Origin of the sequence: Stenomitos frigidus ULC18, from assembly GCF_003003795.1 — a bacterium.
In the GTDB taxonomy this organism is placed as follows: Bacteria; Cyanobacteriota; Cyanobacteriia; order Leptolyngbyales; family Leptolyngbyaceae; genus Stenomitos; species Stenomitos frigidus_A.
The window spans coordinates 1-55,617 of sequence record NZ_PVWK01000149.1 but is presented as its reverse complement, the minus strand read 5'-3'; the positions used below and the strand labels follow the sequence as shown (position 1 = coordinate 55,617).

General features: G+C 51.4%; 60 protein-coding genes, 1 tRNA gene and 2 pseudogenes (1 of these 63 only partly in view). 30 read left to right on the top strand and 33 right to left on the bottom strand.

Translation table 11 applies throughout. The features are described from left to right. Positions 1-477: pseudogene (gene mnmA, locus C7B82_RS27890) on the top strand (tRNA 2-thiouridine(34) synthase MnmA) (its annotated part extends 579 nt beyond the left edge of the window); the annotation flags it as partial. Positions 478-614: 137 nt separating this feature from the next. Here the strand turns inward: mnmA and C7B82_RS27885 are convergent. Further along, the gene (locus C7B82_RS27885; RefSeq protein ID WP_146141291.1) at positions 615-1,097 is read right to left on the bottom strand and encodes a response regulator transcription factor; all 483 of its coding nucleotides are present in this window, start codon (positions 1,095-1,097) and stop codon (positions 615-617) included. A gap of 215 nt (positions 1,098-1,312) precedes the next feature. Here C7B82_RS27885 and C7B82_RS27880 point away from each other — a divergent pair, with 215 nt between their 5' ends. Next, positions 1,313-1,699 carry a hypothetical protein gene (locus C7B82_RS27880; RefSeq protein WP_106260230.1) on the top strand — a complete coding sequence of 129 codons (387 nt, stop codon included), beginning with the start codon at positions 1,313-1,315 and terminating at the stop codon, positions 1,697-1,699. Between the two features lie 233 nt (positions 1,700-1,932). Here C7B82_RS27880 and C7B82_RS27875 read toward each other — a convergent pair whose 3' ends face one another. The 3 genes from C7B82_RS27875 to C7B82_RS27865 form a co-directional block, all read right to left on the bottom strand. Then, the gene (locus C7B82_RS27875) at positions 1,933-2,490 is read right to left on the bottom strand and encodes a pentapeptide repeat-containing protein (RefSeq protein WP_106260228.1); all 558 of its coding nucleotides are present in this window, start codon (positions 2,488-2,490) and stop codon (positions 1,933-1,935) included. Positions 2,491-2,538: 48 nt separating this feature from the next. Next, positions 2,539-3,342: an SPFH domain-containing protein gene (locus tag C7B82_RS27870; protein ID WP_106260226.1), complete on the bottom strand. Its 804-nt coding sequence runs from the start codon at positions 3,340-3,342 to the stop codon at positions 2,539-2,541. A gap of 152 nt (positions 3,343-3,494) precedes the next feature. Beyond that, positions 3,495-5,084 carry a cation:proton antiporter gene (locus C7B82_RS27865; RefSeq protein WP_219904734.1) on the bottom strand — a complete coding sequence of 530 codons (1,590 nt, stop codon included), beginning with the start codon at positions 5,082-5,084 and terminating at the stop codon, positions 3,495-3,497. A gap of 217 nt (positions 5,085-5,301) precedes the next feature. Here C7B82_RS27865 and C7B82_RS27860 point away from each other — a divergent pair, with 217 nt between their 5' ends. The 4 genes from C7B82_RS27860 to C7B82_RS27845 all read left to right on the top strand — a co-directional run bounded on the left by C7B82_RS27860 (position 5,302) and on the right by C7B82_RS27845 (position 8,765). Then, the gene (locus C7B82_RS27860; protein ID WP_339375105.1) at positions 5,302-6,579 is read left to right on the top strand and encodes an aspartate aminotransferase family protein; all 1,278 of its coding nucleotides are present in this window, start codon (positions 5,302-5,304) and stop codon (positions 6,577-6,579) included. Positions 6,580-7,434: 855 nt separating this feature from the next. Beyond that, positions 7,435-7,893, top strand: a complete 459-nt coding sequence (locus tag C7B82_RS32775) for a hypothetical protein (protein WP_181357733.1) — start codon at positions 7,435-7,437, stop codon at positions 7,891-7,893. 298 nt (positions 7,894-8,191) lie between these two features. After that, positions 8,192-8,482, top strand: a complete 291-nt coding sequence (locus C7B82_RS27850) for a BrnT family toxin (RefSeq protein ID WP_245940129.1) — start codon at positions 8,192-8,194, stop codon at positions 8,480-8,482. Continuing rightward, on the top strand, positions 8,472-8,765 hold the full coding sequence (locus C7B82_RS27845; RefSeq protein ID WP_106260218.1) for a hypothetical protein: 294 nt from the start codon (positions 8,472-8,474) through the stop codon (positions 8,763-8,765). Before C7B82_RS27850 ends, C7B82_RS27845 begins: the two co-directional genes overlap by 11 nt. Positions 8,766-8,895: 130 nt before the next feature. Here C7B82_RS27845 and C7B82_RS27840 read toward each other — a convergent pair whose 3' ends face one another. From C7B82_RS27840 to C7B82_RS27830, 3 genes are all read right to left on the bottom strand, one after another. After that, on the bottom strand, positions 8,896-10,101 hold the full coding sequence (locus C7B82_RS27840) for an MFS transporter (RefSeq protein WP_181357732.1): 1,206 nt from the start codon (positions 10,099-10,101) through the stop codon (positions 8,896-8,898). Positions 10,102-10,295: 194 nt separating this feature from the next. Continuing rightward, entirely contained in the window at positions 10,296-11,030 is a 735-nt protein-coding gene (locus C7B82_RS27835) for a Coq4 family protein (RefSeq protein WP_106260214.1), read from the bottom strand. Between the two features lie 63 nt (positions 11,031-11,093). Further along, a complete protein-coding gene (locus C7B82_RS27830) occupies positions 11,094-11,354 on the bottom strand; it encodes a hypothetical protein (RefSeq protein ID WP_219904733.1) in 261 nt (86 codons plus the stop codon). A gap of 134 nt (positions 11,355-11,488) precedes the next feature. On the opposite strand from C7B82_RS27830, the gene C7B82_RS27825 reads away from it, so the two are divergent. The 5 genes from C7B82_RS27825 to C7B82_RS27810 all read left to right on the top strand — a co-directional run bounded on the left by C7B82_RS27825 (position 11,489) and on the right by C7B82_RS27810 (position 14,415). Then, complete coding sequence (locus C7B82_RS27825; RefSeq protein WP_106260211.1) at positions 11,489-12,160, top strand: TetR/AcrR family transcriptional regulator; 672 nt, start codon at positions 11,489-11,491, stop codon at positions 12,158-12,160. Between the two features lie 137 nt (positions 12,161-12,297). After that, the gene (locus tag C7B82_RS27820; protein WP_106260244.1) at positions 12,298-12,711 is read left to right on the top strand and encodes a VOC family protein; all 414 of its coding nucleotides are present in this window, start codon (positions 12,298-12,300) and stop codon (positions 12,709-12,711) included. A gap of 18 nt (positions 12,712-12,729) precedes the next feature. After that, a complete protein-coding gene (locus C7B82_RS31705) occupies positions 12,730-12,921 on the top strand; it encodes a hypothetical protein (RefSeq protein WP_146141290.1) in 192 nt (63 codons plus the stop codon). 26 nt (positions 12,922-12,947) lie between these two features. Then, complete coding sequence (locus C7B82_RS27815; RefSeq protein WP_106260209.1) at positions 12,948-13,565, top strand: cytochrome b/b6 domain-containing protein; 618 nt, start codon at positions 12,948-12,950, stop codon at positions 13,563-13,565. 127 nt (positions 13,566-13,692) lie between these two features. Continuing rightward, the gene (locus C7B82_RS27810) at positions 13,693-14,415 is read left to right on the top strand and encodes a molybdopterin-dependent oxidoreductase (protein ID WP_106260207.1); all 723 of its coding nucleotides are present in this window, start codon (positions 13,693-13,695) and stop codon (positions 14,413-14,415) included. 34 nt (positions 14,416-14,449) lie between these two features. Here the strand turns inward: C7B82_RS27810 and C7B82_RS27805 are convergent, their stop codons facing one another. After that, positions 14,450-15,100: a hypothetical protein gene (locus C7B82_RS27805; RefSeq protein WP_106260205.1), complete on the bottom strand. Its 651-nt coding sequence runs from the start codon at positions 15,098-15,100 to the stop codon at positions 14,450-14,452. Positions 15,101-15,260: 160 nt separating this feature from the next. Between C7B82_RS27805 and C7B82_RS27800 the strand changes: the two genes are divergently transcribed. The 4 genes from C7B82_RS27800 (at position 15,261) to def (ending at position 20,197) form a co-directional block, all read left to right on the top strand. Then, the gene (locus C7B82_RS27800) at positions 15,261-15,593 is read left to right on the top strand and encodes a DUF565 domain-containing protein (protein ID WP_106260203.1); all 333 of its coding nucleotides are present in this window, start codon (positions 15,261-15,263) and stop codon (positions 15,591-15,593) included. Between the two features lie 179 nt (positions 15,594-15,772). Further along, the gene (locus C7B82_RS27795) at positions 15,773-17,701 is read left to right on the top strand and encodes an aminopeptidase P family protein (RefSeq protein WP_106260201.1); all 1,929 of its coding nucleotides are present in this window, start codon (positions 15,773-15,775) and stop codon (positions 17,699-17,701) included. A gap of 610 nt (positions 17,702-18,311) precedes the next feature. Then, entirely contained in the window at positions 18,312-19,571 is a 1,260-nt protein-coding gene (locus C7B82_RS27790) for an HhoA/HhoB/HtrA family serine endopeptidase (RefSeq protein ID WP_106260199.1), read from the top strand. Between the two features lie 98 nt (positions 19,572-19,669). Beyond that, on the top strand, positions 19,670-20,197 hold the full coding sequence (def, locus tag C7B82_RS27785; protein ID WP_106260197.1) for a peptide deformylase: 528 nt from the start codon (positions 19,670-19,672) through the stop codon (positions 20,195-20,197). A gap of 8 nt (positions 20,198-20,205) precedes the next feature. On the opposite strand, the gene C7B82_RS27780 is transcribed toward def, so the two are convergent. The 4 genes from C7B82_RS27780 to C7B82_RS27765 form a co-directional block, all read right to left on the bottom strand. After that, entirely contained in the window at positions 20,206-20,577 is a 372-nt protein-coding gene (locus C7B82_RS27780; protein WP_106260195.1) for a TSUP family transporter, read from the bottom strand. Between the two features lie 159 nt (positions 20,578-20,736). Beyond that, positions 20,737-21,231, bottom strand: coding sequence for an NUDIX hydrolase (locus C7B82_RS27775; RefSeq protein ID WP_245940128.1), 495 nt, complete (start codon positions 21,229-21,231; stop codon positions 20,737-20,739). Between the two features lie 12 nt (positions 21,232-21,243). After that, positions 21,244-21,705 (bottom strand): DUF3531 family protein, encoded by a 462-nt coding sequence (locus C7B82_RS27770; RefSeq protein WP_106260193.1) that lies wholly within the window; start codon positions 21,703-21,705, stop codon positions 21,244-21,246. 123 nt (positions 21,706-21,828) lie between these two features. Beyond that, positions 21,829-23,163: a glycosyltransferase gene (locus C7B82_RS27765; RefSeq protein WP_106260191.1), complete on the bottom strand. Its 1,335-nt coding sequence runs from the start codon at positions 23,161-23,163 to the stop codon at positions 21,829-21,831. 122 nt (positions 23,164-23,285) lie between these two features. On the opposite strand from C7B82_RS27765, the gene shc reads away from it, so the two are divergent. After that, complete coding sequence (gene shc, locus C7B82_RS27760; protein WP_106260189.1) at positions 23,286-25,265, top strand: squalene--hopene cyclase; 1,980 nt, start codon at positions 23,286-23,288, stop codon at positions 25,263-25,265. A gap of 58 nt (positions 25,266-25,323) precedes the next feature. On the opposite strand, the gene C7B82_RS27755 is transcribed toward shc, so the two are convergent. Further along, positions 25,324-26,121 (bottom strand): OB-fold protein, encoded by a 798-nt coding sequence (locus C7B82_RS27755; RefSeq protein WP_106260187.1) that lies wholly within the window; start codon positions 26,119-26,121, stop codon positions 25,324-25,326. Positions 26,122-26,247: 126 nt separating this feature from the next. Here C7B82_RS27755 and C7B82_RS32770 point away from each other — a divergent pair, with 126 nt between their 5' ends. Continuing rightward, positions 26,248-26,400 carry a hypothetical protein gene (locus C7B82_RS32770; RefSeq protein ID WP_181357730.1) on the top strand — a complete coding sequence of 51 codons (153 nt, stop codon included), beginning with the start codon at positions 26,248-26,250 and terminating at the stop codon, positions 26,398-26,400. A 10-nt stretch (positions 26,401-26,410) separates the two neighbouring features. Here C7B82_RS32770 and C7B82_RS27750 read toward each other — a convergent pair whose 3' ends face one another. The 5 genes from C7B82_RS27750 to C7B82_RS27730 all read right to left on the bottom strand — a co-directional run bounded on the left by C7B82_RS27750 (position 26,411) and on the right by C7B82_RS27730 (position 31,647). Then, on the bottom strand, positions 26,411-27,142 hold the full coding sequence (locus C7B82_RS27750; RefSeq protein WP_106260185.1) for a KilA-N domain-containing protein: 732 nt from the start codon (positions 27,140-27,142) through the stop codon (positions 26,411-26,413). 366 nt (positions 27,143-27,508) lie between these two features. Beyond that, a tRNA-Arg gene (locus C7B82_RS27745) sits at positions 27,509-27,592 on the bottom strand. A gap of 206 nt (positions 27,593-27,798) precedes the next feature. Continuing rightward, the gene (gene dnaN, locus C7B82_RS27740) at positions 27,799-28,977 is read right to left on the bottom strand and encodes a DNA polymerase III subunit beta (RefSeq protein ID WP_106260183.1); all 1,179 of its coding nucleotides are present in this window, start codon (positions 28,975-28,977) and stop codon (positions 27,799-27,801) included. Between the two features lie 865 nt (positions 28,978-29,842). Next, entirely contained in the window at positions 29,843-31,093 is a 1,251-nt protein-coding gene (locus C7B82_RS27735; RefSeq protein ID WP_219904732.1) for an AI-2E family transporter, read from the bottom strand. A gap of 62 nt (positions 31,094-31,155) precedes the next feature. Further along, entirely contained in the window at positions 31,156-31,647 is a 492-nt protein-coding gene (locus C7B82_RS27730; RefSeq protein WP_106260181.1) for a YajQ family cyclic di-GMP-binding protein, read from the bottom strand. A 278-nt stretch (positions 31,648-31,925) separates the two neighbouring features. Here C7B82_RS27730 and C7B82_RS27725 point away from each other — a divergent pair, with 278 nt between their 5' ends. Further along, positions 31,926-32,258, top strand: a complete 333-nt coding sequence (locus tag C7B82_RS27725; protein ID WP_106260179.1) for a hypothetical protein — start codon at positions 31,926-31,928, stop codon at positions 32,256-32,258. A gap of 129 nt (positions 32,259-32,387) precedes the next feature. On the opposite strand, the gene C7B82_RS27720 is transcribed toward C7B82_RS27725, so the two are convergent. Further along, positions 32,388-32,936: a response regulator gene (locus C7B82_RS27720; RefSeq protein ID WP_106260178.1), complete on the bottom strand. Its 549-nt coding sequence runs from the start codon at positions 32,934-32,936 to the stop codon at positions 32,388-32,390. A gap of 460 nt (positions 32,937-33,396) precedes the next feature. On the opposite strand from C7B82_RS27720, the gene lipA reads away from it, so the two are divergent. Both lipA and psaX read left to right on the top strand, forming a co-directional pair. Beyond that, positions 33,397-34,347 carry a lipoyl synthase gene (lipA, locus tag C7B82_RS27715; RefSeq protein ID WP_106260176.1) on the top strand — a complete coding sequence of 317 codons (951 nt, stop codon included), beginning with the start codon at positions 33,397-33,399 and terminating at the stop codon, positions 34,345-34,347. A 177-nt stretch (positions 34,348-34,524) separates the two neighbouring features. After that, on the top strand, positions 34,525-34,668 hold the full coding sequence (gene psaX, locus C7B82_RS27710; RefSeq protein WP_106260174.1) for a photosystem I protein PsaX: 144 nt from the start codon (positions 34,525-34,527) through the stop codon (positions 34,666-34,668). Between the two features lie 149 nt (positions 34,669-34,817). Here the strand turns inward: psaX and C7B82_RS27705 are convergent, their stop codons facing one another. From C7B82_RS27705 to C7B82_RS27695, 3 genes are all read right to left on the bottom strand, one after another. After that, positions 34,818-35,684 carry a branched-chain amino acid ABC transporter permease gene (locus tag C7B82_RS27705; protein WP_106260172.1) on the bottom strand — a complete coding sequence of 289 codons (867 nt, stop codon included), beginning with the start codon at positions 35,682-35,684 and terminating at the stop codon, positions 34,818-34,820. A 72-nt stretch (positions 35,685-35,756) separates the two neighbouring features. Continuing rightward, positions 35,757-36,572 (bottom strand): HEAT repeat domain-containing protein, encoded by an 816-nt coding sequence (locus tag C7B82_RS27700; RefSeq protein WP_106260170.1) that lies wholly within the window; start codon positions 36,570-36,572, stop codon positions 35,757-35,759. A 72-nt stretch (positions 36,573-36,644) separates the two neighbouring features. Continuing rightward, the gene (locus tag C7B82_RS27695; protein WP_106260168.1) at positions 36,645-37,511 is read right to left on the bottom strand and encodes an EamA family transporter; all 867 of its coding nucleotides are present in this window, start codon (positions 37,509-37,511) and stop codon (positions 36,645-36,647) included. On the opposite strand from C7B82_RS27695, the gene C7B82_RS27690 reads away from it, so the two are divergent. Next, the gene (locus C7B82_RS27690; protein WP_106260166.1) at positions 37,510-37,701 is read left to right on the top strand and encodes a hypothetical protein; all 192 of its coding nucleotides are present in this window, start codon (positions 37,510-37,512) and stop codon (positions 37,699-37,701) included. The genes C7B82_RS27695 and C7B82_RS27690 overlap by 2 nt on opposite strands. 399 nt (positions 37,702-38,100) lie before the next feature. Further along, positions 38,101-38,550, top strand: coding sequence for an ATP-binding protein (locus tag C7B82_RS27685; protein WP_106260164.1), 450 nt, complete (start codon positions 38,101-38,103; stop codon positions 38,548-38,550). An 89-nt stretch (positions 38,551-38,639) separates the two neighbouring features. Here C7B82_RS27685 and C7B82_RS27680 read toward each other — a convergent pair whose 3' ends face one another. Then, on the bottom strand, positions 38,640-39,323 hold the full coding sequence (locus tag C7B82_RS27680; protein WP_106260162.1) for a GvpL/GvpF family gas vesicle protein: 684 nt from the start codon (positions 39,321-39,323) through the stop codon (positions 38,640-38,642). Further along, the gene (locus tag C7B82_RS27675; protein WP_106260160.1) at positions 39,323-41,056 is read right to left on the bottom strand and encodes a hypothetical protein; all 1,734 of its coding nucleotides are present in this window, start codon (positions 41,054-41,056) and stop codon (positions 39,323-39,325) included. The genes C7B82_RS27680 and C7B82_RS27675 overlap by 1 nt, the downstream gene beginning before the upstream one ends. A 267-nt stretch (positions 41,057-41,323) precedes the next feature. Between C7B82_RS27675 and lgt the strand changes: the two genes are divergently transcribed. Further along, a complete protein-coding gene (gene lgt / locus C7B82_RS27670) occupies positions 41,324-42,238 on the top strand; it encodes a prolipoprotein diacylglyceryl transferase (protein WP_106260158.1) in 915 nt (304 codons plus the stop codon). Positions 42,239-42,553: 315 nt separating this feature from the next. Beyond that, entirely contained in the window at positions 42,554-43,399 is an 846-nt protein-coding gene (cobM, locus tag C7B82_RS27665; RefSeq protein WP_106260156.1) for a precorrin-4 C(11)-methyltransferase, read from the top strand. Positions 43,400-43,460: 61 nt separating this feature from the next. On the opposite strand, the gene C7B82_RS27660 is transcribed toward cobM, so the two are convergent. The 3 genes from C7B82_RS27660 to C7B82_RS27650 form a co-directional block, all read right to left on the bottom strand. Next, a complete protein-coding gene (locus tag C7B82_RS27660) occupies positions 43,461-44,351 on the bottom strand; it encodes a S66 peptidase family protein (RefSeq protein ID WP_106260154.1) in 891 nt (296 codons plus the stop codon). Between the two features lie 170 nt (positions 44,352-44,521). Continuing rightward, positions 44,522-45,919 (bottom strand): cytochrome c biogenesis protein, encoded by a 1,398-nt coding sequence (locus C7B82_RS27655; protein ID WP_106260152.1) that lies wholly within the window; start codon positions 45,917-45,919, stop codon positions 44,522-44,524. Positions 45,920-46,096: 177 nt separating this feature from the next. Then, entirely contained in the window at positions 46,097-46,849 is a 753-nt protein-coding gene (locus C7B82_RS27650) for a cytochrome c biogenesis protein CcdA (protein WP_339375103.1), read from the bottom strand. Positions 46,850-47,156: 307 nt separating this feature from the next. On the opposite strand from C7B82_RS27650, the gene C7B82_RS27645 reads away from it, so the two are divergent. After that, complete coding sequence (locus C7B82_RS27645; protein ID WP_106260150.1) at positions 47,157-48,359, top strand: FtsW/RodA/SpoVE family cell cycle protein; 1,203 nt, start codon at positions 47,157-47,159, stop codon at positions 48,357-48,359. Here the strand turns inward: C7B82_RS27645 and C7B82_RS27640 are convergent. Next, the gene (locus tag C7B82_RS27640) at positions 48,352-49,221 is read right to left on the bottom strand and encodes a 6-carboxytetrahydropterin synthase (RefSeq protein WP_106260148.1); all 870 of its coding nucleotides are present in this window, start codon (positions 49,219-49,221) and stop codon (positions 48,352-48,354) included. The genes C7B82_RS27645 and C7B82_RS27640 overlap by 8 nt on opposite strands. Before the next feature lie 311 nt (positions 49,222-49,532). On the opposite strand from C7B82_RS27640, the gene C7B82_RS27635 reads away from it, so the two are divergent. The 4 genes and pseudogenes from C7B82_RS27635 to C7B82_RS27620 all read left to right on the top strand — a co-directional run bounded on the left by C7B82_RS27635 (position 49,533) and on the right by C7B82_RS27620 (position 51,131). Further along, on the top strand, positions 49,533-49,727 hold the full coding sequence (locus C7B82_RS27635; protein ID WP_245940126.1) for a YqaE/Pmp3 family membrane protein: 195 nt from the start codon (positions 49,533-49,535) through the stop codon (positions 49,725-49,727). 78 nt (positions 49,728-49,805) lie between these two features. Beyond that, the gene (locus C7B82_RS27630; protein WP_106260146.1) at positions 49,806-50,210 is read left to right on the top strand and encodes a phage holin family protein; all 405 of its coding nucleotides are present in this window, start codon (positions 49,806-49,808) and stop codon (positions 50,208-50,210) included. A gap of 229 nt (positions 50,211-50,439) precedes the next feature. Continuing rightward, positions 50,440-50,805: a nucleotidyltransferase family protein gene (locus C7B82_RS27625; protein WP_106260144.1), complete on the top strand. Its 366-nt coding sequence runs from the start codon at positions 50,440-50,442 to the stop codon at positions 50,803-50,805. Beyond that, positions 50,792-51,131 (top strand): annotated as a pseudogene (locus C7B82_RS27620) (HepT-like ribonuclease domain-containing protein). The gene C7B82_RS27625 and the pseudogene C7B82_RS27620 overlap by 14 nt, the downstream one beginning before the upstream one ends. Before the next feature lie 152 nt (positions 51,132-51,283). On the opposite strand, the gene C7B82_RS27615 reads toward C7B82_RS27620, so the two are convergent. The 3 genes from C7B82_RS27615 to folK form a co-directional block, all read right to left on the bottom strand. Further along, the gene (locus C7B82_RS27615; RefSeq protein ID WP_106260142.1) at positions 51,284-52,717 is read right to left on the bottom strand and encodes an FAD-binding domain-containing protein; all 1,434 of its coding nucleotides are present in this window, start codon (positions 52,715-52,717) and stop codon (positions 51,284-51,286) included. 369 nt (positions 52,718-53,086) lie between these two features. Continuing rightward, positions 53,087-53,635 (bottom strand): NUDIX hydrolase, encoded by a 549-nt coding sequence (locus tag C7B82_RS27610; RefSeq protein WP_106260140.1) that lies wholly within the window; start codon positions 53,633-53,635, stop codon positions 53,087-53,089. Between the two features lie 153 nt (positions 53,636-53,788). Beyond that, positions 53,789-54,304: a 2-amino-4-hydroxy-6-hydroxymethyldihydropteridine diphosphokinase gene (gene folK, locus C7B82_RS27605; RefSeq protein WP_106260138.1), complete on the bottom strand. Its 516-nt coding sequence runs from the start codon at positions 54,302-54,304 to the stop codon at positions 53,789-53,791. Here folK and C7B82_RS32765 point away from each other — a divergent pair. Continuing rightward, a complete protein-coding gene (locus tag C7B82_RS32765; RefSeq protein ID WP_181357729.1) occupies positions 54,292-54,522 on the top strand; it encodes a hypothetical protein in 231 nt (76 codons plus the stop codon). The two genes, folK and C7B82_RS32765, sit on opposite strands and share 13 nt — an antisense overlap. On the opposite strand, the gene C7B82_RS27600 is transcribed toward C7B82_RS32765, so the two are convergent. Then, positions 54,519-54,719: a hypothetical protein gene (locus tag C7B82_RS27600; RefSeq protein WP_106260136.1), complete on the bottom strand. Its 201-nt coding sequence runs from the start codon at positions 54,717-54,719 to the stop codon at positions 54,519-54,521. The genes C7B82_RS32765 and C7B82_RS27600 overlap by 4 nt on opposite strands. Positions 54,720-54,930: 211 nt before the next feature. Beyond that, the gene (locus tag C7B82_RS27595; RefSeq protein ID WP_425443678.1) at positions 54,931-55,521 is read right to left on the bottom strand and encodes a pyridoxal-phosphate dependent enzyme; all 591 of its coding nucleotides are present in this window, start codon (positions 55,519-55,521) and stop codon (positions 54,931-54,933) included. Positions 55,522-55,617: the final 96 nt, after the last annotated feature.

Sequence of the window (55,617 nt, the reverse complement as noted above, 5' to 3'; positions counted from 1 at the left end):
CTCTGTTTGGTGGAAGCCAATGGCTCCATGCGGGCTTTTTTGGATAAGTACATCACGCCACAGTCGGGCGACATTGTTGATCAGGCTGGTAATGTGCTGGGTCAGCATGAAGGGGTGCATCACTACACGCTAGGCCAGCGGAAGGGGTTGGGTATTGCCCATAGCGAACCGCTGTATGTCGTGGCACTGGATGCTGCAAACAATCGGGTGATTGTGGGTGATCGCACCGCTACGTTAGCACCTGACTGTACCGTACAGCGTCTCAACTGGGTGTCGATTGATGCACCCACTACACCCATTCGAGCAGAGGTGCAAATCCGCTATCGATCATCTGCTGTCCCTGCAACAATTATTCCACTGGAGAGCGATCGTGTCCGTGTGGTTTTTGACGAGCCTCAATCAAGCGTCACACCCGGTCAGGCTGCTGTCTGGTATGACGGCGACGTATTGCTGGGTGGCGGTATTATCGATCGCTAGGGCTTGAGAAAGGATGATCGGAGCGCTCTTCTTTGCGAGATGCATGGGTTTTTCGGAGCGATCAGCAGTCAGCGGTCAGCCATGAGCGTTGGAATTGTTTTTTCATTTAACTTATCGTTCTGGTGTTTGATCTGACGCTAATTGCTTAGTAGTTCCCTGGAGTGCAGCAACGCTTGAGTAGTTTGTAAGATTTCATCTAATCCGCAGTCTTTCGGCATGACGGCATCTGCCTTGGAGCCCAACGTGCGATCGAACTCCAGATCGCCACGGCTAATGAAGGCGGAAGTCAGAATGGTCAGGGGTAGCTGTTTTAGGTCGGTTTTTAGCTGATGGATGATTTCGATGCCATTCGTAGAGGTCTCATGGCGATGGTTCGGCGCGATCGTAAAATCGACAATGATGAGATCATACGAATCAAGCGCAGAAAGTAGAAAACTTTGAGCATCTGTAAAAGTGATAACGTCAAAATGAGCTCTGAAAAAACGCTGAATGGCAAGGCACCATCGCTCGTCATGGTCGAGTACAGCGACCTTCGGCGCTAAATTGGTCATCGTTGCAATACATTCCTTATGTGGCGAACCGTCCTCAAAGCAACAACAGACCTGGAGCGACAGTGGCACAGGTCGATCCTGCTTGCTTCAGCATGTCTACAAGAGAACCAGAGCCAGCGATCGTCTATTCTGACTCAGGCTTTAAGGTCACATGCTCACACTAAGGTTGCCCATCTACTCATGCTACTTTGCTCACGGAGAGGGAAACTTCAGCTTTTATTAAGCAGCATCGTTGTAAACGTTTGTTAGCATCGTGGCGAAAAAGCAATCAGAGCACTTTTGATATGGCACCTGCAACCGTATTGCGATTCATGCAAAAGACTGCCGAAGACGAAGCGCTACGTCAAGAACTTGAGGCTTTGCTAGGGGTTGGTGATGGCAACATTAGTAGTGAAGCAGAGCTCGATGCTGCCGAAACCGAGGCATTGAAAGGCGAACGTGCTCCTGTTGTGGCGGCTTTTGCGGCTCAGAATGGTTACGCCTTTTCTGCTGAAGATCTGGTTGCTGTGGTCGATGCGTTCCAGAAGCATCAGTCAGGTGAGTTATCCGATGCTGAGTTCGCAACATTCGTCGATGTATCGGTGGACGATGATGCGGCCACACTTGTCTTGGCAAACCCACTGAAGCGCTTAACGCACTATCTGGGCAAAACGTACCTGGGGATTGGCTAGTCAGGGCGATCGCTAGAGGCCTTCTCATCGGCTCTGTCTTTCGAGTAGCACCTGTCGATGGTGTTGCCGACAAGCCTCTTTATGTCATCTGTTCAGGACTTGTTAAAAAATAACGTCACCTTTTGGATGAGCGATCAGCGTTCAACCGGCAGCACTCAGAGCAAAGTCGATCGTTGACGGCTGACAGCAAAACTATGAGGTGATTTCTTTACAGCGCCTGAGTGTCATCCACCTCAGTGTGCCTGAATCAGCTTGGCATCGCTGGTATCGGCACCAGTTAAGGTTGTTCCTGCTAGCAATACATCGGTGAGATCGGTATGGCTCAGAATGGCGTCGGTAAAGTCAGCATTCGTCAAATTGGCGCGCTGCAACTTTGCGTAGCGTAGATTGGCGCTTCGCAAGACCGCGTTGGTCAACGTTGCATCTCGCAGATCGACACCAATGAGATTGGCACCGATCAAGTTGGCACCGCTTAGATCGGCACCGCTCAAATTGGCACCAATCAGATTGGCACCACGAAGCGTCGCCTCAATCAGATCATCGCCTGTTAGCTGCGCTCCCGTGAGGTTGGCGCCACTGAGGTTAGCATGATGAAGGTTAGCACCACTAAAGTTATCGCCGCTTAAGTCGGCACCGCTTAAGTCGGTAGTCTGAAAGTCGGCTTGGCTCAGGTCTGTATGGCTGAGATCCGCCCCGACGAGACTGGGCATGACCTGGGCATTATCTCGCCTCCAATCATTCCAGACCCGAACCCCTTGTCTTAGCAGCGCCATGTGCTCTTCATCAGCCACAAAGTTTTCTCCCCTGCTTCCTCTAGTCGCTATTTAGCTGCAAAGCCATTACAAATTGGTACCATTCCCATTATTCCCAAGTTCGGTCTGATCGGCTGAGATGAGTTCGCCGATCGTTTCGGTCAGAGCTTTGGGATCCATAAAGATGATTTTGGAGTTATCGCTTTCGCTCAACTTCAGATTGGCATCCACATATTTTTGTGCGATCAGGTATTGCAGCACGGCTTGCGAGTTGGGTTGCCCGTGAAGGGCTCTGGAAATGCGTTGAATCGACTCGACCGTTGACTCCGTTTCTGACATCGTTGCTTTGCGCTTACTCTCAGCCGCGCGTTCTAACTCCAGCGATTCCAGCATGGTTTTAGAAGGCGCAAGCTCCTGCACTTCGACTCGCATGACTTTCACGCCCCAGCTTTCGGTTGCTTCGTCCAGTTGATGCAGGAGCGATTGATTAATTTTGTTGCGTCCCGAAACCGTTTCCCGCAGATCCATTTGACCAATCTCACCCCGGAGCGCCGTGACAACCAAATTAGTCAAGGCTGACTCTAGATCTTCAACGCCATAGTAGGCTTTTGGGACATCAAGGATTTTCCAAAACATGACCGCATCAACGGTTAGCGGTACGTTATCGCGGGTAATGGTCTGCTGCGGATCGACGTCAAGAATCTGTTCACGCGTTGTTTCAACCAGCACCGTATCGAAGACAGGAATGACAAAGTTGAGTCCCGGCTTCAAGCTACGCCGATACTGTCCCAGGCGCTCCACAATACCTTCGTTGCCTTCGTTGATGATTTTGACTGAACCAGCGATGTAGCCAACCACTGCTAAGGCCAGGGCGGCAATCAGAGATTCCATAGATATTGCTCCTGCGGGTGATGCAGAGTTAGTAAGTGTATTCAGTTAATTCAATTGTATGCCCAGTCTAGTGAGTCGGAAGGAATTGAGGAAAGGAGCTTTGAGTGGTCAGTGGTCAGTGACTCTAAGAGTTTTGAGTTTTAGCCTTCTGCTTAATCATCTTCTAGATTCAGTAGCTGTTGGTCGATCGCCTGGACGCGCGATCGCACCACATCTTCTGACAGGACTCGCTTCCGGAGAGCTTCGTTAAGGGCATCTTTTTCTGCCAACAGGAGGCGACGACGAATGGCATCGAGGCGAGCAATTCTGCCGCTAGCGGCGGTCAGTTTGTCGGGGCGACGGTTGTAGAAGTCGCGTAAGGTGCGTTCGGCTGCGGCAATACGCACCTGATAACTGGCACGCATTTCTTCGTAAACGGCTTTGGGCAGTACGCCCGTTTTGAGGAGCGTATCCAATTCATCCTGAGCGGCTTTTGCGGTGATGAGCTGGGATTGAAGTGACTCAATCCACTGTTGCGACTCGGAGGTATGCACCAATTCTAGACGGTTGATGAGCCACGGTAGGCTCACCCCCTGCCCGACGAGCGAGAGCAAAACAGAGCCAAAGACAAGCGCAATGAGGGCTTCGCGATCGGGTAGTGCGGCGGGCAAGCTGAGGGCTAAGGCCATCGACAGCGAGCCTTTGATGTTGCCAAGAAAAAGGACGTGCTGCCATCGTAAGGGCAAGTTGCGATCGAACCGCTTGACGATCGCCAGCAGTGGATACACCGACAGAAAGCGTCCTACCTGGTAAGCCAGTACCGCCAACAGCACGGCAGGCAAGGTTCGCAGCAGTGTTTCCAGGTTGATTTCAATGCCAATCAGCAGAAAAATGAAGGTGTTGACCCCAAAGCCTGCATATTCCCAGAAGCTCAGGACGGTAATACGACTGGACGCAGAGACGGTCTGGGAGCGCTCTAGATTGCCGACGACCAGTCCCGCTACTACCACGGCCACGACGCCTGACATTCCTAAGAACTGGCTGAGCTGAAAGGTACCCAGCGCGATCGCGACGGTTAACAGAATATTGCTGAGCGAGTCGTCCGATCGGGCATAGAGTCCTACACCCAGGTAGCCGATCGCCAAGCCGATGATGCCCCCACCGAGGATCACCACCAGTAATTCCTGAATGCCCTCAGCAACAGTGAGGGAGCCTGTCGCGTTTACTTTTAGAATCAAGCTGAACAAGACCAGCGCCATACCATCGTTAAAGAGGCTTTCACCTTCCACAATGGTGATAAGACGCGGCGGCACCGTCACTTCTTTAAAGACAGCAATCACAGAAACCGTATCTGTAATCGCGAGAATCACGCCGATCAGTAGGGCTGAAATCCAGGGCAAGCCTAAGCCAAACTTGAGAATGGCGGCAGTGACACCAGAGGCAATGATGACACCAGGGCCTGCCAGTAGGGTGACGGGCTTGATTGTGCTGCGAAGGCGACTAATATCGGTATTAATCGCGGCTTCAAACAGCAGAATGGGTAGGAAAAGATTAAGAATCAACGCCGAATCGAGTCCAATCCGGCGCGGTAGGAGTTCTGTAATTAACAGTCCGGCCACTACGAGCCCAGTGACATAGGGGATGCGAAGCCACCGTGACACCAGTGCTACACCTGTTGCCACCAACAACAGAATGATGAGCACCGTGACTAATTGAGCGGCGTTCGACTGTTCGCCACCGACGACTGCAAGCAAAGATGTCATGGGAACTTGACCTGAGAGCCAACGCATAGCGCTGGCAAATGGATAAGCTATAGTCAGGTTCAGTGCCTTAGACTTGAACGCTCAGCACTTGACGTTAAACCGAAAGCAATTCCGGTGCGTGACCAGACCCTTCACGCAGTCTAGAGTCTAACGTCTATAGTCCAAAGTCTAGAAGACACTTTTCCAAGTTATTGTGTCAGTTTGAGGAGCTATTTCGGTGAGTCCAGAAGCGCTAGTTCAACCCCTACCCACGATCGCAACCCCCTTGCTTGATCACGACAGTCCTTTCAGTGCAGCGGACTTTGACGAGCATGTGATGACGACCTATGCCCGCTATCCGATCGCCCTGGAGCGTGGAACGGGTTGCCGTGTATGGGATACGGACGGGCGCGAGTATCTGGATTTTGTCGCCGGGATTGCTACCTGTACGTTGGGTCACGCGCATCCGGTGATGGTGAAAGCAGTAACGGAGCAAATTCAGACGCTCCATCATGTCTCTAACCTTTACTACGTACCGCAGCAAGGTGCATTGGCGAAATGGTTGGTCGAACATTCCTGCGCCGATCGCGTGTTCTTCTGCAACTCTGGAGCCGAAGCCAACGAAGGTGCCATCAAACTGGCGCGGAAATACGCTCACGAAGTCCTCAATATTGCGGATCCAGTCATCATTACGGCACACGCCAGCTTCCACGGACGGACACTGGCAACGGTCACTGCGACTGGACAGCCCAAGTACCAGAAAAGCTTCAGCCCGCTGGTGCCTGGTTTCCACTATGTGACGTACAACGATATTGCTGCTCTAGAAACAGCGCTGGATGAACTGGACAATGGTGGGCGGCGAGTCGCAGCTATCATGCTTGAGGCTCTACAAGGAGAAGGCGGAGTGCGTCCGGGCGATCGCGCTTACTTCCAGCGAGTGCGGCAGCTTTGTGATGAGCGCGGCATCCTGCTGATTCTCGATGAAGTACAGGTTGGGATGGGACGCTCTGGGCAACTCTGGGGCTACGAAAATCTGGGCATTGAACCAGACATCTTTACCTCGGCAAAAGGTCTCGGTGGCGGTATTCCGATCGGTGCCATGCTCTGCAAGTCGTTCTGCAATGTCTTCCAACCTGGCGATCATGCGAGCACCTTTGGCGGTAATCCCTTTGCCTGCGGGGTCGCGCTAGCTGTCTGCGAAACGATCGAACGCGAAAACCTGCTGGCAAATGTGCGCGATCGGGGTGAGCAGTTGAGAGAAGGACTAAGGGCGATCGCGCAAAAGTACCCCAATCACATCGCTGAAGTGCGCGGGTGGGGCTTAATCAACGGTCTGGAAATTAAAGCCGACTCGCCGCTGACGTCTCCCGAAATTGTCAAAGTCACAATGGCAAACGGGCTGCTGTTGGTGCCTGCGGGCCCTAAAGTGGTGCGCTTTGTGCCACCGCTGATTGTGACGGCAGATGAGATCAATCAGGCGTTAAGCGCTGTTGAGCAAGCGTTTGCTTCTCTCTAACGCCAAGCCAACAAAAGCGAAGTCAAATCTTTCATCTTTCATTTGCTAGGGACGTTACATGTAACGTCCGTATTTTGGTGAGACGCCTTTGTCTAAGTGATGTCTCGATCGCCATACCAAACCCGAACATATGCGGGAAGGTTCTGCCTATCCGCCCAAATGAGCATACTATACGGAACGATTCCGTCTATCTACCCAAACAGGGGTGTTATGTGGAAACTGTCTGCCTATTCACCCATTTCAGGATGGATCTGTGGAAAGATTCCGTCTAATAACAAGTTAGGCAGCTTCGATCTGAATCTATCAAAGCAAAGATTTTAAGAAGCATTCACGATGACTTTAAAGCGGCAAAGAACTGTGTTTATCCTGCCACTTTCGCTGATGGTAACTTCAGCCTGTCAGTTTAACAGCGGTATCTCTGCTACCCAAGCTAGCCGCCATCGAGAAGCAGAGATACCGACTTCGGGTAGCATCCGCTCTAACCCATCTCAAATCGAGAATAGAGCCTCTTCTTGTGTTGTCAATTCTTCTCCTCAATCGGTTTCATTTCCCCCTCTCCCAGAACCCCTCTTTGTCACTCAGATTCAAAAGACTCATCCTGTAGGTTCGAATTTTGGTATCGGATTTTTAGTTGAACGTAGAGAAGAACGTTCAGACTCTAATCATGCTGAATGGAATCCAGGTTATGAGTGGTTAAGTCATCTGCGCCTTCCCCTCTACGATGCCCCCCATGGCAACGCATGGGGATGGATTGCCTGTGGTTGGCTAGTTGATTTATCCTCCTCTAAGCCCCAAATTTCTAGGCTAGAACCCAGTTTGCTTCAAACTTCTTACGAGACCTTCTCATTTATTGTGTTGAATGAACAATCTGATGGTTGGTTTCAGTTTCGCTATGGCTTACCTACATTGAGCCATCGTGGAGTTGCTTGGGCATATACGTCTCACTTGAGGCTGGGCGATCGCCCACTGAGAATTCAATACTGGAAGGATATTTTTCAACCCAGCGACGTAAACCAAAGGAATAATCGGGGTTGGTTGCAGTTTCGGGATCATGCTCCATCTTCTGATCAGCGACTTAGACGTGAATCTACCCCTACAAGTGAGGTTAGCTTTCCAACTGACGGAACCTTCTTAGAGGGAGACTATGGGATCGAACCGATAGAAATTCAAGGAAACTGGATGCGGGTTCGTATCAGCATTCCCCAAGATTACTGCAAAACACATAGCGAACCGATTGAGTTCCATGAAGGTTGGATTCAGTGGTGGACACCAGAACAAGGGACTCTACTCTACTATCATCCCCGAGGCTGTTGATCAAAGTATTGCAGCATAACCATTCCCGTTCTAGCGTTCTGGATAGTTTAGCGTAAGGGAAACCAATATTGACATCTGTCCAAAGCCTTTACCGCTTTTTTATTCCAGCGATTGATGCCTAACACGTCACGGCAGCGGACGGACAAAAGCCACCTGCTGGGTTGCCAAGTTTATTTTGCCGCCGCTGCGTTTTGCCGTTACCGCTTCGTTTTAGGTTGTGATCGTAGAGCATAGTCGGTCTCCATTAATTCGTATTGACATCGTACATACGCCTTGTCTAAAATAACAGAGTATAAGTGTGTACTTTGTCCTGAATGGCATTACCTTCTCTTGGGATGATGAAAAAGCGCGAATCAATCCGCTCAATCATGATGGGATTACCTTTCAGCAAGCGGCTGAAGCTTTTTTCGATCCCTTCCTCATGCTTGTTGATGTGAGCCGCAATGATGAGGCACGGGATGCTGTCATTGGGCTAGATGCTCGATGGAATCTGCTGTATGTCGTTCACATTCAGCAAGAAGAGATGGGCATACGGATTATCTCAGCACGCAAAGCAACTCGTCAGGAGAGAGCAGATTATGAAAGTTGAAGCCCTAAAGCAACGCCTCGATCGCAACCGCCCGATGACCAGTGTGACCATTAGGATGCCTGAAGATGTGGTAGAAGATCTGAAGAGAGTTGCGCCGTTATTGGGGTTTTCAGGCTATCAGCCTTTAATTCGCGCCTATATCGGTCAAGGGTTGCGAGTTGATTTAGAGCGATTTGAAGGTGAAACGGTGACAGCTTTGGTAGCAAGTTTGAAACGTCGTGGCGTGAGTGACTCGGTGATTGAGGAGGCGTTGAGTGAAGTCGCTCATGCTACATCTAATTGATCGCACCTTGCCAGCGGTAGAACAACCCCGCTGCGCCTGAACAATTCAACATCGTTGGTTAGTTACAAAGACTATCTGCGTCCGGTGAGCGCAAACGTTAGGTGGCAATCCCGAACCTTTTATCCAAAACTCATAGAGAGCGATCGCTAGCTTGACTCAGTAACGAAACAATAGCCGTGACTAACATTGTGACGCCTGCTGCAATAAATAAGCCTGTCAAATTTATTTCAAGCAGCACACCAGAGATGGCTTGAGAGAAGGGATCAAGCGCCACCGATGCAAACATGACCAGACTCATCATGCGACCTTGCATGGAGATGACAGTTTCCTGTTGCAACCAGGTGATTCCGAGCACGCCGACAATGCCACCACCCATTCCCATCATCATCATGATAGTTGCAGCGATCCAGGGGTGAGGGGCAAAACCTAGCGCAATTAGTCCTAAACCCAGCACACCCGCCAGTAACACTAAGGGTGTTTTGAGCTGCTTAATCGCACTCATCTGACCCGCAATCCAGACTCCCAGTAATGCCCCAATGCCGTAAGCCGATTGCAAGTAGCCAAATGTTGTTGCATCGGCATCAAACCGCACCGTGACCAACTCGGCAACGCCAACCACAATGGGTCCTAAAATGGCGAAATTAATCATGGCGATCAGTAGCAAACTGATCCGAATGCCGGCATGTTTCCAGGCATAGTTCAGACCTTCTACAATACCGCTGGTCAGTGCCTGCGGTTCTAGGGTCACAATCGCCGGGTTGTGACGGATTCGCAGCAGATAGACGCAGCCTGCACCGATCGCAAAGAGGGTGGTATTGAAGGCAAAGGCGGCGGTTAAACCCAGAGTACCGATTATCAACCCTGCCGCTGCCGGACCAATCACATTGGTAATCTGCTCACTCCCTTGCATCCAGGCGTTGGCCTGCCCTAAGCGAGCTTTGCGAATCAGGCGGGGCAGCAAGGCAAGCGTCGCGGGGTACAAAAAGGCATCGGAGATGCCGAATAGAGCGGCAATCACAACCACGACCTGAAGATGAAAGGTGTCGGTCACCAACATCATGGTCATCAATCCAGACAACATGGTGTTTATGACAGTGGCGATCGCCGCAATAGCGTTGGGTGGGAAGCGATCGCTGATGACACCGCCCACCAGCATGAGCAAGCCACGGGGAATTGCGGCTGCCATTAATACTGCTCCTAAAGCAACACCTGAGCCTGTTTTTTGCAGTACCAGCCAGGTTAGTGCCACAAACCAGAATTGAGCAGCACAAAAAATGAAGGTTTGACCCAACCATAGCCAGCGAAAACTGGGGAGTTGTAGAGGGGATTTCAGCACGATTTCTCACTCATCTCATGCGAAGGTTGGTTAAATTGGCTACTTGTCTAGAAAGAGCTCATTGACAGGGCGATCGCGAACATTGATGTCAGGAAACAGGCGCACCATAGAGTCAAAAAGCTACCTGACTGTTTGCGAGATCAGCCCCATCCTTTTGGATTGAGGCATGATCCCGCAACAGCATCTTCTAGAAATTACTGATTATTGATCGGTTGAAGATTCAACTCCCTCTGCCACTGAGTCAGGGGCTTTTCCCAATCCTCTTCCCACTTCTGGGCAAAGAGTGGTTTGGTCGTTTTACCCATTTGAAAACCCTGGGCGATCGCTGCCAGCAACTTGGGCAACATATCTGGTTCCATCAGGGTGGTGGATATCAAACTATTTGCGACCAACATGGTTCCCAGCGGATAGGGAAACTGTGGCAAATGGAATGCCTGCAAGCCAATTTCATCGATTTCGGAAGTGTCAAAGCCGGTCACAATATGCCACAGATCATGAGTCTGGCTCAGTCGTAGCTCAACATATTCAGCATCCGATTTTGCGGTCATTCCAGCATGGAGATTGGGATCGAACCCTGCTTTCTTCATCTGGGCTGCGTAGATATGCCCCAGAGAATCGGTGGGCAAGGTCAGTAAGGTATCAAGGTCGTGGGCAGGCGGAATGTAGCGATCGCGGATCAGGGCAGCACAAGCTGGATCTTGGTTTAAGTGGTGAGCCACTAGATCATAGGCAGGAGTTGCCAACAAGCCATAGGCCAGATCACCAACCGTTTGCAGGCTATTGTCTCCAAAGAGCATCGATACCGATGCTTTAACAAGAGCCAGCTTTGCCAGAAATGAATGAAAACTCTTAAGGATTGGATTCTGTATCTGCTGTTGCACATGAGAGTTAGCAGATGCATTGGACGTAGCGGCATTGAGCAGTTGCATAGGAAATCACTCCAAAAATTTAAAGGTTGACCAATTGAACACATCAAAAACACTCAGGCACTTCTACCAAAGCAAGTCATTGAGCAGCCCATAGACACCGACAAAATCAATCCTGGAGATCGCGCTGAAATAACGAACCTGTGCATGAATCCGTTCCACTCCAGATGTAAAGAGCAACTTGAGCGGTGCGATCGCCAACACCAACCAGGGAGCACACTGGTAGCGCGCAAAACGAAACCCAACGTGGACGTATTGCCGAAGACAGCGAGAGCGCATACTGGCTCTGTCAGTGCCAGAGTTTGGAATCAGCAAATTCTGGGACATCACATGACTCTCTGGAGCAAACTGAGTTAGTATGTGAGCATCGCTCATGTTTTTATAATATGAGCGGCTCTCATGTTTTGTCAAGCAAAATGTGAGTAACCCTCATTTATTTCTAAAAGCCAGGTAGAACGCTCATGTCTGAAAGCCCACTAGCCACAGGCGGAATGCGCCGCAAACCGCGACAGGCTCGCAGTCAGGAGCGAGTCAATCGCATTTTGGATGTGGCAGAAGACCTGTTTGCCAGCCAGGGTTACACCGCAACGACGACCAACGCGATCGCCACTCAAGCCCAGGTACCGATCGGGTCGCTCTATCAGTTCTTTCCAGACAAGGCAGCGATTCTACAAGCCTTAGCCCTGCGTTATGGGGAAATGCTGCATCAACAGTTAGCAGCCATTGATGAGGCAGAGCTAGTCGCCCTCTCCTTATCGGATTACGTGGATCAGTTGATTGATACTACTGATCGCTTCTTTACCGAAAACCCCAGCTACTATGCCATTTTTATGGAGGTTCAGGGAACGATCCGCGAATTGGCAGAAATCGATGAGGCAACGGATGCCAAGTTAATCCAGGATCTGGCCAACTCCTTAGCCAAACGCAATGCAAGCTCAGAACCGATGGATTATGAAGCGATCGCCTATGTGTTGGTGAAAGCGATCGGAACGTTACTGTGGCTATCCCTCAGCCAAGAGAAACTGTTTCGGCAGCGATTGGTAAAAGAGACAAAGCGGTTTGCTTTAAACTACCTGCAAAACTATTTCCCATCCGATCCAATGCCACCTAACAATGCGGCTGGAGCGGACTGACCAATACTTCTGATGTCGAGGCAAAAATTACTTGCAGCCGCTCAACACGACCGTTAGGCCTCTTGCCATAAGCAATGTATACGCATATAGTACGCATGTTCGCGCACGCACCAAATCTACCCCGGGAGCAACTCATCATGCTTGACCATATGACTTTCCGCGTGGCTGATATTGATCGCGCCAAAGCGTTTTACAGTGCTGCCCTTGCGCCATTGGGCTACAACGTATCCTTCGAAGGCAACTACGGTATGAACATTTTGGGGCTTGCCTACCCTGACGCCTCTGAGCCTGACGGCAAAAAGGCCGATGTATGGTTCATCGATGGCCCCTCACCATACGGGGGGCCACCAGCGACTACTGGCTGTCACCTGGCATGGCGGGCAGAGACTCGTGCTCAAGTAGATGCTTTTTACCTTGCAGCGATCACCGCCGGAGGAAAAGACAATGGTGCCCCCGGTCTCCGCCCAGATTATCACTCTCACTACTATGGTGCCTTCGTCATTGACCCAGAAGGCAATAACATTGAAGCAGTCTGCCATCAGCCCGAATAAGTAACATACCATGCCTCCGTGCCCCAGCCTAACTGGCGGTTCAACGCGGACGCGGATACCCCGCACCGATTCGGCACGGCCTTATGGGCACCGATTAACCTGAACGTTAAAGCTCAAGTCCAGCCTCGAATAGCGATCGCAACTAGCATGAGTGGGGTGCAGCGTTGGAACAGTCAAGTGACATCGATCGCGCCCAACGCGGTACAGTAAGGGCATAGTCGTTACAATCCGAAACAGTGACTTCATCGCCCGTCGCCAAGCCCGTCGCAAAACCTCAACGTCGATCGCTGCAAGCAGCCCCTGCGAAGGTTTTTCACTGGGTCAACATCATCAGTCTGTTTCTCATGCTGACCAGCGGGTTGCAGATTTACAATGCCAATCCAGTCTTTGGTGGACGGGAGGGTTTTCACTTTCCTTTTGTTGGCTTGCTTGGCGGTTGGTTGGCAGGTGGACGGCACTGGCACTTCGCTGCTATGTGGTTTTTCTCCTTGAATCTGCTCTGGTATGGCGTGTACGTTTTAGTGACCCAGCGCTGGAAGCATCGCTATGTGGGTGGTAACGACATCAAGGCATTGCAGCAGAGCAAAAATCCCAAACGTCGCGTTTACGCATGGCACCGCATTGTCTATACGTCGATTATTCCAATTCTCTTGCTGGCGCTGCTGAGTGGCGTAGGCATGTACAAACCGGCCCAGTTTCATTGGATTGTGGACTTCTTTGGCGATTGGTTTGCTTTGAGAGTGGTCCATTTTTTGACCGTGCCCACCGTGATTGTGTTTGCGATCGTCCATTCTTTGCTGGCGCTTAAAGCTGGCGGTGAACGGTTAGTTGATTCTATGTTTCTGGAGGAGTGAAAGAATTAGCCGTCAGCCGTCAGCCGTCAAGGGTGAGTGGTCAGGTGAGTTCAAAACTCAAAACTCTTACGCCTTTCCCTTCTCCTAAAACTCAAAACTCAAAACTCAGAACTTTTCCCCGCCCCTCATGTTCCCGACTCCTGACACTCCCGACTCCCTTCCTCGCCGCAGTTTTCTTCGCATTGCTGGACTCACAGGCGCAGGATGGATCGTCAGTACTGCTGGTTTGACGTTGGCAGAAAGTCTAGCTGGCAAACTATTTATGCCTGTGAACGATCGACTGGATGCGTTGTTGCTAAACCCGCAAAAGCTGATACCAGAGTTTTCGGCCAGCGCGATCGAGCCAACCGCGTTGATTGAGAATACGTTTCGGTTCATCCCGCGTATCGAGCCAGAGACGTTTCGGCTGACGATCGAGGGTGCTGTCAACAACCCGCTTAGTTTGGAACTGGCGAGCCTGCAGCAAATGCCGCTCACCTCAATGGTGATTCGTCATGTGTGTGTTGAAGGGTGGGCCGCGATCGTTCAGTGGGGTGGTATCAGGCTGCGGGATCTCATTCAACTCGCGCAACCAAAGGCAGACGTGCGTTACGTCTACTTTCAGTCGGCTGATGGCTACTATGAAAGCTGGGATCTAGCCTCAGCGCTTCACCCTCAAACGCTGCTTGCTTATCAAATGAATGGTGCGCCGTTACCGGCTAAAAACGGTGCGCCGTTGCGGTTGGCATCGCCTCTTAAGTTGGGCTACAAGCAAAGCAAGTGGGTGACAGGTATTACTCTGGTCAGCGACCTGTCGCAGCAGAAGGGGTATTGGGAAGATCTCGGTTACGAGTGGTTTGCAGGGCTTTAAAGGCTAGAGCACTGAGAGCTGCAAAGCAAAATAATTAGGGCTGCAAAATTAACTGCCACTCAACGGCTTTAGCATCCCAAGTTGGTACGGCTGTTTCGTCCACAACATAAGGCCCCCAATACCGTCCAGAGCCATCTTGGGCAAAGGCAACCAGCACGTCGCCTTTTTTCAACTTGAGGGTGCGATCGGGCAACGAAACCAGCAAACCTTTGGCACCACCCTCTTCGGGAGCAAAATCCCAGTGTGCAGGAACTTCATAGCTGGGCTGCGCCACTGATTTGGCACTTGACGCAGCGCTCCCTTCAGACAAGGCAGCGTTGGCAGAGGCTTTCCTCGACAACAGAGCGACACGCACTGGGTAACTAGTAGGGTTGCCAATCCGGAAGACTCCCTGGCGGGTGGCTAATGCTCCAACCGGTTTGGCAAGAGGAAGCTCTGCCTGTTGGGTTGGCGTTGCTGCAGGTGCGGTTGCGCTATTGGGAGTCGATGTGGGCTGGCCTCCCGTTGCTTTTGTGGCTTCACTAATGGGTGCTGGCAGTGGGTCGAGCGTTGAGGGTACGATCACGGTGACAGTGAAGCGCTTCAACACAACCCATGCACTCACTACACACAAGACGGTCGCTAAAGTCACGCCAGCGGCAAACTGCCACCGTGACTTCATCTGCTTCACTGTTTTGCTTGCCATTGCCTGTCTGCCATCCACATCCCTACCCTAGTGATAACAATCTTTGGGTTCATACGGGCGAGAAACATTCTAAATTAAGCAAAAAAGGATCGTTTGCTAGCGAGGTCTACGCTGGCTAGCTTGAGGTGCTGCTGATTAGGAAATTAAGAGAACAGAAGGGATGCAAAATACTCGTCTAAATAGTCTGGTGGACGTGACGATCGAGCGCCTCAACGGCTGGTTAAGTAACCCGTGGCGACGGTCGTCTGTGCTGATTATCAGCCTGCTTTTCGGTAATTATTTAGGGCCAGCCATTTCGTTAGTAGCCGGTCAACGGGGGCAGTTAGATATTGTCGTTGCGGCGCTGCTTGTTGCCCTTATGGAACTGGTGAGTGTCGTCGTCTATCGCCGCAAACCACAGGCCACGCGATCGCTGCTGCTGGATTGCCTCAATGCCATCAAAGTGGGTTTGACCTACAGTTTGTTTGTGGATGCATTCAAGTTGGGTTCATAGAAAGCGGTCAGCAGTCAATAGAAAGCAGTCAGCGGTCAGCGGTCAGCGGTCAGGTCAGCGGTCAGCAGTCAGCGGTCAGCGGTCAGCTTGGATTTAAGGCTGAAGGCTGAAGGCTGAAAGCTGAAAGCGGGCTCCTGGCATAAGTGCTATAAATCAAACTAGACGCTCATTCGTTGCCCATGACTCCTATTGATTTGTCTCTCGCTACGTTGTCAGTGCCTCAAGCGTTGTCTGCTGCAATTCAGTCGAAGTTTTTAGCGCTGCGATCGCTGCTTGCCACGCATCAGCTGGATGGCTATCTTGTTCCTGCTGCTGACGAGCATTTGAATGAGTATTTACCAGAGGCAAAGCAGCGACGGATCTGGATTAGTGGCTTTTCGGGTTCGGCTGGCGATTTACTGGTCGGGCAAGAGAACGCATGGCTGTTTGTCGATTCGCGCTATTACGAGCAGGCTGATCTGGAGGTTGATCCCTCGTTGATCCAAGTGTCTAAGCTGGGGTTAGAGCAGCAGAAGACCCTTGATGAAACCCTGGAGGCATTGGGGCGAGAGGCGATCAAAGCAGATTCTACCTTTCGTTTAGGGTTTGACCCGTTTACCATTACTGTCAGCCAGTTTCGCAGCTTTGAGCAGCAGCTAGAACCGTCAGGCGTGACGCTGGTGCCGCTTGCTGGTAATTTGGTCGATCGCGTCCGTTTGCAAGAGCCGTGGGTCACAGCGGAGCCACTGCCTGCCTACGCCGTTTCCAAGCTGTTTTACTTGCCGGATGCGCTGACAGGAGCCACGATCGCAGAAAAACTGAAGCGTGTGCGGGAAGCCTTGCAAAAAGCCAATGCGGACGTTCTGCCCATCACAAAACTGGATCAGATTGCGTGGCTCTACAACTTGCGCGGCTGGGATGTGCCCTACAACCCCGTGTTCATCGCTTATACGATCGTCACAAATACCGAAGCTTACCTCTTCACCAACCTCGATCGCATCCCTCTGGATCTGCAAGAGCTGCTGCAAGCTCAGGTCGCCTTGCTGCCGTATGAAGCGTATGCCGAGACACTGAAAGCGCTGGTGGCTCAATCTCCAAACCATCGGGTATTGCTTGACCCAAAACACACCACTATGGGCACGCATGAGCTGCTTACTGATCCCTTTGCTGCGATCGCGTGCAAAATTAGCGAAGCCAACAACCCGATCGAGGGCATGAAAGCCCGCAAGAATGCGATCGAAGTGTCGCAAATGCAGCAGGCAAACTTGAAGGCCAGCCGTGCCAAAGCCCGCACGTTGAAATGGGTTGCTGATCAATTTAACAGCGGGAAAACGCTCACAGAAGCCGATGTGGCAGCCACGGTGGAGCGGTTTTATGCGGAAGAAGCTGACTTTCAGGGCTTAAGCTTCAATACGATCGCAGGTGCAGGAGCCAACAGTTCGATCGTCCATTACGGCACGCCCAACCCTCAGCGAGTGCTGCATTCGGGCGAATTTCTGCTGCTCGACTCTGGCGCACAGTACGCATCCGGCACTACAGACGATACGCGCACCTTAGTTGTTGGGGATCCCACACCAGAGCAAGTGGAGTGCTACACCGAAGTGCTCAAGTCGCACATTAACTGTGCCATGCAACGGTTTCCCAAAGGGACGACGGGAGCGCAACTGGACGGTATTGCACGATCGACTCTCTGGTTCGCTGGCTTAGATTATGGACATGGGACGGGGCACGGCGTCGGCGCGTTTCTCAACGTACATGAAGGCCCCAATGGCATTAGCAAGCGAGTGAGCGAACCGCTGGAACCGGGTATGGTCACCAGTATTGAACCAGGCTTTTACAAACCGGGTTGGGGCGGTATTCGTATTGAGAATCTCTACGTCGTCAAGGACTTGACTCCGAAAGATGAGACACCCACAGCAGACGCAAAGCCCGATCCCAATAAGCTTTCCTGGTATGGCTTCGAATCGTTGACCTACATTCCCTTTGACAAGCGATTGATCGATCGCGATCGCCTCGACAATCGCCAACGCCAATGGCTTGAACAATACAACAAGGCGATCGTTGCCAAGCTCACTCCCACTCTCACCCCAGAGGAAACCGCATGGCTCAAGGATGTTTGCACGTACTAGCGGCCTTGATTATCGCTTGAGAGACAGCAACAGCATCGATCTCAGCATCGCTCTATCATTTCGCGTCTTGAAACCAACCTCTTGAAGCCAACCTAAAGGCCTGTAAGGAAAAAGGCCAGACAGCATCAGTCAAGCATTGGTTTACCAAACATGCACCTGGTGGCTATTGTTACAACAGCAAAGGAGCATAAGGATCACCATGTCTAGTCTTTTGCTGCCTGTCCTTAACAGTTCATTCACCTGTAAATAGAAGCTATCAACTCGGTTTGTCAATCCCATGTTCCCAGGATGAACTTAAAATGACATTTGTTTGCGTATCTGGGAGCAAAACTAATGCTGATAGCGTCTACCTTGTAGCCTCTGCCTTGTAGCCTCTGCACCGGGAGTATGCAACGCCAAAGATGTCTAGCCTTCACTCCACCGCGACGTCAGTGTGACCACAACGTCATACATCTGATCTAGATTTTGGATAGGCTAGGATGAGCGGTAAGGGTGAGTGCGGTGCTCTCAATCATCCTCTCACAGCCACTCAGAGGGGAGTAACTGCGCGATCGGTTGCATGGCTTGGACTCAACATTTTCACACTCGCGAATAAATAGACAGGACACCAATGGACACTTCCACTCGTAGACAAGGCAACAAACGCAAATTCCTCTGGAGCAAGCCAGCGGCTTACTTGTTACTGCCGCTATTAGGAGCAGGGACTGCACTGCTGGGTGATCACTGGATGTCGTCTAGCGAGGCTTCAGCGCAGACGGCGATCGCGCAAACAGCTACTCCTGCGGCTCAAACCCAAGTCGTCGCCCAAACACCAAACCGCAGTAGCGCCATTCTTTCCTCCAGCGATCCCAACTTTATTGTCAATGCGGTCGATCGCGTTGGCCCTGCTGTTGTGAGAATCAATTCCTCTCGCACAGTCAGGAGTCGCCGACCCGAAATTTTCAATGATCCGTTCTTCCGACAATTTTTTGGTGATGTACCCACTGGCCCTTCAACGCGGGTGGAACGCGGCACCGGATCTGGCTTCATTATCAAAGCCGATGGACTGATTTTGACAAATGCTCACGTAGTGGATGGTGCCGATACGGTGACGGTGACGCTGAAAGATCAGCGTGAGTTTAAGGGCAAGGTACTGGGTGCCGATCCCTTAACCGATGTGGCAGTGATCAAAGTAGAAGCAACGGGTTTGCCCACTGTGAATTTGGGCAATTCTGAGCAGCTGCGACCGGGTGAATGGGCGATCGCGATCGGCAACCCACTGGGGCTTGACAACACGGTTACTGTTGGCATCATTAGCGCAACAGGCCGCTCCAGTTCGCAAATTCAAGCGCCCGATAAGCGCGTTAGTTTCATTCAAACCGATGCGGCCATCAATCCTGGTAACTCTGGTGGGCCGTTGCTCAACCAGCGTGGCGAAGTGATCGGCATGAACACGGCAATTATTGGTGGTGCACAGGGTTTGGGGTTTGCGATTCCCATCAACACTGCACAGCAAATATCAAGCCAGTTGATTGCCACTGGTAAGGCGAGTCATCCCTACCTGGGCATCCGCATGACAACCCTCACGCCTGAACTAAAGAAGCAAATTAACAGCGACCCAGAAGCCAACGTCAACGTAAAGGAAGACAGTGGTGTGTTGGTGTATCGCGTGATGCGGGGTTCTCCTGCTGCTCAAGCAGGACTCAAACCCGGTGATGTCATTCAAAAAATCAACGGGCAGCCCGTCAAAACAGCAGACGGTGTGCAGCAAGCGGTTGAGAAAAGCGCTGTTGGCGGCAGTCTCCAGGTAGAGTTCAAGCGCAATGGGCAGTCGATGACGCTGGCAGTCCGTCCTGGTGCATTCCCAACGCAAACAGCGCAGAATGAGTGACATTCGGTGTAGGGACGTTACATGTAACGTCCCTACACCCTTTCTCAAAAAGACGATCGCTTTAGACTGTAACTGTCCACGTATTGCCACACGTTCCTATGCCTGAACTGCTTGAAGTGATTGAGTTAGGAAATCCCCTTTTGCGTCAGCAGGCGCAGTGGGTGGAGGCTGTGCCGTCGGAACGCATCCAGACGCTGGTCGAAAATCTGTTGGTAACGGTCAAAGAGGCGAACGGGGTTGGCATTGCCGCGCCGCAAGTCGCACAGTCCGATCGCCTTTTTATCGTGGCCTCGCGTCCCAATTTGCGTTATCCCAATGCGCCGACAATGGAACCGACCGCAATGATTAATCCCAGCCTTCTCGCTCACTCTGACGAAACAGTAAACGGGTGGGAAGGCTGCCTCAGTATTCCAGGCATTCGGGGACAAGTGCTTCGCTATCAGGCGATCGAGGTTGAATACACCGGACGCGACGGCAAACTGCACAAGCAGGAATTAACCGATTTTGTCGCCCGTATCTTCCAGCACGAACTCGATCACCTGGATGGCATTGTGTTCATCGATCGCGTTGAAAGTACGCAAGATCTCATCACCGAGCGCGAATACCAGCGTCTTTTCCCAGGCTAATCAGCGTTCTAGCGAAAAAATAGGTAGCGAGCGCCAATAACAAACAGAAAGATGCCGTAGAGCTTTTTCATCAGACTGCTGCTGATAAAGGGTTGGTTGGCAAACAGTGCGCCAAAGAGAAAGCCTACAAACAGCCCTGCGGCGATAAAAAGGGCATCACGAATGTTGAGATTGCCTTCTCTGTAATAAACGGCTGCGCCAAGAAGACCGATCGGCAAAATTTGAGCAGCGATCGAGGTTCCAGTCGCTAACTTTTGATCCATCCCTAGCAGAATCACCATTGCAGGCACCATAATCGCGCCACCACCGATCCCAAACATGCCACCGGCAATGCCAGCAGCCAAACCAATGAGCAACAGTTGAACCATCAAGGTAGACATAGGGCTTAAGTCCGATCGCGCTGTTAAGTACACAATGAGATTACTTATAGCAGCACTTGGTTGTGAGATTAGTCTACGGCTGCACGAAGTTGGGAAACCTCTTGGGGTTGAGGTTCTGTAGAAACGTTCTGTAGGGACTTTACAGGTAGACGGTCTCTTTCAGTCAAGGTATTGCAAGCATGCAGGCGGCACTAAGCGCAGTTCACCAGAATGAAAGCGATCGCGCTCAATCCAGTACGCCATATAAGTTTGATCGCTATCAGAGAACGGGATTTGCTCTCGCTGGTAAAAGGTTTTGTCTGCAAAGTCACAGCGGTAAAGCTGCACCAACTCATGCCCTGGTTTGCCGTCATAGGTAAACAGGTTTTCCAGACAGCCAAGGTAGCGAATGTTCGTCAGTTCTGCCTGAAGCTCCTCCTGAAATTCCCGCTTCAGCGCGTCTAGGCTCGTTTCGCCAAACTCAATGCCACCGCCCAGCGCACGATAGAAGGTGTCTTCCTTGACGGGATCGAATCCTTCCGAAACAAATAGACGTGAACCATGCTGAATTAAGCCCAACGCGATCGCCCGAATCCCTTGAATCCTTCCAACGATATCGCCGCCTGCTTCGGTGGAGCCAATCCCGCTCACTCCTGACTCCTGACCACCAACCACTGGCTCCTCCACTCAATTACGCTGATTGTCTAAAAATGTTTCTGTGCCATAGCGACTCTCCCCAGTCGGCCAATCATCGTTTTCGCCCCCGATAATCAGGCTGTCCAGCACCACATAATCCTTGCTGAACTGGCGCAGTGCCATGATGAGCACATCGATGGCGATCGCATCGCTGGTGCCGAGGTCAAACCAGCAGCGCCCCCAGTTGGCTTCATACTCCACTTCGCCCATGTTGTGCATGAGTGCAACCAGGCTGTCGTCAGCCGCATCGTCGTTGTACTCCATGTAGCTAATGTCGAGCCCAACATCCTGCACCTGAAGATTTTCAGCGTTAAAGCCACCGAGCTTACCTAAAAAGAACCAGGAATTGAAGACTTCCTCAACGTACTGCTTTTCAATCTCGGACGGAACCGTGTTGAACTCGACCCAGATCCAGACGTTAAAGGGATCAAATTCCCGAAATTGCACGTCCATAGTGATACTCCTACGTTCCCGAGAAAATAAAAGGCAACCTTGAAAATGGCAAAGGCAAGTGATAGCCACTTTTAATTTTCAAGTCGTTCCTTGTCCTTAGCCATCATGACACGGCACAAACAGCTAATAAACTCGCCCTTTCCAGGCTCCACCCTGCCCGCGCCAATGCCGAAAAGCCGAGTCGAGTGTCATCAACGTGTAGAGAAAGGCGATCGCAGGCAACCCAAACGCCAACAGCGGTGGGCATTGATAGAGCAGTAGCGTGGGCAAATATGCCACAGCGATCAGTAGCCAGGTAACGAGTCCAACAAGGGCGATCGTCCAATTTCCGGTAAGCAACCCCGCGATCGTGCTAACCAGTGGCACCACGTAAATAATCGTCATGCCAACCAACGTTCCCACAAGCATCAAAAGCGAATAGTTGAGTTGGGTAAACGCGGTACGAGCCACCATATCCCAAATCGTTTTGAGCGACGGGTAGGGACGCAGGCTGTGGGTTTGGCGAGTGAGGCCGAGCCAGATTTTGCCAGTGGGTTGCAGGGTATAGGGTGTGGGGTGTGGGGTGTGGGGGTGGAGAGTTTTGAGTTCTAAGTCTTGAGTTTTGAGTTCGGAAGTCTGCTCCCTAGCTTCCGCTGCTCCCCCTGCCTTTCTGCTCCCCAACCCCTTCACGGCTTGAGCGAGCGAACAATCATCAATCAACGCTTGCCGGAGAATTTGCAACCCACCAATCTCTGTCAGGGCTTCACGACGAATCAGGATGCAACCGCCAGCAGCAGCGGCAAGTTTACGACTAGGATCGTTTGCCCAGCGGAACGGGTAGAGCTTTTGGAAGAAGAAGACAAAAGCTGGAATGAGCAGTTTTTCCCAGGTACTTTTGCAGCGTAGCAATACCATCAGTGACACCATATCCAGGTTGTCCGCCTGAGCCTTAGCAACCAGTTGATGCAGCTTTTCGGGATGATGCTCAATATCCGCATCGGTCAGCAAAAAGTAATCAGGCTGCGGTGACAGAGTTTGCGCGTAGCGAATGCCTTGTTCCATCGCCCATAGCTTACCCGTCCAGCCAGCCGGAAGTGGTTCAGCCGCAATGACGGTTAGCGTGGAGGCTCGATCGCACGTTTGAGCCGTCTGCCGTGCTACATCAGCCGTACCATCGGTGCTATGGTCATCCACCAGCACAATCTGGAGGTTGGGATAGGTTTGGGTGAGGAGCGATCGCAGCGTTACAGGCAGCAAATCGGCTTCGTTGCGAGCGGGGATGATGGCACAAATGAACGGATAAGGGCTAAAGGCTGAAGGATAAGTTGGATCGCTTTTATCCTTTTGCCTTTTGCCTTCGTCCATTAAGGATTCATCCTTTAGAAACTGATCCGATCGCCAAAACTGTCCGCGCCCAAAGATTAGTACGAGCCAGATGACGAGCGACAGTAGCGTGATTCCCAAGCCAATTTCAGCCATTACCAATTGCCAAGACTCTTACTAAGAGGCAAAATACAACATCTGCCAATTGTAACGACAGGTGTATCGGTACGATTGGCAGATATGTGTTTCAAGTGTGTGTGTTGAGAGTGAATGACAGTATGCAGACGCAAGAACAGGGTGCAGTCAAGAGCACGAAGGGTACGCCAGCAGCATTAGAGGACGCGATCGCTCGCAGTCAGCATTACCTTCTCTCGCTGCAAGATCCAGATGGCTACTGGTGGGCAGAACTGGAATCGAACGTGACGATCACGGCAGAAGTGGTGCTGCTGCATAAGCTTTGGGGTACGGATAAGACGCGTCCGTTGCACAAGATCGAGGCGTACTTGCGATCGCAGCAACGCGAGCAGGGTGGCTGGGAACTGTTCTACGGCGATGGTGGTGAACTGAGCACCTCCGTTGAGGCGTACATGGCGCTACGGTTGCTAGGCGTATCGGCGACCGATCCAGCTTTACAAAAGGCGCGATCGTTCATTTTGAAACGGGGCGGCATCAGCAAGACGCGCATTTTCACCAAGTTTCACCTGGGGCTGATTGGTTGCTACGACTGGCGTGGCTTGCCCTCCATTCCCTCCTGGGTGATGCTGCTGCCAGATGCGTTTCCCGTCAACATTTACGAACTGTCGAGCTGGGCACGAGGCAGTACGGTGCCGCTGCTGATTGTGTTCGATCGCAAGCCCGTTTATGTCACCGAGCCAGCCATCAACCTGGACGAACTGTATGTGGAAGGACGCAGCAACGTCCGCTTTGAGTTACCGCGACAGGGCGATTGGACAGATCTATTTGTGTATCTGGACAGTGCGTTTAAGCTGGCAGAAAATCTGAATCTCGTACCCTTCCGGCAAGAAGGCATTGATGCTGCCGAAAAATGGGTGCTGGAACGGCAGGAAGTCACTGGCGACTGGGGTGGCATCATTCCTGCGATGCTCAATTCCTTACTGGCTCTCCGAGCGCTCGATTATAACCTTTCAGACCCGATCATCGAACGGGGTCTGAAAGCCGTCGATAACTTTGCGCTCGAAACCGACGACCACTACTGGATTCAGCCCTGCATTTCGCCCGTGTGGGATACGGCACTGGTGATGCGATCGCTCGTTGATTCGGGTCTGGCTCCCGATCATCCGGCTCTGGTGCGCGGCGGCGAGTGGCTTCTGGAAAAGCAAATCCTTGACTACGGCGATTGGGCAGTGAAGAACCGCAAAGGCAAACCCGGAGCCTGGGCGTTTGAGTTCGACAATCGCTTTTATCCCGATGTGGATGATTCTGCTGTCGTCGTCATGGCGCTTTGTGCCGTCCAGTTGCCCAATGAACCCTTGAAGCAAGCTGCGATCGCCCGTGCCGTTGACTGGATCGCCACCATGCAATGCACCCCCGGCGGTTGGGCAGCGTTTGACCTCAACAACGATCAAGACTGGCTCAACGCTATCCCTTACGGCGATCTCAAAGCCATGATTGACCCCAATACGGCAGATGTGACGGCGAGAGTATTGGAGATGGTTGGGAAGCTGGAAAGGATAAAGGATAAAGGCTTAAGGCTAAATGGAGAAGCAGATCCTTCATCCTTTATCCTTCATCCTTCATCCTTACACCGCGCCCTCGCCTACCTTCGCGCTGAGCAAGAACCCGAAGGCTGTTGGTTTGGTCGGTGGGGTGTGAACTACATTTACGGGACAAGTGGGGTACTGGCAGCACTGTCTCTGGTGGCACCGAAGACGCATCAGCGGGAAATTGAGCGGGGTGCAAGTTGGTTAGCTGGGTGCCAAAATGCTGATGGTGGTTGGGGTGAAACCTGCTTTAGCTACAACGATCCGTCGCTGAAAGGGCAGGGAGACAGTACCGCGTCGCAAACGGCCTGGGCGCTCATTGGGCTGATGGCAGCAGGTGATGCCAGTGGGACGTATGCGATAGAAGCGCTCGATCGCGGTATCCATTACCTCCTGCAAACCCAACGTCCTGATGGCACCTGGGATGAAGACTATTTCACAGGTACCGGCTTTCCCTGTCACTTTTACCTGAAGTATCACCTGTATCAACAGCACTTTCCACTGACGGCGATCGGTCGCTACCGACTCATCAAGTAGCGTTTAGTAGTGTTCTGCACTCGGTGCGGCTCTAATTACTCACCAGGGGAATTCTCACTCAGCGTCCGACGCAGTCTTGTAGCTGAATGGCATTCACTTTACTGTCAAAGCCCTGGAAGCGCCCCACTAAGGTCGCACGTTGATTGGTCTGCAAGGCTGCTACTGCGGCATCTTGATTTTTAGCCATCGTACACAGAACGGTCACCCGATTCGTCTTGTCTGTCGAGGTGTTACCCGAGGCAGGCTGGCCGCTGTCAAACGACACCATATAGGAACCAGCATTTTCCGCGATGCTGAGCACTTTCCCATTCACCCGAAACGTTTTGCCAGTAAAATTCACTTTCAGACGGGCTGGATTGTCCGCCGACTCCTTAACCTGTTTGGCTAGAGTCGCTGCATCGACCTCAATCGTGGTGGCATCATCTTTTACTGGAACAACTGCCGTCTCTTTAGGAAGCAATTGATTGAGAGCACTACACAGGTGCTCCCTGACGGTTTCCCTGCGAGCACCCACGCCACTCGGAAGAGTGAAAACCATCTCGACATTTAACAGCGTGCCATCCACGGTTGCATAGACATCGATCGGCAAGGCACGCTGCAATAAGGTGGCAGGATTTTCGGCTTTCAGCACTCCCGTGCTGACATCAGTGCTGAGCGTCTTGATGCCATCGCGAGCCAAAATGGGGCGCAACTGGGAAAACACTTTCTCTACGGTGCCGCCCTCAACCTGCACCCGAGCGGCAAAGGCACTTCCGTTGAAGAAGTCACCTTTTTTCTGAAAGCTTTCTTCGCAAGTAGTGGCCAAAGCGGGGCTGGCTAAACCCACAAAAGCTAGAGTCAAGACAATCGATCGCATATTTGCTGCGCTAGGAGAATGAAAGGGTGATCTAGCAGCATAGGAAACCCAGGAGGATGGCTTAAACGAGCCATTGAAGAAGAGTGGAGACCTAACGATAGTTATGCTCAGAAAGTAGATTTGAAGATGTTCAACGAGTGGTTTTCTTGGGCAAATGGCGAAGGCATTGCGATGGCAAGCACACAAGATGATGGTCAGATTCTTGTTTTAACAGTAAACGAAGAATGGGTATCGTTCGAAGAAATGCTGAAACGACACCCATTAAGTGCGCCAAAATAAAACGTCTGTACTAAGCAGACTTAATCCGTGTAGCGCCTTTAGCTGCCACAACCACTCTTTCAGCAGCTTTGGAACACGCATCACGGCAGGCGATGTTCCCGTGGAGAGATCGTGCTGCAATATCATCGTCAGCCATCGCTTCAGCAAAGCTAAGAGCGGTTAGCTGCAATCGACTCAAGCTATCTCTCAATCGGGCTGACTTTTTGGTAAGCCCTAAGACAACTTTTGCTTTTTTAGAGCGAAACCCTAAAACATTCTCGTTAATTGCATCTGCGCAGGAAGCAAAGCCATTGGTTTTCCCCGCTTTAACCCCATGAGCATGGAGTACGGATGTGTGCTGCTTATAGTTCTCGATCCCATTCACTCGGTCTTGAATCCAGTCATCAGACCTTCCTTGTCGTTTCCAGCCTTTAACAGCCCGTTCACGACCACGATTGTACGCAAGTTCAGGATTAGATTCTTCTTCGATTCGCTCTACAAGAGCGTTCAAAGCCCATTCGTGAAAATCGACGGATAGAACTTGAGCGTAATCAGTTGCTAGCTGAGGGGTCGCATAAGTGCCACCATATCTCCCAGGCTTTCTTTCTAAGACGCATGGAATGCCGACAATCAATCCGTCTACATCTAAAAGTGGTGTGGCACCACTTTTAGAAATATAGTTTTTAAGGAGATCTTGGGTCGCGCCCAAGCGAAGCCAGTCAATCGTCCGCTTGGTGGCGGGACTACCCTCTGCCTTCCACATGTCAGTCAGTCAGACCAGCCCATTTTTAGCGTTGCGGTGAATCATCGAGCCTTCGTAAACCAAAGCAGTGCCTTTTGGAGAATTAGACATTATTGTGTCCTCTAACGGTATGTACGCAAGTGTTTTGCGGTAGAGGACTGCAAGCCGCAACAGAATGCAACATGCTTGACAAGCGGGATCTTGGGTGACACTATATGTAGCAGTCTGTCGAAAGATGCCATCATATAATCTAATCCCAACGTATTCGACTTGCAATCTTTATTAGCTTGTAGTCCTCACCTGGGTAGATGAGAGTCCTAGGAAAACTCTTGTCTTTAGGGCATAAGCGTGACCTCCAAAGCTGCGTCTATGTTCTGTTGTCGATCGTGGGTTTTGTGGGACTTGCACCCACAAAACCCTGCCAGGTTGCCGGATTAGGAGTCCGGTGCGTCTGCTGATTCCGCCACACCCCCAAACTTTTCGGCAAAGGCAAGCACTGATCTACAATCAGTGCTTGCCTTTGCTTTTTGGCTTAACTATCACGAAGAGTCAAGCGAAACCATGCTCACATCCTCCATTAAACACATTGTTTACAATAGCGACAGACTTATAATTGCGTGTCTACAAAGAACAGAAACCCCCTGGTTTAGTACCTTGTTTACATTGTTGTTGTTCTTTTAGTTACCCCTAACTTGGACAGGCATGACGAGGTACGTCATTTTGATGCTGCCGAGGGGGGTGACGATCGCGGGACTTGTTGCTGTGTTGAGCTGGATTTGGATCTCGGTGGTGGCGATCGCCTTCAAGCCATCCATCAGATACTTCACGTTAAACGCTACATCGAGGTCATCGCCCGTAATCTGGGCTGGAATCGTTTCTTTGCCGCTGCCAACGTCCTGCGCGTCCACCGAGAGCGTCAATAGCTGGCTGGTACTATCAAGGGTCAGTTTGACAATATTGTTTTTCTGGTCTGCCAGCACCGCAATGCGCTCCAAAGCGCTCAGCAAAAGCCGTCGTTCCGCCGTAATCTGGCGAGAGAATTGACGGGGTACCAGTTGGCGATAGTTGGGGTACTGCCCTTCTAGCAGACGACTGGTAAGCCGTTGATCCGTCCATTCAAACACCACCTGGCTGTGGTCAAAGTGAACGGCAACATTACTAACGGTTTGTCGCTCCAGCATTTTTGCCAACTCTTGCAACGCCTTGGCAGGAATCGTGACATCCAGTGCTTTTTCGGGGTCAAGGGGCTTGGCTCCACCCTCAATAGCGTCCGCGTTCACCGTTTGCACAACGGTCAAGCGGTGCCCATCAGTGGCAGCAAACTCCAACCCATCGGCTTGCATCGTCAGGTGAACACCCGTTAAGACTTGCTTAGTTTCGTCGCTGCTGGCAGAAAACAAGGAACTCCGCAGCCCTTCGATCAAGCTCTCCACGGAAAGATGCGCCACTTCGCCCTCTTCAACCACTGGCAGTTCAGGAAACTCCTCGGCTGACATACCACGCACCTGATAGCGTCCCGAAGCGCACGTCAGAGTGGTTAAGAAGTTAGTGTCCGCGGCATTGGTGGCTTCATCGTTGCCATCCTCAAGGGTGATGTCGCCTTCTGGCAAACGTGAGACGATATCGGTCAATAATTTGGCTGGCAGGGTCAGTTTTCCACCTGTAACCACATCGGCTGGAAAGCTCGTTTGAATGCCAAGACTGAGGTCAAAGGCGCTGAGCTTGACTTGCTGCAGCGCTTCATCCGCAATCAGGAGAATATTTGCTAGCACCGGATGGCTCGGACGCGATGAGACGGCACGACTGACCAGCGAAAGATTGGCACTGAGACTACTTTGAGAGCAAACCAGTTTCATGGGAGTTCGACCTTTGCGTTGAGAGAGTGGGGCGTTGGGATGGAATTGGGGCAGACTGAGCGAGTGGATTGGGGTTTGTATGGCTGGATTGGAAGAGCTAAACGCTATCTGTAGCGGGTGAAGGCGTTGTCTGCGTATGTTAGCACCCTTGTTTTGAACAATCCAGCCTGTCCTTTTTGGCGTTTTGATCGCTTCTTTCTCTACTCCGGACTTAAGTAATTCTTATTTAAACAGTAGTAGTAGAGGCTGTGGAAAATGTGGAGAACTGTATGAAGTACGACTGGTCAATTCTTTGAGATGGCTCTAGACCTGTGGAAAACTTGTGGAAAACAGGGTGAACTTTTCATAGAGTATTTATACTCATTCAGCTTATCCACGATCGTGGCGGGTTTTGTACAGGTTTTCCACATACTTTTCCACAGAAAAACTTAAGGTTTTCCACACGACCACGATCGCTTTACCATTCGCAATGAAAATTCTTAACAAAAATTTAAAAGCGATCAAAAAATAGTCAAACTTCTCCACACCCTCTGAGCCAATGACTCATAAGAGGGGCTGATCGATGAGCGCGATCGTTAACCAGTAGCTAGCACAAGAATGGAAGCAAAGAGCCTGAATTGCTTATCTCCATTCGCTGATTTACTGTCTTCTAAATATGTCTTCTAAATGTTCGATTGTTCTTCTCAAAGCAACCTGCAAGAGACCTGTTTATTGGCTTAATGGGGCAATGATTTTGGGTGCAACGTAGTTTGGCCTTCAATTGCCCAGTCCCACTAGCCAGTCCTCACTAGAATGAGGGTTACTGGTTAAGCACAGGCAAATTTCGAACGATCGCCGTCTTGCAATTAATGAAGGAAAGCACGTTCTAAAGACGCTCTTTGACAGGTGCTTGCTCGTTTGTTGCAGGTTCACCATGAGGTGTATTGAGAGGCTCAATCGCTTCTGTCTCTTGGCTGAGTGCAACCTCTCTGTGAGTCACAAGATTGCTAGCTGAGTGCGATCGTGCCCCACCTGTTCCTCTAGAAGACCGCACAGCCACGAGAATGTTTTTGACGACCACAGCGGTTGGCACTGCGACAATGACGCCCAGAAGTCCGCCGACACGAGCCCCTGTCAAAATCGAAACAAAGATCCAGACTGGATTTAGACCTGTGACGCTCCCTAAGACACGCGGTGCGACCAGATTCTCCAGAATTTGCTGCACAATCAACGATGCTGCCAGCACCTTGACGCCTAAGCCAATATCGCGCAAGGCAACCAGCAGGGTGACTAAGGCAATACCTACCGAGCCACCAAAGGGCACAAGCGCCATAGCGCCGATCGTCAAGCCAAACAGCAACCCAAAGGGCACTGCCAACCACAAGAAGATGAGGGTCAAAATTGACCCCATGCAGGTTGAAAGAATAATCTGGCTCAGGAAGTAGTTTTGGAAACTCAGCCGCAGTGTCTCCGAAAAAGGCTTTTGCACTTTGTCAGGCAACCACCCGACCAGGCTTTCCCAAAGCTGATCGCCATTTTGTAGCAAGTAAAATGTCAACACCAGCGTCAACAGCACGTCCAGAAGGCTAGTGACAGTGAACACTGCGACACTTAAGACCTGAGCGGCAATGAGCTGCAGTTGGCTTTTGAGGCGATCGTTCACCTGCTCTGCCAGAAGACTCAAATCTAGCGGTAGATTGGTGCCTTCCAACTGCTGATTCAAAATAATGAGCTGGCGTTGACCCGAATCAAACCACTCTGGCAACCGTGCCACAAGCTGACGGGCTTGATCCAACGCGCTTGGTACGAGCGTGATGCCGCCGGCCAGCAGCACTGACAGCGCCAACAAAAAGACGATGATCGCTGCTCGTCCGCGCGGCACGCCCTGCCGCTGCATGATGCTAACGGGATAGTTGAGGAGGAAGGCGATGAGCGAAGCCCCAACCAAAATGACGATGAGAGAATGGAAGTAGTCAGCGATCGCGAAGATTGCCCAACCGTTCAACACTAACAATGGTGCTGCCAGCATAATCAGTAGCGCTTTTGCTACAGGAGACAGGGTTTCCCACCAAAGCCGCAAGCGTCCTTTATGCACATCGTGAGTGCCAATGTGAGCTTCAGTCTGGTGATCTGGCATGGGTACCCGCCATCGCGTTCTGTTTAACTTCTACCCTACACCCTATCCCTCTTGACCATCCCCTACCGATAGTTAGTAAATTGCAGCGCCATCGGAAACTCTTCCTGCTTCAAGCGTTGCATTACAGCCTGCAAGTCATCTTTCGATTTCGCACTCACTCGCACAGCATCACCTTGAATCGATGCCTGTACCTTGTTGAACTCGTCTCGAATGAGCTTAGAAATCTGTTTGGCAATCTCCTGGCTGATGCCTTTGCGCAGTGTGATTTCTTGTCGCACCCGATTACCGCTGGACGATTCAATTTTACCGTAGTCAAAAATTTTCAGCGACAAGTTGCGCTTGGCAGCTTTTGTTTGTAGCAGTGTATGGATGGCCTCCAGGGTAAATTCACTGCTGGTGTTGATTGTAATCGCTGTCTCGCCTAACTCAAGGGTGGTTTTGGTATCTTTGAGATCGTAGCGACTCTGAATCTCACGAGTCGTCTGATCGAGAGCGTTCACGAGCTCCTGTCGATCGAACTCACTTACGACATCAAAGGAAAAGGATGCAGCCATAGGAGATTGACTCTAAACGTTGAATTCAAACGGGGGCTTCGCTCGCTGCCTGAGTTCCTTAGTCTATCGTCTACAGCTCATTGTCTCAAGTCCTGCAGTGAAACTATGCAACTACTCTGCCGCAGGCATGATGCTGTTTATCACACATTTTGTTAGATTTTAGTCAAGCTAAAAAAATACAACCTTGTGCCTTCGTAGAGCACCAGGAGCATCGATGGTGTGAGTTGTATGTTTGAGCGCCAAAGCAAAAATATAGAACACTGTCAGGAGTACCCATCATGTTCAAAGCGATCGCAGCTTTCGGTACCGCTGCCATATTGACTAGCCTAGCTACCCCAACTTTCGCCCAAGCGAAGCCAATGGGTTCTGCCGCTTCTCTGGATGGGCTGCAAGAACGATCAGTGTCCAGACCATCAACGTCTGCCCCAGTTTCAAAGTCACCGCAAAGCAGCACCGATGTCCCAGCAGGCAGCGAGAGAGGGCTACGTTTGGATAAAAAGGTGGAGCTGATTGTGAGCCCAGAGCGAGGAACCAGCCAGCTAGGCGTTTACCCTGCTGATGATCCATCGTCAGGCAACAAGTTACAGGTTCTCTATCAGCTCGATCAGTAAAAGCAGCAAACACTTTTTAGCCTTCTTATAAGCGGCTGGCAGTACTGTTCGCAACTGTTGATATGAACCCTCCATGCCCACTACAAGGCATGATTTGGGTCAAATCTAGCTACAGTCAGCATCTAGCCGCTATTTCAGCTTTTGTCTGATAAAGTTCAGGATTTGGCTCATTTGCTTTTTCAAGCCATCAATTTCGGCCTGCATCGCAACAATTTTTTCGTTCAGAGCTTGTAGATCGGTTGCTGGAGCTGCAGCTACACTGGGTGCTGCCGTTGGAGCAGGGGCAACTGTGGCTGGACGCCGTTTCGCCTTTGCCATAGCGGCTTTGATTGCATCGATCAGCTCTTTCTGATCGAATGGCTTCTGGACGAACTCAAAGTACTCAAACGGCTCCTGAAGCTTTTCGGTGACTTCTTCCTTCCGACCAGACATCAGCACTAGCGGAATTGCCTGTAAGTCTTTCTGAATCTGAATCTGCTGATAAACTTCCCAACCACTCAGTCGAGGCAGCAAGAAATCTAACATGATCAGGTTAGGGCGCTCTTGACGAATCAGGTCAAGCCCCTGGACGCCATCTTTTGCTTCTAGGACTTCAAAATTACCTTTGGGTAACATGTCCCGAACCATGTTTCGGATGACATTACTGTCATCAATGACCAGGATCTTGTGACTTGCCACAACTGAACTCCTCTGGTAGAGACTGCAAGGTTAGCGAGAAGGATGAGAGCTCACAGTTTTGGGATATGATGACTGTTCAATCCGGCTGGAGCGCATGAGTTCTAGGCGGATCATTTGCTAACTTGCTAAGGATGAAGACTTAGATAGTAACAATTAAACAGTGAACTGTATTTAGATTAGACGGTAATCCTGCCGAAGCACAATCTAGTTTAGTCTCAACGCAGCAGAATGATGCCCGCCCAGATGACTGCAGGTAGAGCCACAGGCGATGACTGGGTCAAATGCATTCGCAATTAGCCGATAATTGGGTAAAGGAGACACACTGCAAGAGCTGAGTGTCTTTGATCCATATCTGCATCCACTGTACAAGCGGTTAGACCCCCTTCGCTCATTCTTTAGAATCTAATCCCTTAGAATTTGAGAAGGCAATGCCTTGTTCTAAGTAGTGTGCCCAACTTTAATGCCTGCTGAAACAAATGCGCTTAATTCTGTGTCCCCTCGCTCTGCCTCAATGGTAGAAAATTTGCCAGATTGGTTGAAACGTCCCATCGCTAGAGCCAGTGAGCTTTCGACGGTGCAGCAAATTATTAAGCAGCGCCAAATTCATACCATTTGCGAAGAAGGGCGTTGTCCTAATCGGGGTGAGTGTTACGCCCAGAAAACCGCAACTTTTTTGCTCATGGGGCCTACCTGTACGCGATCGTGCGGTTTTTGTCAGGTGGATAAGGGACATGCACCAATGCCGCTCGACCCAGAAGAACCACAAAAAATAGCTGAATCAGTAAGCTTGTTGGGACTCCGCTACGTTGTGCTCACCTCGGTCACGCGAGATGATTTGCCTGATCAAGGTGCAAGTTGGTTCGCACGGACGATCAACCAGATTCATCAGCGTAGCCCGGGTGCCCAGGTCGAAGTGCTGACACCTGATTTTTGGGGTGGACGTGATGGCGGCGACCCCCATGATCTTCAGCGGGATCGCATTGCGACGGTCGTGAACGCGCTGCCTGCCTGCTACAACCACAATATCGAAACGGTGCGACAGTTGCAGGGGCCTGTACGGCGTGGAGCAAAATATGAGCGATCGCTGCGTGTGCTTCAGGTGGTCAAAACCCTTAACCCGTTGCTGCCGACAAAGTCAGGGCTGATGCTGGGATTCGGTGAAACGGAGGCAGAAGTGCTGGAAACGCTAGCAGATCTCCGGGCAGTGAATTGCGATCGACTCACGATCGGACAATATATGCGTCCTTCGCTGGAACATCTGCCAGTGCAGCGATATTGGACGCCCGCAGAGTTCGATCGTTTGGGAGCAGTGGCACGGACTATGGGGTTTACCCATGTGCGATCGGCGCCGCTTGTTCGCAGCTCTTACCATGCGGGTGAAGCCGATGAAATGTTGATGACGCAGTCTTAATGAACTATGCCCCTTTTGCAACGCTTTCCAACGGTTCGGTCATCGCTCGACCGGACTCATTGCTTGAAGGAAGATAGTGTTAGGGGCGTTCTAGACGTTAAGATTCGTCCAATGGCATTACCAAGGTCAGCATTCTTTGGTATTTCTTAAAAAAGTCAATCTCTAAGGAGTCTCTTTATGACTGCACGGGCAAAGAAACCAGCTACTCCTGTTACTAAAACAGGAAGTCCTCCCTATCCTTTTCGCACCTTTTGGGCGCTGCTTCTGCTGGGTGTGAACTTTTTCGTTGCTGCAATCTATGCAGGCTACTTGAATATTTAGAGTGTATTCGTTGTCGGTTGTCGTCAGTCGTGTGTGGTTGATGTACCGGAGTGAGGCATTAGTGATGCTAGTGGTGAACTACGGCTCATGCTTGGCATGAACGCATGAATCACGGGCGACTGACGAGGCAAACTTACTTGACTTGTTTCCTAAACCATTCCCCTAAAGAGTCCCTGAGGGCGAAATAGCAGTACGGACACCATGAGGAGGAGGGCGACTCCAAGCTTGTATTCAGTGGGGAGCCAATAGGTGCTAACTTCTTGGGCAACGCCGATCACAAGCGCACCGGCGATCGCGCCATAAGGGTTGCCGATGCCGCCCAAAATGACAGCCGCAAACAGTGGCAAGATCAAAAACCAGCCCATGTTGGGACGCACCGCTTCGACCAAGCCCAACATGCTGCCACCCAGTGCCGTTAAGCCACCAGCAATAATCCAGGTCCAAATTACGACGCGATCGACATTAATGCCTGTGACGCGAGCCAGATCAATGTCGTCGGCAACGGCACGCATGGCTTTACCAATGCGAGTATTTTGCAGCAGGTAATGGAGAGCGGCGATCGCTACGACTGCTAGCACAGTGACGACAATATCGTAATAGGCGATCCGTAGCCCCCAGACGGGAATAGCTTCAGAAACGGGCAGATTATAGCTCTGGTTGCCGCCACCCCATACCAAAATAATGCCGTTGCGAAGAAACAACGCCAGCCCGATTGAGATAATGACCAGTGTGGTGGAGTTGGCTCGACGAGCCCGCATGGGTGACCAGATTAGCTTCTCACTCGCTAGCACAGCAAGCACCGTCATGCCTGCGCCGACCAGCATCGAGAGCCAGATATTGAGTCCGGCGGTGTTAACCAGCAGTGTCAGATACGCGCCCAGGGTCATAAAATCACCGTGGGCAAAGTTAGAAAGGCGCAAAATGCCATAGGTCAAGGTTAGCCCGATCGACGCCAGGGCAATAATGCTGCCGACTGCCAGGCCGTTAACCACCAGTTGAGCGAGTTGAGGGTCCATTGCAAACCGTTGAAGCGATCGCTTTGATTGTCCAGGATAGTAGCGACATTTGGGAAGTAGGGGCGTACGCCCCTACTTTTTCTTCTTTTTCTTGCCCTTTTGCGCCTTCGGCTGTGTCGCTTTACCAAAGCCCTGGGGTTTTGAGTCCAGCGCCTCAAGGGTCTTGAGTAATTGCTGCATCTCAGTCAGTTCTGGTGACATCTTTGGCTTCAGCGCGTCAGGGTCAAAGTCCGATTCTTGCTTGAGACCCAGTTCTACCTGCACCCCAGCCCAACTTCCCACCATAAATTCATCTACTTGTTCGGCGGCAAAGACCGGCTCCATTAACGGCGCGGCTTCGACTGCTTTAAGATCCAGCAGGTCACCAATCAGAATGGTATTAAGGGTGATATCATTTTCGGCAAAGGACTCTAGCTGCTGTAGCATCGGTGCAATACAGGCATCACGGCTTTCTGGGTGCGATTGGGCAATGCTTAGCAGGCAGTCAACGGCTGTATTGCGTGCGAACGTTTCATGAGAGGCGTCGGTCAGGTAGTCTGCCAAGACTGGAATGGCGGCTGGACCCAGCATGGCGTAGACTTTGGGGATTTCTTCCGTGATCCAGTCGCTATCATGTTCCCCAAAAAGTTGGGTTAGTGGAGCGATCGCTGCTTCTGCATGTAACTGTCCTAGCGATCGCCAGGCGTGGATGGGTGCCCAGACTTCCAGCTGCTCACTCTCTAAGGCCCAAAATGCGGGATCGGTTGCCATGCGGATCAGCTCAGGAATGTCGTTAGCCGTTAAACCAACGGTTTCAGGATAGTTGTGCCAGTCGTGTAAATCCATCTCATGGCAATCGCCATAGGTCAGCAGCTTTGCAACGGGATCGCTATAGGTATCAAGGCTCATAGATATCATCCTGACTTCATCACGGCTTTGTCCTTCTTACACACTACACGCTGCTGCACTACTGGGCTAACGCTAATTTTGATGGGGTTGACGCGGTGCAAAGTAGGACGATCCTGCCGCTGCCAGAGTGATTATCAGAATGGCTGCGATCGCCTGTGGTGACAGCCTTTCGTTGAGTATCAACAATGCTGCCAGCGCCGCTGCAACCGGTTCTAGACTTAGCAGAATGCCGAAGACCTTTACAGACAAGCCTCGTAGTGCCGCTAAATCGAGCGAATAGGGAATGGCAGAAGAAAGCAGCGCTACGCCAAACCCCATCAGCAACAAGTGTGGCTGGAGCAAGGCTGTGCCCTCTGTGAAGACACCAATGGGTAACAGGATCAGGGTGGCGATCGCCATTGCCCATGCCAACCCTTCGCCTCCCTCCAACGTCTGCCCGATGCGTGCTGATAGCAGAATATAGACAGCCCAACACATACCAGCTACCATTGCCAGCCCGATGCCCAGCGGATCAAGCGTAACGCCTGCAAAGGGCGTTAGTAAGATAATTCCAGTGCCTGCCAGTAGTACCCACAGACCATCCAGCCATCGCCGCGAGTGGACAAGAGCGATGCCCAACGGACCAATAAATTCAAGCGCAACGGCGATCCCCAGTGGAATCCGCTCGATCGCCCTATAGAACGAGAGATTCATCAGCGCCAACGCACACCCAAAGGCAAATAATAACCAACGGCTTGCGTAGACGCGATCGTTTAGACGGGGTTGCCATAGGCAGAACAGCACGATCGCTGCGAATCCCACTCGTAAAAGGACAATGCCCGCCGGACTGGTTTCTGCTAAAAGCGACTTGGCGATCGCGGACCCCAATTGAACGGAGCCGATAGAGAATATTACCAGTCCGGTTGGTGAGACAGGTACACCGAGTTTGAGTTTCTTCATGGGTGATGCGCGTGCGGACAAGCCATCGCGTGGGGGCAGTTTAGCTGCCAGCGATCGGCTACGGGCTATAGCCCTCAGTAAGACTCAGCTAGAGGTTGGCACTGCGACTGACGTTGAACAGGCGTCTAACTTGGTTCTTCAGATCGCCTCGTTCAATCGCAGCGCTTTTTGTATGTGCAAATCTTTATGATTAGCAGTGGGCTTGGGAGTATTGAAAGAGGATAACATCCGTAAACAACTGCTTTCAGATCGCACCTGGTGATGCCTCAGCGATCGCTTATGAAGTGAGAATTCACATTAGGGGTGCATTTTCAAACATATTTTGATACTATGCATATAGTGGGATTCATCCTGTTGGGGGATTCCGAAAGCAGAATATTTTTTCTAAACCCTTTTTAGCTCTGCCTACTTTGGCTTAGAGAGCAGTCTGGAGAACATTTTTGAAGCTTGATTAGGATCAACGTCCGCCTTCAATACGCTCATTAGGCAAACCCTCTACTTGACTGACTAGAGCTTGAATAAAGCATGAATATCTAGTCTTCAAGTCATGGGTTGCATTCATCCATTTGAAAGCTATAGGGTTTTCTGAGTGATTGCTGTCTCATCCCGTCCTGTCAAACGTCACTGGAACACGGTTAGCTTTGCCTCTACGCTCTACCTCATTCCTGTCTTGGATCTCTTGCTGGAAGAAATTCCACAGCACTGGAAGGCAGAGGTTCGTTTAGGTTTACAGGAAGCATTAGTGAATGCTGCTAAGCATGGTAACGCTTTAGACCCTGGAAAGACTGTACTTGTTCGTTTCTCGGTGGTTGCAAACCAGCACTGGTGGGTCATTTCTGACCAGGGTAGCGGTTTCCAGAGACCTCACGCAACCGAGCCTGAGCTTGAACGTGCGCTTCCTTGTGAACAACAAGAATGTGGGCGCGGGATGTATCTTCTTCATCAAATTTTTGACCAGGTTCAGTGGAACAATCAAGGGACTGAACTGAGACTCTGCAAGTACGTCAGAAGGCCTCATCGGTTGCCGTTATTAACGTAATTTTTTAGTCGTATTGGCTGCTCAGCTGTCTAGCTATAGGTGCGCTGATTGGTGTTCTGAATGAGAGCGGCTGTCTTTCAGCGAGCCTGTTACGAAACTGTGTCGCTTACAAAGTGATACGGTGGCAACGCTTCTCCCAGAGTTAGCTCCCAGTGCGGACTTTTTTGCTGCAAGCTTTGAATCTGCTGCCAAAGTTGGCTGTCAAGATGGCGCGCAACTAATAGATAAAGCGTCTTCTCTCCAGTTTGTGACTCGTTGATGTAATGATGCGGATAGGTTTGAGCAACTGACTGCTCAATTTGCCTTAAAGCTTCTTGCTGCTGGTTTTGATACAACAGCTGGGCTTGATACTGTTGCTTTTTGGCAATAAAGTAGTCTTTCCCTCTAATGTCTGAGGCGATCGCTACCTCTGGAAACGGTATGGGAGTGAGCTTAAGCATGTATTCCGCTTGACCTTCCAGTTGAGCAAGTTTGCCCAGATATGCCTGCCGATGCGCCTGTAGGTGTGCAAGTAAGCTTGGCAAGGAGTTAAAACTCGTACCAAACCGCAGAGGCAGAATAGTGGTCTGCAAGAACAGGCTACGAATCACCCGATCGTGCGCTAAGACTGCTTGTACTAATGATGCGTCGTCTTGCGGGAGGTGCTCCAAAGTGACTGCTGGCTCAACGATCGCTGACAGTTGACCGGCATTCGTGGTTTGGACAAAGGCGGTGATTCCTTTTGGGAGCGTCAAGGGTGTGAGGGGCGTTTTTAAAAAAGCGTAGGTATACATCAGTGTGTATCAGCTACAAATGCAAGACTCAAACTAAGCTGCATTGCACCAGGCTGCCAATCTTGCTCAACATCTTCAAGCCATTTGATCGCAACACCGTCTCGCAAGATTCTGTATGCCAACATGGCATGATCAAGCTGGTGCGTTAGGTCGGCTGTCAGCGTTTCGATCGTGTTTGGTTGTGAGCCCATCGTGGTGCTAGTTTGAACGATCGTGCCCAATTCCAATGGCGTCATGTTTGTGAGTACCGATCGACCCGTTGACAAATCAAGTATGTATTCAACATCAGCCGCTTTGAGGTGCAGCGCTGCAACCAGTCGCAATGTCCCTTGCTGCCAGTCGGCATTGGGCTGCAGCACTTGTGCGGGAATGCCTCCGAGCAGTTGCATGATTTCGCCCGTGCTGCTTGTCAGTGACCATAACAGTTTTGGCACGAGTTCGTCCATGAGCAGCATAGGTTGCGCAAGATCAATGTCAGGCGTTCTAAGCTGGTGCGCACAGGCGATCGCTGCTTGCACAATCAGCCTCAGTTGGGTCTGCTCATCATCGCTGTGGGTCTGCTGGTGGTGCGGTTGGACAAGGCTTTGCGCAAGCTGTTGCTGCGTGAACAATTGAGTGTAGCGCCCCAGTCTATCTGCATCTGTTACTTGCACGAGGGTTGTCGGACTGAGCGCCTGACCCACCGGGTTGACTATAGAGACATGGGCTTGGGTCATACGACTCGCGATCGTCTGCGTGAATGGTGCTGCTGTCGAAAATTGTGTTGCTTTATTTGGAGTGACCCTGCTCCCTTCCTCCATCAGTTCCGCTTCAATTAATTCGGGCAAGCGCAGGTCTTCGTGGCTGCTGATAGCATCAAGGGTTTGAGCGCTAAAGTCAAAGCCCAATTGGAGTTGGAGGTTGCCTGCTTGCCAGTCCGATCCTGGTTGTAGCAGCTCTACCGCTATTCCTTGCAGGAGTGTTTGAAGCCCAAAGCGTTCGGTTTTTAGTGATTGTAAGATCGCCTCCAGTTGTCGACCAGCCTGACAGTCAGCGCTGCTCGTGCCATCTTCAGCCGAAGCAAGCGGTCGGATGGGAAGAAGATGCTCATCGGATTGGACGATCGCGGTTGGCTCTAACAGTGCCTCAACCGGATATCCCGTTGCTAGATCAAAACACCAATGCTCGATCGATGTTTCTGCTTTGAGCATGACGACTAACCGTAACATGCCGAAAGCCCAGCCTTGCTCTGGTTGCCAGCACCTTACCCTGGCGCCTTCAATGAGCTGCATCATGCTGTAAGAACTCCGCGCCAGACACCAAAGGAGCGAAGGGATGAGGGTATCGATCGTGATCAAGGGGGAACCGGGAGGAAGCGCGTTGAGTGTTGAGTGTTGAGTCTGCCTGCTTTCTGCCTCCTGCAATGCTTCCAAAACGTCATAGGCTTCTTCGCTAACGTAGGGGATTAAGGCTGCAAGCGTTTGCGCCTTGCTCAGCAAGCGTTTGGAGGTGTCCTCTAGCGGCGATCGTGGCGATGCTTGCAGCGTGTTGATCATGGTAACTAAACGCTGCATGGCTACCATAACCGCCTCGGTCTGATCGGGTGCTGCGATCGTCTGCTGAAAGCCAAGAGGCTCTACAAACTTGATTACCGTCCGTTGAACAGTATTCCAGAGGAAAGGCGGGGAGATACGCGCGTCGGTCGGTTGGTTGGGTCGATCGTTGGGCAAGACCGGGGAGGAACGCTTGGGCATAGATCACTCATCGTTGGTGGTTCAAAAGCAGCTATGGTAAGAGTTCCCCTTTCGGGTGCAATTTTTGAGGTAGATAAGCAATGCTTGGTGGAGATTTGTGAACTGCAGGCTGGACTGAAGTGAAAACCCAGCCTCAAGCATCACAGCACTTGCACACTGGCTGCACGCCCAAGTTTCTGCCAGAAGGCTCGGCGCAACTTACAATTTTGAGTATGTGGTTACATCGCATCCTGTCTGGCTTATTCAACGATTAACTCCGATCGCAACATGCCATTTCTCCACTTTTGCGCCCTGCTCCCGGTTGACTTACCGCTCGCCGTCCAATTTACCTCTCCTGGCCCGATGCTCGTGGACTGGGGTCCCTTTTCGATTCGCTGGTATGGGTTTTTGATCGCGTCTGCTGTGTTGATTGGCGTTACGCTTGCACAGTGGTTAGCCAATCGTCGAGGCATCAACCCAGACTTATTAAGCGACCTGGCGCTGTGGCTGGTTATTGCCGCGATTCCAAGCGCGCGGCTTTACTATGTGGCGTTTCAGTGGCAAGAATATGCTCAACACCCCGACCAAATTATTGCGATCTGGAAGGGCGGCATTGCCATTCATGGTGCCATTCTGGGCGGACTCTTAGCCAGCTTGCTGTTTGCCCGCCTTCGCCGTATTTCCTTCTGGCAACTGGCGGATCTGGTGGCGCCATCGCTGATTTTGGGACAGGCGATCGGGCGCTGGGGCAATTTCTTTAATTCAGAAGCGTTTGGTCGTCCTACAGATTTGCCCTGGAAGCTCTACATCCCGTTAGAACGCCGTCCCGCTGGCTATGAAGGGTTTGAGTACTTTCATCCCACTTTTCTGTACGAATCACTCTGGAACGTGATGGTTTTCAGTGTTTTGATTGCGCTCTTTTTCTGGGGCTTGAAAGCGAAATCGCGCTTGAAGATTGGCACACTCTTTTTGGTGTATCTGGTGGCGTATAGCTGTGGTCGCCTGTGGATTGAAGGGCTGCGGACGGATAGTTTGATGCTAGGCCCGTTGCGCATCGCCCAGGTTGTGAGTCTGACCCAGATCGCGATCGGTCTTTTGGGCTTAATTTGGCTGTATGTCCTCCATCGACCCTTACCAGATATAGCGGCACCAAGTGAGCCTCAGACCTCAGACTCATCGCAGCCTTCCAACAGAATGCCCTAAGCACTTGTTAAAAAATAACTGCATACTTTTGGATCAGCTATCAGCTATCAGCTATCAGCTATCAGCTATCAGCTATCAGCTTTTCTCTGACTGATGATGACTGACCACTACAGACTATGACATTATTTCTTTACAGTCTCTAAGTGCCTTGCAGGCGTGAAAAACTCCAAAAAAACACCCCAGAGCCAAGGCTCCAGGGCGAAATCAGGGTGCATCTACCACTCTATTCTTCTGCGCTAGCGTTCCCCGTCCGGAGAAATTCCAACACTGCCTAGATTTTTCGACAGACCGCTTGCCCCTTCACCCTTTGCTTCTGTGACTGATCCACTTAAACCACATAGCAATACGGCTCTAGCACCCGCTGTCTATATTGTGGGTGCTGGCCCTGGCGACCCAGAACTGCTGACTGTCAAAGCACAGCGGCTGCTGTCGCAGGCAGACGTCATTCTGTTTGCTGATTCGCTGGTGCCTGAGCAATTGCTGCAGAATGTGCGTCCTGGGGCGGAACTGATTCGCACTGCAGACAAAACATTGGAAGAAATTCTTCCGCTGATGGTGTCGCGGGTGCAGGCGGGCTATGCCGTCATTCGTCTGCACTCAGGCGACCCTAGCCTTTATGGAGCGGTGCAAGAGCAAATGCAGGCGCTGCTGGAGGCTGATGTCCCTTTTGAAGTGGTACCGGGGATTAGTGTTTTTCAGGCCGCTGCCGCAAAATTACGGGTTGAGCTAACGGTGCCAGGGTTAGTGCAGACGCTGATTCTCACTCGCATGAGCGGTCGTACTGAAGTGCCTCCAGCAGAAGATCTGGCGACGCTGGCAGCCCATCAAGCCAGCCTGTGTCTTTACTTGAGTGCCAAACATGTGGAGTCGGCACAGGCAAAACTGATGCAGCATTATCCCTCAGAGACCCCTACCGCGATTTGCTTTCGGGTGGGCTGGCAGGATGAAAAAATTTGGTTAGTGTCGTTGGCCGAAATGGCGGCGACGACCCAGCGAGAAAATCTGACGCGTACAACACTTTACATTATTAGCCCTGCCTTAGCTGCTGCAACGGTACCGGATGCTTTTATCCATTCCGATCACAGAGGCGTACGATCGCCCGCCCGATCGCGACTCTATAGTCCCAGCCACTCTCATCTCTTTCGCCCTGCCCAGCCGTAAGCTGTGCCATCTTGCGGAGCGATCGACGCCACGACGTGAGAGTTGCTCAGTCTGGCGCAGTCTAGCCAACGCTTAGAAGCCCTCGATCGCCGTCCAACTGAGCGGTGATACCTACAGGCAACGCTGCATTAGCCCCATCGTGACCAAATGGCAGATCGGAAACGATGGGAACACCTAAATCGCCCAGGCGATCGCGCAGCACCTCTTCAACGGTGAAGCTGGGAATAGTGGCAGGCGGATCGCACTGACTGAAACGACCCAGCGCGATACCTTTTACTTGTTTCAACGCGCCACAGAGCCGCCATTGGGTCAACATGCGATCGATGCGATAGGGTGCTTCTCCCACATCTTCTAAGGCCAGAATGGTGTCTGCAAAATCGGGCTGTACAGGTGTGCCTAACAGATTTGTTGCCACTGTGAGGTTGACAGGTAGAAGAAGTCCAGAAGCCTGCCCGCCACCCCATCCCGTTCCCTGCAAGGGTGGCAGCGATCGCCCCTCAATCCAATCGAACAAGCGTTGCACTGACCAATCCGGTTCTGCTGCCAGTGTGGTCAATAAGGGTGCATGAACGCCTGAGAGTCCCTGTTGACTGAGGCTCATCAGCAAACCTGTGATGTCCGAAAAGCCGATCAGCCATTTGGGATTATGCCCTGACCACGACCAGTCTTCGAGCAAACGGGCACCGCCATAGCCGCCTCGCGCACAGAGGATGCCGCGACAATAGGGATCTTTCAGCGCTGTGAGCAACTGTTGGCGACGATCGACATCCGTGCCTGCCAGATAACCCCAACGATCGTCGTAGCCAGGCGTGAGTTCGATGCGATAACCGCGCGATCGCCAGATCTCGACTCCACGCTGAAAGGACTCAAACTCTCGCAAGGTGCCGCTTGGTGCAATCACTCGCAATAAGTTACTGGGTTGTAGCGATGGTGGTGGTTTGCAGAGATGCATTTATAACAATGGATGTCCTCATGATTGGCGACAAAGATCCCCGACTTCTTGATCCAGTTCTGATTGCATGGGCTGATCTGATTCAGAAGCCGGTGATCTGGCTGTTTGCTTCTGTAAGGACGTTCCATGGAACGTCCTTACAGAAGAGTTGACGAGATCGTGCGATCGCCTCATGCCGTTACCGCTACAGCCGTATCATGTGTTTGCGCCTCCAACTTGTCCAAAATCTCTAGCATTTCGCGTTCAAAGGTCACTTGGGCGCGATTAGTCAGACCACCGATATAGAGATTGCCATCCTTTTGAAGTGCCCAAATTTGAGAGTGAGAGACATAACTCATCATGACGCCCAACATCAGCAGCCCAAAGCCAGCGTAGACGATCGGAATGCTGGGATCGGCTTTAATTTGCAGTCCGGTACTACCAATAAGTTCCTTGACTGCCAGGGTTACGCCATTCACCGGCGTAGACATGCCCGCGCGAACGGTGGAAATCAGCTTGCCGGAGGTGTCGTAGATCAGCAACATGCCCTGTAAGTCTTTGGCGATGATGGAAACGCCAGCGCTTAAGTCGGGCTTCGTCGGAATCCAGGTGCCCCAAATGCGTCCGCCTTTGCCACCCGTATCCAACTGCGCCATCGGTAGCTGAAAAATCGGGCTTTTGTTAATGCGCACCTGAACTGCAGAAATTCCCCAGTCGGCCTGATACATGGTGACACCGTGATAGCGCAAGGGTTCATTCACATGAATGGTTTTGCGCTTGACCTCTTTCCCCTCGCTGTCCAGCACCGACATATCGGAGTAGAACTGATCGATCGCACCTTCAGGGGTGTAATCAATCCAAAAGCGGTTCACTTTGACTGCCCAATCTTTCGGAATCTGCGACGCAGCGAATGGTCCCGCATCCACAATATTCTTCACCTGAAAGGTTTGACCGCTGGGAATCATTTCCTGCCCGATAAAACCAGTCAGTGCGCCCACGATCGCGCCCACCAAAATCAGCAGCATACTGGCATGAACGACGATCGGCCCAATCCGCCCAACGATGCCTTTGCGGGCGTAGAGGGCATCATCCTGACGAAACAGCGTGTACCGTTTTTGCTCCAGCAATGGCCAAACATCATCTAACGACGTTTGGCTAAATTCGGCGCTGAGGGCAAACTTTTGAAACTGGCGTGGCTGGTTATAGAACTTACGAGACGTGCGCGAAAACCAGCGCAATGCGGGGAGCTGTCGCGTAAACGTACAGGCAGTCAGGCTCGACCCAAATAAAATCAACAGCCCTAGATACCACCACGTTCTATAGACATGATCTAAACCCAGAATGAGCAGCACTTTCCAGGTCAGAAAGCCAAACAGGGCTGGATGCTCTGGATAGTTTGCCTGATAGAACGCGGCAGACTGTCCCTGCTCAACCACTGTCCCCGCAATGCTGAAAACCGCGATCGCCAACAGGAGCGCGATCGCCAACCGCAAATCAGACAGTACGGGCAGCAGTTCGCGCCTCAAATAGACTTGAGGAACCCTTCCCCAACTAGAAAGACGAGTTAAAAAAGAAGGATTTACAGCCATTGGTCAGTTGTTGGTAATTAGTATTTGATTCAGGACTGACGCAAAAGCGATCAGAGTTCGCCCCTTTGCCCCCAAGGTTGGGGAAAATGAGTCTATTAAGCCCTTTGCATTGGGGTTTTGGGAGCAAATGCGTAAATCCTCTGGTTGTTTGTTTTGAAGCAATCCAAAAAACAACGACTAAAAGCTAACCACTCTAGTCAGCAGCGAAAAGACACCAAATCCAACCAAGAGTGCGCCACTGGCGGGCGTGATCCAACCCGACCAGCGACGGAGTTCCAGCAACTTTTTGATCGATGCTGTGAACGTACCCGCCAGCACGAGAGGAGCCGCATAGCCAACGGTGTAAGCCAGCAGCAGCACGCTGCCCAAGACGGGATCTTTGGTCGCCGAAATCCACGCCAGAATGCTTGCCAAGACAGGCGTGCTGCAGGGTGACGCGACCAGCCCAAACGCTAGCCCAATCAAATACGCACGGACCCCCTGCGGCAGATCCTTAGAGATCCATTCCAGTCCACCGAATGAGGGCAACCGCAAGGGCAATGCTTCTAAGAGGTTTAGACCCATGAGGATCGCGATCGCACTCACCACGATCGGCAGTCCTAAACCAATCTGCCCGTAAATCTTGCCCACCACTGCCGCCACAATGCCCAGCCCAGCCAATGTTGTTGCCAGCCCCAGCGCAAACCAGGTCGATTGTACTGCTGCCTGTAGCCGAGACTGGGTTTCGTAACCACCGATGTAGCCGATCGTTAGTGGCAGCATCGACAGCATGCAGGGTGTGAGGCTCGTTAGTAAGCCTGCTACAAAAATGATGCCCACACTAGCTGGCGTAAGCTGAACCAGTTGTTCAGAAACCAACGTATTGGCAAAATGCTCTAACCAGTAAAGCTGAGTTTGCAGGGTTTCAATCATGCCGTGTCCAACGTCCATTTCCAAAGAGGCAGCGCTATGTCTATCTTACTGGAGAGAGAAGGGATGAAAGGCTGAAGGCTAAAGGATGAAGGATGAAAGTTTTGAGTTTTGAATTGCTCCCCCCAGCCTCCCCAGCTTCCCCTACTCCCTACTCCCGCCTTCCCAAAATTTCTTGTCCGTTTCAATAAGCTGGCATAGACTGGTTAGCCTAGAGTACCAGTCAAGAAACCGGGTTTCTGCTCTGAAACACATAGGGTTTGCTGACTTAACCAGAAGAAACCCGGTTTCTGAAAGCGCACGCCCTACCCCTCATCCCTAGATTGTCGTGAACCTGCGCCTGCTCATTCCTTTTTTTGACACGTCTGCTCAGGGCTGGGCGTCTGAAGCGCGTTGGCTGCGTTGGCTAACGTTTCTTTGGTTATTGGTCGGCTTGACGATTCTATTTTCGGCGTCTTATGCGATCGCCGATGCCGATAAAAATGATGGGCTTTACTACTTCAAAGTACAGATTCTCTGGATTCTGGTGGGGTTGGTGGGGTTCAATCTGGTCGTACATTCGCCGCTGCGGTATATCGTTGGCATTGCCGACTGGTTTCTCATCATTATTTTGGGGCTAATTCTGATCACGGCTCTTCCGGGCGTGGGTACGTCAGTGAACGGTGCCACGCGCTGGCTCTTTCTCGGCTCCTTCCAAATTCAACCGTCAGAGTTGATCAAGCCCTTTCTGGTGCTGCAAAGCGCACGTATCTTTGGTCAATGGGATCGGTTAAAGCGTGGCACTCGCGTCCTTTGGTTAGTTATTTTTGGGCTAGTGCTGGTGGGCATTCTTCTACAGCCCAACTTGAGCACCACGGCTCTCTGCGGCATTTTGCTATGGCTCGTGGCACTGGCAGCAGGAGTGCCCTACCCCTATATGAGTGGTACTGCGCTCGCAGGTATTGGCGTAGCAGTCCTCAGCGTCAGCTTTAGAAGCTATCAGCGCCGCCGGATCTTGTCGTTTCTAAACCCCTGGGCAGATGCGACGGGAGACGGCTATCAGTTGGTGCAGAGCCTACTGGCAGTTGGTTCTGGAGGGCATTGGGGAACAGGCTTTGGGCTATCCCAGCAAAAGCTGTTTTACCTGCCGATTCAGTACACCGACTTTATCTTTTCGGTATTTGCAGAAGAGTTTGGGTTTGTGGGTTGCGCGCTATTAATGGTGATGCTGTTGGCGTACGCAACGTTAGCGCTACGGGTCGCGATGAAGACGCAAAATCCAGTCTACCGGCTCGTCGCGATCGGGGTCATGGTGCTCATGGTCGGGCAATCGCTGCTGAATATTGGAGTCGCGACAGGTGCGTTGCCAACTACGGGCTTACCGTTCCCTCTGTTCAGTTACGGCGGCAGCTCCATGATTTCTAGCTTGGTGTCAGCCGGTTTGTTGATTCGGGTGGCCCGCGAAAGCAGCGAAGCAAAAGTGGTACGCCTCGACGATCGCAGACCAGAGAAAAAGGCATCGGGGCGATCGGTGTCGCCGAGAGCTACTTGACCATCGCAGCTTCACGTACCGACATTGATGTCACTGCTGCCTCTGCTTCAGTGCTGTAGACTTCGCAGGAATTGTTGGGGCTTTCGATCAGTTTGATTTTGTGAAGCTGTGCGCCAATGTTGCGAATGGGCTGTTCCAACAGTGAGCGGATGTGTACCGCAATGTTTTCGGCTGTGGGTACGACTTCCGCGAAATAAGGAATGTCTTTGTTCAAAAAGGTGTGGTCGAAGGGTTCAACAACGTAATCATCAACTGCTTTTTGAAAGACAACGAGATCGGCAATCATGCCTGTGCGAGGATCGATTTCACCTTTGATGGTGACTTCGAGGTGGTAGTTGTGTCCGTGTCCATTGGGGCGGGCGCACTTGCCGTAGATTTCGCAGTTCTTCTCGTAGCTGAGGTCAGGGCGAGCCAGACGGTGGGCGGCGCTGAAGTGGGTGCTGATGGTGAGGTAGGCTTCCATGTTGTTTCCGTAGTAGTCTGCCCAAAGTTCGGGCTGTTCAAAAAGCTGAATGCGGACGATCGGCAAATGAGGTGCCAAGCGCTGCCAAATGGTACGGGCGATCGCTTCGGTAGTCGGCAACGTTTCCTGAAATTCCGACCAGGCATCGTTGAGAAACGAAAAATCCAGTTGGCTGGTGACTTCTCGCTTGATGACCTGCTTCACGTCCGATAGGTTCAAGACCATGCCGTATTCATCCAATTCGCCTGCCATTGAGACGAAGAGAACGTAGTTGTGCCCATGTCCGGGCGATCGAGCGCAGGCACCAAACCGCTCAAAGTTTTCAGCTTCACTGACTTCTGGCAGCCAATAACGATGGCTGGCGGAGAACTGAGCGCGGCGATCGATAATGCATTTCATAGGTAAACGGGAGACAAGTTGGCTCTGTTAAGTTCCGTTAACAGTACCTTTTCAGGATAAACCAATTGGACGGCTACAGAAGCCAGGTTCTGCGACTGCACTGCACTGATTTCTACAAAAGGTTTCCTCTGTGGGGTCGCACGGCCTTCGTCCCTACGGCGATTACGGAAAATTGACGGGTGGGAATCTTACGCCAAAAACAGGGGTTTCCCGCACCAGAAATTTTGGGGGAGATTTGCGACTATGAATGAGTGAAAGCAATGACCACTAACGGTTTTGAGTTCAGTTGTTTTTTAAGGAGAACCCCGATCATGATGACGTTACTTCGCTATGTGCTGGCTGTTGTGTTGCCACCTGTGGGTGTGTTTCTCACCTATGGCGTGAGCAGCACGCTGGTCATTAATATTCTGCTTACGCTTTTGGGCTGGGTGCCTGGTAGTATTCACGGGCTATGGGCGGTTGCCAAGCATGATGAAAAGCTTAAACAGCAGGAAACCACCGTCTAGTGATCTGTGCGCAATGTTCGGTTTGGAAGGCTGTGATACTGCACAGTCGCTCGTTTACTTAATTTTTGGAGGATGACTATGTTTGGTTTTGCTTTAACTACGTTAATTACCGCGTTGAGTTTGTTGATTGTTGACCTGGCTGTACCGGGAGTCACGATCGCTACCTTCCCTGCGGCTCTGCTGGCGGGTGTATCGATCGGGCTTATCAATGCTGTTGTCAAACCAGTACTGAAGGTGCTGTCGCTACCTGTTAACTTCGTAACATTCGGACTGTTTTCGCTAGTAGTGAACGGTGTTTGCTTCTGGTTAGCGTCTGTTTTTGTGCCTGGCTTTGCGGTTCACGGTTTGCTGGCATTAATTCTGGGTCCCGTTGTGCTGTCGGCTGTTAGCACGTTTCTCAACAGCTATTTTCTTGAGCGTGGTTTCGGACAACCGCTCCCTGCTCAACAAGCCGATGTGATGCTTGAGTCTGGCAGCAAGTAAGCGGCTCTCATGGAGCTGCCCAACTGGATTGTGTCTAAAGCTTTTCTATCGGGAAAGGCTTGTAACTGTCTCTCGTTTACCGATCCACTTGAATGCAAAATAAGCACAATCTATACTGCTCCAAAAAATGGAGCGGGAACCCAAGTGATGAGATTGGACGGCTCCGATCGCACCTTGGGTTTCAGTGTATTCAGCGCTAGTATGGTGACACTATTGAGAGGGCTATACGATGGCGATCGCGCTACAGCTAGAACCCAAACTGCTATCGCGCTTAAGCACTCAAACGGCAACGGAGCGATCGAGTCTTGAAGCCGCTCTGGTCAACTTTTGTCAACGTTGGCAGATTGAGGAGTTCTACCTGTTTGGCTCTGTGCTGCGTGATGACTTCCGCTCTGATAGCGATATTGATGTCATGGTGAAGTTTCTCCCTCATGCGCGATGGGGGTTTGAAATTGTGGATATCCAAGAAGAGCTAGAGCAGTTGTTTGGGCGTAAGGTTGATTTACTCACAAAAGCGTCCATTGAAGGCAGTCATAATTGGATTCGACGCAAAGAAATTTTAGGCACGGCAAGGCTGCTTTATGTTTCGGGATGATGCTTCGTTGGCGGATATCTCTAAGGCTGGGCAACGAGTTTTAGAGTTTTCTCAAGGGCTGAGTCGCTCCGATCTAGAGACAGAAGACATGCGCGTATCGGCAATTTTGTACCAGATTGAAATTGTAGGTGAAGCAACCAAACGCTTGTCTCAGCCGTTTCGAGACGCTCATCCTACGATTCCCTGCAGCCGTGCGACGGGGATGAGGCATCGCCCATCATTACGATCGCATTGACCTTGATATAGTTTGGAATGTTATTCAGCAAAGTATCCCTGAGTTGTTAGAGATGATCAAGCCATTATTGTCTGAAAGTCCTGCTGAGTAGGGCTCCGACTCACTCATAGGGCTGATGCGTGACGTGTTCAGATCCCCGATTTCTGGTGAAAAATTAGCGTTGCTTGATGTCGATTTAAATAGATTTCACTACAGACGGTCAGAGGTAGGGTGGGTTTTCGGATAGTCTTTGAGAACGATTGCTTATTTTTCTTTTTGCTGTTGATAGATTGCTTTGAAGCGTTTTTGCTGTTGGTTGTGATCGACGATCGGAGCCGGATAGCCACAGCGATCGCGCTCCAGTGGCAGGATTTTTCCAGTGACCAGATCTTCTGTCTCAATGCTTCGTAGTTCTGGCAGCCACTGACGAATATAGTCAGCCTCAGCATCGAACTTTTGGGATTGACTGGCAGGGTTGAAAATTCGCAACGGTTTGGGGTCCATGCCGCTTGAGGCGCTCCACTGCCAGCCGCCATTATTGGCAGACAGGTCGCCATCAAACAGCTTTTGCATGAAGTAGGTCTCACCCCAGCGCCAATCAATGATCAGATCTTTGGTGAGAAAGCTGGCAACAATCATGCGGCAACGGTTATGCATCCAGCCGAGTTCGTTGAGCTGACGCATGGCAGCATCGACGATCGGGTAGCCTGTTTTGCCCTCGCACCATGCCTTGAAATGCTCCGGGTTGTTATCCCACGGGAAGTCTTTGAACGGTTTGCGATAGGAACCATCCGCGAGTGCCGGAAAATGGTACATCACGGTTTGGTAAAATTCGCGCCACGCCAATTCTTGTCGCCACACGCGAATACCATCCTGGGCTTCATCGCTACGGGTTTGTTCCATCGCTTCCGTGGTCTTGGCCCACACAGTACGAATGCCGATCGCGCCAAACTTCAGCGCTGCACTCAAATGCGATGTCCCTTCGGCATTGAAGGGGAAGTTGCGTTGCTCCTGATAGTCGGCAATGGCGCGATCGCAAAAGGCCTCCAGGCGTTCGTGTGCAGCGGCTTCTCCTGGCTCTAGCAGCAGCGCATTGTCCCAAACGAAGCCCAAGTCTTTCGCGGTCGGCAGCGCGATTCCCCCTGCTTTGTGAGCGTTTTTCTGTTCTTGCTCCGTCAGCCCGATCGCGTTCTGAAAATCCGTTGCAGGTTCTGCTTTGGGTTTACTGATCCAGTTGCGCCAGAAAGGAGTGTAAACCGTGTAGGGTTCGCCTGCTCCCGTGCGAATTTCATCAGGTGCATGTAGAAGCTGATCCCAGAAATTTTGGAAGACGATCCCAGCTTGTTGGAGGGCTTCCTGGACGGCGCGATCGCGTGCTTTCGCATAAGGCTCCACATCCAGATTCCAGTAAACAGCGCTGGCGTTCAGTGCCGTTGCCAGTGCTGGCAGACCTTTCTGAGGATCAGCCTTTACAATCAAGAGTTGACTGCTTGCTTCGATGTAGCGTTTTTGAAGCGACTGCAAACAGCCGATCATATAGGTCACTCTGGCAGGTGCAACATCATCCCGCTCTAAGATCGCAGGGTCGAGGCAAAACACACCCACAACTTTTTGTGAGCGATCGCGAGCGGTAGCCAACCCGATATTGTCTGAGATCCGCAAATCCCGACGGTGCCAAAACAGAATGAGATCAGACATGGATAGCTGCAAAGTTTTTAGTGATTGGTTGTTGGTTGTTGGTTAGGGGTTCGCTGCTAACAACTAATACCAATTTGAATTGAAAAGGCGACACATCTTGTAGGGGCAAGGCAAGGCATTGCCCCTACCCAGCGATTGGATCTGTAGCCGTCATGCTTTAAATCGGTATAACAGCTAGGCGCTAACAACCTGATTGACTGACAAAACTGCTGAAACCCTGTCGCTTCGTTGTCATCCCGCCCTGAATTCAAATTCAGTGCTAATTGAACCAAGTCCGTTTTTAACGGACTCAATTCTTACCCAGTCTTCTTCAGAGGACTTGAGCCGATTAGCCCTCACTTTAGTCGCCGGTGGGTTAGCCGCTAACAACTATGCCAAAAAAGGACGTGCCAACACAAAGCTGCAAATTGATTTGGCGTCGCTGATGTCGCCTAGCTGGATGGCTTTTTCGACTTCGGCGATCGTCATCACAACGGTTTCAAGATCCTCATCCGCATCTTGACCCGGCGGATTTTCAAGCAACGTTAAATCCTGAGCCAGATAGGCGTAAATAATTTCGTCTGAGTAGCCAGGAGCGACGAAAAATTCGCCTAGCTTTTGCCAGCGATCGGCATGGTAGCCCGTTTCTTCTTCAATTTCCCGGTGGATCGTCTCTTCCGGTGTCTCCCCCGCTTCAACCGTCCCAGCGGGGAATTCTAGCAGCCGTCCCTGCACCGCAAAGCGGTATTGTTTGACCATCACCAGTTTGCCCTCAGCCGTTACAGGTACAGCCAACGCCCCGCCAGGGTGTCGAATGCATTCCCACTCTCCTTCATTGCGGTTCGGCAAGCGATAACGACTGGCTTCAAACGCAAATTTACGCCCTTGATAGAGCAAGCGTCGTTTGAGCAGTTGAGGCGGTTCACGACCGAGAGGCATGGGGGGAAAGTATAAAGGATGAAGGATGAAAAAGTTTTGAGTTTTGAGTTTTTAAGAGAGGAGTTTTGAGTTCTAAGGTTTGAGTTGATTCTGACCCCTCTCACCTGTCTCTTAGCCTTTAGCCTTTAGCCTTTAGCCTTTAGCCTTCAGCCTTTAGCCTTCAGCCTTTAGCCTTTTAACTTCCGACCAGTCTACCGTTTGTACTAGTGTCGCGATCGCGTTTCCTGAAATTGGCTCGATCCAGTTGGGCGCGATTTCGGCTAAGGGCACCAGCACAAACGCTCGTTCTATCATACGTGGATGGGGAATTTGCAGCGCAGGTGTGTTGAGGATTACATCATCAAACAACAACAAATCTAAGTCAAGGGTACGTGCGCCCCAGCGCTCTCGACGGAGGCGACCAAAGTTGGCTTCTGTTTGTAGTAAGGCTTCTAACAGTGCTTGCGGTGTAAGCGTGACTTGCAGCAGCGCACAACCGTTGAGATAGTCGGGCTGCGGTGGTCCAACGGCTTTGGTGTGATACCAGTGCGATCGCGCTGCCACAGCAATGCCCGGAGTTTGCGCTAAGACCATCAACGCCCCTTCTAGCGTGGCGAGAGAATCACCTAAATTGCTGCCCAGCGCGATCGCGCAACAAGCAGGTTTTAAGGCACCCGATGCCTCTGCCATCTCTAAGCAATCTCCAAACCTACTCCCTACTCCCTACTTATCGCACTGTCGTCAAAACAGCAGTCAAAATGCTGAGCAAAATCAACACCCAAAGCACCGAACCCGGAATGAAGGTCAATAGTCCGATGCCTCGAAGCACCCAGACGAGCACTGTCATCGACAACACTGCGAGAAATGCCACCATGCTTGGCTTGAGCGATCGTCCCATAGCCGTCTAGCGCCTCTGACTGTTGCGAAGTCCACCAATAATGCCGATCCCCACGGAGAGCAGCAGCAATGCCCAGATGACGTAATTGGGTAGCGTCGTTAAGACGCCGATCCCCTTCAACACAATGAGCACCGCTGTCAGCACCAGCATGATGCCGATGATGTACAAGATGATGGAAATACCCACGTTATTCGGACTGCCGCTCACAAACCCGTCTCCTCAGACCGCTATAGCACCCAACTATTGTGGCATGGAGTGGGAGAGGGGTGAGGAGTGAGGGTAAGGGGTGAGAGTTTTGAGTTGTAAGAGAGGGATGAGGGATGAGGGATGAAAGTTTTGAGTTTTGAGTTTCAACTGACTCTTGACTCCTCTTCTGCCTTCTGCCTCTTGCTAACAACTAAAAACCAACAACCAACAACTAATGCAACACCGCATACTCCACTGGCTCCAGGTCTTTAAACAGTGCTGTGCTGAGGTAGCGTTCACCAAAGCTGGGTTGGATCATGACGATGAGCCGATCGCGGTTTTCTTCACGTTTAGCAAGCTGAATGGCGGCACACAGAGCTGCTCCTGATGAGATGCCAGACAGCAAGCCTTCTTCTCTAGCGAGGCGACGGGCATAGGCGATCGCATCATCGTCCGAAACCTGAATCACTTCATCAACCAGCTCGCTCCGATAAATGGCCGGAACAAAGCCTGCACCAATGCCTTGAATTTTGTGCGGCCCCGATTTGCCACCCGTCAGCACAGGACTGTTACTGGGTTCTACTGCCACTGCCTTGAAGCTTGGTTTGCGAGACTTAATGACTTCAGCGATCCCCGTAATGGTCCCACCTGTGCCCACTCCTGCGACCAGAAGATCGATTTGACCATCGGTATCTGCCCAGAGTTCTTCGGCGGTGGTTTCGCGATGCACTTTGGGATTCGCAGGATTGCGGAATTGTTGCAGAATGTAGGCATCTGGCGTCTGGGCTGCAATCAGTTCTGCGCGTGCGATCGCCCCTCTCATGCCTTCCACCCCTGGTGTAAGGGACTAGCAAACAAATAAGGTACCGATTAGGTTGGGGCAATTGAAATATCCCATTTAGGTAAGCTTTCAGAACGC

Excerpts from the sequence above, each read along its gene's own strand:
- folK (WP_106260138.1), bottom strand. The coding sequence starts at position 54,304 with ATGGCAGAGGCATCGGGTGCCTTAAAACCTGCTTGTTGCGCGATCGCG.
- C7B82_RS27630 (WP_106260146.1), top strand. The coding sequence starts at position 49,806 with ATGTTTGGTTTTGCTTTAACTACGTTAATTACCGCGTTGAGTTTGTTG.
- dnaN (WP_106260183.1), bottom strand. The coding sequence starts at position 28,977 with ATGAAACTGGTTTGCTCTCAAAGTAGTCTCAGTGCCAATCTTTCGCTG.
- C7B82_RS27770 (WP_106260193.1), bottom strand. The coding sequence starts at position 21,705 with ATGGACGTGCAATTTCGGGAATTTGATCCCTTTAACGTCTGGATCTGG.
- C7B82_RS27610 (WP_106260140.1), bottom strand. The coding sequence starts at position 53,635 with ATGCCTCTCGGTCGTGAACCGCCTCAACTGCTCAAACGACGCTTGCTC.
- C7B82_RS27625 (WP_106260144.1), top strand. The coding sequence starts at position 50,440 with ATGGCGATCGCGCTACAGCTAGAACCCAAACTGCTATCGCGCTTAAGC.
- C7B82_RS27790 (WP_106260199.1), top strand. The coding sequence starts at position 18,312 with ATGGACACTTCCACTCGTAGACAAGGCAACAAACGCAAATTCCTCTGG.
- C7B82_RS27865 (WP_219904734.1), bottom strand. The coding sequence starts at position 5,084 with ATGACATCTTTGCTTGCAGTCGTCGGTGGCGAACAGTCGAACGCCGCT.
- C7B82_RS27660 (WP_106260154.1), bottom strand. The coding sequence starts at position 44,351 with ATGCATCTCTGCAAACCACCACCATCGCTACAACCCAGTAACTTATTG.
- C7B82_RS27615 (WP_106260142.1), bottom strand. The coding sequence starts at position 52,717 with ATGTCTGATCTCATTCTGTTTTGGCACCGTCGGGATTTGCGGATCTCA.
- C7B82_RS32770 (WP_181357730.1), top strand. The coding sequence starts at position 26,248 with ATGTTCAACGAGTGGTTTTCTTGGGCAAATGGCGAAGGCATTGCGATG.
- C7B82_RS27765 (WP_106260191.1), bottom strand. The coding sequence starts at position 23,163 with ATGGCTGAAATTGGCTTGGGAATCACGCTACTGTCGCTCGTCATCTGG.
- C7B82_RS27655 (WP_106260152.1), bottom strand. The coding sequence starts at position 45,919 with ATGGCTGTAAATCCTTCTTTTTTAACTCGTCTTTCTAGTTGGGGAAGG.
- C7B82_RS27800 (WP_106260203.1), top strand. The coding sequence starts at position 15,261 with ATGCAAAATACTCGTCTAAATAGTCTGGTGGACGTGACGATCGAGCGC.
- C7B82_RS32765 (WP_181357729.1), top strand. The coding sequence starts at position 54,292 with ATGCCTCTGCCATCTCTAAGCAATCTCCAAACCTACTCCCTACTCCCT.
- shc (WP_106260189.1), top strand. The coding sequence starts at position 23,286 with ATGCAGACGCAAGAACAGGGTGCAGTCAAGAGCACGAAGGGTACGCCA.
- psaX (WP_106260174.1), top strand. The coding sequence starts at position 34,525 with ATGACTGCACGGGCAAAGAAACCAGCTACTCCTGTTACTAAAACAGGA.
- C7B82_RS27880 (WP_106260230.1), top strand. The coding sequence starts at position 1,313 with ATGGCACCTGCAACCGTATTGCGATTCATGCAAAAGACTGCCGAAGAC.
- def (WP_106260197.1), top strand. The coding sequence starts at position 19,670 with ATGCCTGAACTGCTTGAAGTGATTGAGTTAGGAAATCCCCTTTTGCGT.
- C7B82_RS27705 (WP_106260172.1), bottom strand. The coding sequence starts at position 35,684 with ATGGACCCTCAACTCGCTCAACTGGTGGTTAACGGCCTGGCAGTCGGC.
- C7B82_RS27830 (WP_219904733.1), bottom strand. The coding sequence starts at position 11,354 with ATGTCCCAGAATTTGCTGATTCCAAACTCTGGCACTGACAGAGCCAGT.
- C7B82_RS27825 (WP_106260211.1), top strand. The coding sequence starts at position 11,489 with ATGTCTGAAAGCCCACTAGCCACAGGCGGAATGCGCCGCAAACCGCGA.
- C7B82_RS27595 (WP_425443678.1), bottom strand. The coding sequence starts at position 55,521 with ATGAGAGGGGCGATCGCACGCGCAGAACTGATTGCAGCCCAGACGCCA.
- C7B82_RS27690 (WP_106260166.1), top strand. The coding sequence starts at position 37,510 with ATGGGTGATGCGCGTGCGGACAAGCCATCGCGTGGGGGCAGTTTAGCT.
- C7B82_RS27845 (WP_106260218.1), top strand. The coding sequence starts at position 8,472 with ATGAAAGTTGAAGCCCTAAAGCAACGCCTCGATCGCAACCGCCCGATG.
- C7B82_RS27810 (WP_106260207.1), top strand. The coding sequence starts at position 13,693 with ATGTTCCCGACTCCTGACACTCCCGACTCCCTTCCTCGCCGCAGTTTT.
- C7B82_RS27730 (WP_106260181.1), bottom strand. The coding sequence starts at position 31,647 with ATGGCTGCATCCTTTTCCTTTGATGTCGTAAGTGAGTTCGATCGACAG.
- C7B82_RS27755 (WP_106260187.1), bottom strand. The coding sequence starts at position 26,121 with ATGCGATCGATTGTCTTGACTCTAGCTTTTGTGGGTTTAGCCAGCCCC.
- C7B82_RS27805 (WP_106260205.1), bottom strand. The coding sequence starts at position 15,100 with ATGGCAAGCAAAACAGTGAAGCAGATGAAGTCACGGTGGCAGTTTGCC.
- lipA (WP_106260176.1), top strand. The coding sequence starts at position 33,397 with ATGCCTGCTGAAACAAATGCGCTTAATTCTGTGTCCCCTCGCTCTGCC.
- C7B82_RS27680 (WP_106260162.1), bottom strand. The coding sequence starts at position 39,323 with ATGTATACCTACGCTTTTTTAAAAACGCCCCTCACACCCTTGACGCTC.
- C7B82_RS27700 (WP_106260170.1), bottom strand. The coding sequence starts at position 36,572 with ATGAGCCTTGATACCTATAGCGATCCCGTTGCAAAGCTGCTGACCTAT.
- C7B82_RS27820 (WP_106260244.1), top strand. The coding sequence starts at position 12,298 with ATGCTTGACCATATGACTTTCCGCGTGGCTGATATTGATCGCGCCAAA.
- C7B82_RS27780 (WP_106260195.1), bottom strand. The coding sequence starts at position 20,577 with ATGTCTACCTTGATGGTTCAACTGTTGCTCATTGGTTTGGCTGCTGGC.
- C7B82_RS27795 (WP_106260201.1), top strand. The coding sequence starts at position 15,773 with ATGACTCCTATTGATTTGTCTCTCGCTACGTTGTCAGTGCCTCAAGCG.
- C7B82_RS27635 (WP_245940126.1), top strand. The coding sequence starts at position 49,533 with ATGATGACGTTACTTCGCTATGTGCTGGCTGTTGTGTTGCCACCTGTG.
- C7B82_RS27735 (WP_219904732.1), bottom strand. The coding sequence starts at position 31,093 with ATGCCAGATCACCAGACTGAAGCTCACATTGGCACTCACGATGTGCAT.
- C7B82_RS27870 (WP_106260226.1), bottom strand. The coding sequence starts at position 3,342 with ATGGAATCTCTGATTGCCGCCCTGGCCTTAGCAGTGGTTGGCTACATC.
- C7B82_RS27675 (WP_106260160.1), bottom strand. The coding sequence starts at position 41,056 with ATGCCCAAGCGTTCCTCCCCGGTCTTGCCCAACGATCGACCCAACCAA.
- C7B82_RS27750 (WP_106260185.1), bottom strand. The coding sequence starts at position 27,142 with ATGTGGAAGGCAGAGGGTAGTCCCGCCACCAAGCGGACGATTGACTGG.
- C7B82_RS27725 (WP_106260179.1), top strand. The coding sequence starts at position 31,926 with ATGTTCAAAGCGATCGCAGCTTTCGGTACCGCTGCCATATTGACTAGC.
- C7B82_RS27650 (WP_339375103.1), bottom strand. The coding sequence starts at position 46,849 with ATGGACGTTGGACACGGCATGATTGAAACCCTGCAAACTCAGCTTTAC.
- C7B82_RS27695 (WP_106260168.1), bottom strand. The coding sequence starts at position 37,511 with ATGAAGAAACTCAAACTCGGTGTACCTGTCTCACCAACCGGACTGGTA.
- C7B82_RS27640 (WP_106260148.1), bottom strand. The coding sequence starts at position 49,221 with ATGAAATGCATTATCGATCGCCGCGCTCAGTTCTCCGCCAGCCATCGT.
- lgt (WP_106260158.1), top strand. The coding sequence starts at position 41,324 with ATGCCATTTCTCCACTTTTGCGCCCTGCTCCCGGTTGACTTACCGCTC.
- C7B82_RS27835 (WP_106260214.1), bottom strand. The coding sequence starts at position 11,030 with ATGCAACTGCTCAATGCCGCTACGTCCAATGCATCTGCTAACTCTCAT.